The sequence below is a fragment of the Methanogenium organophilum genome (assembly GCF_026684035.1).
GTDB lineage: Archaea > Halobacteriota > Methanomicrobia > Methanomicrobiales > Methanomicrobiaceae > Methanogenium > Methanogenium organophilum.
Window position 1 is genome coordinate 230,686 of the sequence record NZ_CP113361.1, and the last position, 57,671, is coordinate 288,356.

General features: G+C 47.3%; 62 protein-coding genes and 2 tRNA genes (1 of these 64 running past the window's edge). 45 read left to right on the top strand and 19 right to left on the bottom strand.

Translation table 11 applies throughout. From position 1 onward, the window contains the following. Together OU421_RS01200 and OU421_RS01205 are read right to left on the bottom strand one after the other, a co-directional pair. A protein-coding gene (locus OU421_RS01200) for an AAA family ATPase (RefSeq protein ID WP_268186755.1) crosses the window boundary here: on the bottom strand, nt 1-20 show its 5' end (the start). 532 nt of this gene lie to the left of the window's left edge; only the first 20 of its 552 coding nucleotides appear in the window; it begins with the start codon at nt 18-20; its stop codon lies off the left edge, out of view. Nucleotides 21-37: 17 nt separating this feature from the next. Continuing rightward, a complete protein-coding gene (locus OU421_RS01205) occupies nt 38-799 on the bottom strand; it encodes an anaerobic ribonucleoside-triphosphate reductase activating protein (RefSeq protein WP_268186756.1) in 762 nt (253 codons plus the stop codon). Between the two features lie 136 nt (nt 800-935). Here OU421_RS01205 and OU421_RS01210 point away from each other — a divergent pair, with 136 nt between their 5' ends. The 10 genes from OU421_RS01210 to aglJ all read left to right on the top strand — a co-directional run bounded on the left by OU421_RS01210 (nt 936) and on the right by aglJ (nt 8,957). Beyond that, entirely contained in the window at nt 936-1,553 is a 618-nt protein-coding gene (locus OU421_RS01210) for a type I 3-dehydroquinate dehydratase (protein WP_268186759.1), read from the top strand. 73 nt (nt 1,554-1,626) lie between these two features. Continuing rightward, nucleotides 1,627-2,217, top strand: a complete 591-nt coding sequence (locus OU421_RS01215; RefSeq protein WP_268186761.1) for a 5-formyltetrahydrofolate cyclo-ligase — start codon at nt 1,627-1,629, stop codon at nt 2,215-2,217. 152 nt (nt 2,218-2,369) lie between these two features. Beyond that, nucleotides 2,370-4,844 carry a CDC48 family AAA ATPase gene (locus OU421_RS01220; protein ID WP_268186763.1) on the top strand — a complete coding sequence of 825 codons (2,475 nt, stop codon included), beginning with the start codon at nt 2,370-2,372 and terminating at the stop codon, nt 4,842-4,844. A gap of 22 nt (nt 4,845-4,866) precedes the next feature. Beyond that, nucleotides 4,867-5,334, top strand: a complete 468-nt coding sequence (locus OU421_RS01225) for a hypothetical protein (protein WP_268186765.1) — start codon at nt 4,867-4,869, stop codon at nt 5,332-5,334. A 51-nt stretch (nt 5,335-5,385) separates the two neighbouring features. Continuing rightward, the gene (locus OU421_RS01230) at nt 5,386-6,282 is read left to right on the top strand and encodes a class 1 fructose-bisphosphatase (protein WP_268186766.1); all 897 of its coding nucleotides are present in this window, start codon (nt 5,386-5,388) and stop codon (nt 6,280-6,282) included. A gap of 136 nt (nt 6,283-6,418) precedes the next feature. Next, nucleotides 6,419-6,655, top strand: a complete 237-nt coding sequence (locus tag OU421_RS01235) for an LSM domain-containing protein (protein WP_268186767.1) — start codon at nt 6,419-6,421, stop codon at nt 6,653-6,655. A gap of 13 nt (nt 6,656-6,668) precedes the next feature. Continuing rightward, a complete protein-coding gene (locus OU421_RS01240) occupies nt 6,669-7,013 on the top strand; it encodes a helix-turn-helix transcriptional regulator (protein WP_268186768.1) in 345 nt (114 codons plus the stop codon). 35 nt (nt 7,014-7,048) lie between these two features. Next, nucleotides 7,049-7,546, top strand: a complete 498-nt coding sequence (locus tag OU421_RS01245) for an archaellin/type IV pilin N-terminal domain-containing protein (RefSeq protein WP_268186769.1) — start codon at nt 7,049-7,051, stop codon at nt 7,544-7,546. A 51-nt stretch (nt 7,547-7,597) separates the two neighbouring features. Beyond that, on the top strand, nt 7,598-7,966 hold the full coding sequence (locus OU421_RS01250; RefSeq protein WP_268186770.1) for a hypothetical protein: 369 nt from the start codon (nt 7,598-7,600) through the stop codon (nt 7,964-7,966). 67 nt (nt 7,967-8,033) lie between these two features. Continuing rightward, nucleotides 8,034-8,957, top strand: a complete 924-nt coding sequence (aglJ, locus tag OU421_RS01255) for an S-layer glycoprotein N-glycosyltransferase AglJ (RefSeq protein WP_268186771.1) — start codon at nt 8,034-8,036, stop codon at nt 8,955-8,957. Here the strand turns inward: aglJ and OU421_RS01260 are convergent. The 5 genes from OU421_RS01260 to OU421_RS01280 form a co-directional block, all read right to left on the bottom strand. After that, the gene (locus tag OU421_RS01260) at nt 8,932-9,468 is read right to left on the bottom strand and encodes a class II aldolase/adducin family protein (protein ID WP_268186772.1); all 537 of its coding nucleotides are present in this window, start codon (nt 9,466-9,468) and stop codon (nt 8,932-8,934) included. The two genes, aglJ and OU421_RS01260, sit on opposite strands and share 26 nt — an antisense overlap. After that, the gene (locus tag OU421_RS01265) at nt 9,447-10,070 is read right to left on the bottom strand and encodes an endonuclease III domain-containing protein (RefSeq protein WP_268186774.1); all 624 of its coding nucleotides are present in this window, start codon (nt 10,068-10,070) and stop codon (nt 9,447-9,449) included. Before OU421_RS01265 ends, OU421_RS01260 begins: the two co-directional genes overlap by 22 nt. Nucleotides 10,071-10,076: 6 nt before the next feature. After that, nucleotides 10,077-10,349, bottom strand: a complete 273-nt coding sequence (locus tag OU421_RS01270) for a thioredoxin family protein (RefSeq protein ID WP_268186775.1) — start codon at nt 10,347-10,349, stop codon at nt 10,077-10,079. 64 nt (nt 10,350-10,413) lie between these two features. Then, nucleotides 10,414-11,898 carry a preprotein translocase subunit SecD gene (locus OU421_RS01275; protein ID WP_268186776.1) on the bottom strand — a complete coding sequence of 495 codons (1,485 nt, stop codon included), beginning with the start codon at nt 11,896-11,898 and terminating at the stop codon, nt 10,414-10,416. Then, nucleotides 11,895-12,749, bottom strand: a complete 855-nt coding sequence (locus OU421_RS01280) for a protein translocase subunit SecF (protein ID WP_268186777.1) — start codon at nt 12,747-12,749, stop codon at nt 11,895-11,897. The genes OU421_RS01275 and OU421_RS01280 overlap by 4 nt, the downstream gene beginning before the upstream one ends. Before the next feature lie 205 nt (nt 12,750-12,954). Here OU421_RS01280 and OU421_RS01285 point away from each other — a divergent pair, with 205 nt between their 5' ends. The 23 genes from OU421_RS01285 to OU421_RS01395 all read left to right on the top strand — a co-directional run bounded on the left by OU421_RS01285 (nt 12,955) and on the right by OU421_RS01395 (nt 31,573). Then, the gene (locus tag OU421_RS01285; protein ID WP_268186779.1) at nt 12,955-13,269 is read left to right on the top strand and encodes a DUF2551 domain-containing protein; all 315 of its coding nucleotides are present in this window, start codon (nt 12,955-12,957) and stop codon (nt 13,267-13,269) included. Between the two features lie 53 nt (nt 13,270-13,322). Then, nucleotides 13,323-13,592, top strand: coding sequence for a hypothetical protein (locus tag OU421_RS01290; RefSeq protein ID WP_268186780.1), 270 nt, complete (start codon nt 13,323-13,325; stop codon nt 13,590-13,592). Nucleotides 13,593-13,610: 18 nt separating this feature from the next. Next, nucleotides 13,611-14,018, top strand: a complete 408-nt coding sequence (locus OU421_RS01295; protein ID WP_268186781.1) for an archease — start codon at nt 13,611-13,613, stop codon at nt 14,016-14,018. Between the two features lie 16 nt (nt 14,019-14,034). Beyond that, the gene (locus OU421_RS01300) at nt 14,035-15,468 is read left to right on the top strand and encodes an RtcB family protein (protein ID WP_326493514.1); all 1,434 of its coding nucleotides are present in this window, start codon (nt 14,035-14,037) and stop codon (nt 15,466-15,468) included. After that, entirely contained in the window at nt 15,465-16,043 is a 579-nt protein-coding gene (locus OU421_RS01305; RefSeq protein ID WP_268186782.1) for a hypothetical protein, read from the top strand. The genes OU421_RS01300 and OU421_RS01305 overlap by 4 nt, the downstream gene beginning before the upstream one ends. A 47-nt stretch (nt 16,044-16,090) precedes the next feature. Then, a complete protein-coding gene (locus OU421_RS01310; protein ID WP_268186783.1) occupies nt 16,091-16,513 on the top strand; it encodes a DUF2111 domain-containing protein in 423 nt (140 codons plus the stop codon). 5 nt (nt 16,514-16,518) lie between these two features. Beyond that, a complete protein-coding gene (locus OU421_RS01315) occupies nt 16,519-17,499 on the top strand; it encodes a biotin--[acetyl-CoA-carboxylase] ligase (RefSeq protein ID WP_268186784.1) in 981 nt (326 codons plus the stop codon). Between the two features lie 39 nt (nt 17,500-17,538). Further along, nucleotides 17,539-18,045, top strand: a complete 507-nt coding sequence (locus tag OU421_RS01320; protein WP_268186786.1) for a biotin transporter BioY — start codon at nt 17,539-17,541, stop codon at nt 18,043-18,045. Beyond that, nucleotides 18,045-18,722, top strand: coding sequence for an ATP-binding cassette domain-containing protein (locus tag OU421_RS01325; RefSeq protein WP_268186787.1), 678 nt, complete (start codon nt 18,045-18,047; stop codon nt 18,720-18,722). Before OU421_RS01320 ends, OU421_RS01325 begins: the two co-directional genes overlap by 1 nt. Continuing rightward, nucleotides 18,713-19,411, top strand: coding sequence for an energy-coupling factor ABC transporter ATP-binding protein (locus OU421_RS01330; protein ID WP_268186788.1), 699 nt, complete (start codon nt 18,713-18,715; stop codon nt 19,409-19,411). The genes OU421_RS01325 and OU421_RS01330 overlap by 10 nt, the downstream gene beginning before the upstream one ends. After that, on the top strand, nt 19,393-20,034 hold the full coding sequence (locus tag OU421_RS01335) for a hypothetical protein (protein ID WP_268186789.1): 642 nt from the start codon (nt 19,393-19,395) through the stop codon (nt 20,032-20,034). Before OU421_RS01330 ends, OU421_RS01335 begins: the two co-directional genes overlap by 19 nt. Nucleotides 20,035-20,095: 61 nt before the next feature. Then, the gene (locus tag OU421_RS01340) at nt 20,096-21,835 is read left to right on the top strand and encodes a pyruvate/oxaloacetate carboxyltransferase (RefSeq protein ID WP_268186790.1); all 1,740 of its coding nucleotides are present in this window, start codon (nt 20,096-20,098) and stop codon (nt 21,833-21,835) included. Then, nucleotides 21,832-23,316 (top strand): acetyl-CoA carboxylase biotin carboxylase subunit, encoded by a 1,485-nt coding sequence (locus OU421_RS01345; protein ID WP_268186791.1) that lies wholly within the window; start codon nt 21,832-21,834, stop codon nt 23,314-23,316. Before OU421_RS01340 ends, OU421_RS01345 begins: the two co-directional genes overlap by 4 nt. 300 nt (nt 23,317-23,616) lie before the next feature. Next, nucleotides 23,617-23,725: transfer RNA gene (locus OU421_RS01350), tRNA-Met, on the top strand. 376 nt (nt 23,726-24,101) lie between these two features. Further along, nucleotides 24,102-24,677, top strand: a complete 576-nt coding sequence (locus OU421_RS01355) for a TetR/AcrR family transcriptional regulator (RefSeq protein WP_268186792.1) — start codon at nt 24,102-24,104, stop codon at nt 24,675-24,677. Between the two features lie 83 nt (nt 24,678-24,760). Next, entirely contained in the window at nt 24,761-25,183 is a 423-nt protein-coding gene (locus OU421_RS01360; protein ID WP_268186793.1) for a cupin domain-containing protein, read from the top strand. 24 nt (nt 25,184-25,207) lie between these two features. After that, complete coding sequence (locus tag OU421_RS01365) at nt 25,208-25,783, top strand: sugar O-acetyltransferase (RefSeq protein ID WP_268186794.1); 576 nt, start codon at nt 25,208-25,210, stop codon at nt 25,781-25,783. 29 nt (nt 25,784-25,812) lie between these two features. Continuing rightward, nucleotides 25,813-26,154, top strand: a complete 342-nt coding sequence (locus OU421_RS01370) for a cyclophilin-like fold protein (protein WP_268186796.1) — start codon at nt 25,813-25,815, stop codon at nt 26,152-26,154. Between the two features lie 168 nt (nt 26,155-26,322). Further along, complete coding sequence (locus OU421_RS01375) at nt 26,323-27,297, top strand: alpha/beta hydrolase (RefSeq protein WP_268186797.1); 975 nt, start codon at nt 26,323-26,325, stop codon at nt 27,295-27,297. 145 nt (nt 27,298-27,442) lie between these two features. Beyond that, nucleotides 27,443-28,645 carry an aldo/keto reductase gene (locus OU421_RS01380; RefSeq protein WP_268186799.1) on the top strand — a complete coding sequence of 401 codons (1,203 nt, stop codon included), beginning with the start codon at nt 27,443-27,445 and terminating at the stop codon, nt 28,643-28,645. A 163-nt stretch (nt 28,646-28,808) separates the two neighbouring features. Then, a complete protein-coding gene (larB, locus tag OU421_RS01385; protein WP_268186801.1) occupies nt 28,809-29,564 on the top strand; it encodes a nickel pincer cofactor biosynthesis protein LarB in 756 nt (251 codons plus the stop codon). Then, nucleotides 29,565-30,350 (top strand): nickel pincer cofactor biosynthesis protein LarC, encoded by a 786-nt coding sequence (larC, locus tag OU421_RS01390; RefSeq protein ID WP_268186803.1) that lies wholly within the window; start codon nt 29,565-29,567, stop codon nt 30,348-30,350. Between the two features lie 110 nt (nt 30,351-30,460). Beyond that, nucleotides 30,461-31,573 carry an aldo/keto reductase gene (locus OU421_RS01395; protein ID WP_268186804.1) on the top strand — a complete coding sequence of 371 codons (1,113 nt, stop codon included), beginning with the start codon at nt 30,461-30,463 and terminating at the stop codon, nt 31,571-31,573. 280 nt (nt 31,574-31,853) lie between these two features. Here OU421_RS01395 and OU421_RS01400 read toward each other — a convergent pair whose 3' ends face one another. The 5 genes from OU421_RS01400 to OU421_RS01420 form a co-directional block, all read right to left on the bottom strand. Further along, a complete protein-coding gene (locus tag OU421_RS01400; protein ID WP_268186805.1) occupies nt 31,854-32,147 on the bottom strand; it encodes a WYL domain-containing protein in 294 nt (97 codons plus the stop codon). Between the two features lie 115 nt (nt 32,148-32,262). Then, the gene (locus tag OU421_RS01405; protein WP_268186806.1) at nt 32,263-34,452 is read right to left on the bottom strand and encodes an ATP-binding protein; all 2,190 of its coding nucleotides are present in this window, start codon (nt 34,450-34,452) and stop codon (nt 32,263-32,265) included. 316 nt (nt 34,453-34,768) lie between these two features. Then, nucleotides 34,769-34,990, bottom strand: coding sequence for an HD domain-containing protein (locus OU421_RS01410; RefSeq protein ID WP_326493515.1), 222 nt, complete (start codon nt 34,988-34,990; stop codon nt 34,769-34,771). A gap of 208 nt (nt 34,991-35,198) precedes the next feature. Next, nucleotides 35,199-36,671 (bottom strand): DHA2 family efflux MFS transporter permease subunit, encoded by a 1,473-nt coding sequence (locus tag OU421_RS01415; RefSeq protein WP_268186807.1) that lies wholly within the window; start codon nt 36,669-36,671, stop codon nt 35,199-35,201. Nucleotides 36,672-36,738: 67 nt separating this feature from the next. Continuing rightward, nucleotides 36,739-37,194, bottom strand: coding sequence for a MarR family winged helix-turn-helix transcriptional regulator (locus tag OU421_RS01420; protein WP_268186808.1), 456 nt, complete (start codon nt 37,192-37,194; stop codon nt 36,739-36,741). A gap of 231 nt (nt 37,195-37,425) precedes the next feature. Between OU421_RS01420 and OU421_RS13100 the strand changes: the two genes are divergently transcribed. The 8 genes from OU421_RS13100 to OU421_RS01460 all read left to right on the top strand — a co-directional run bounded on the left by OU421_RS13100 (nt 37,426) and on the right by OU421_RS01460 (nt 45,261). Further along, on the top strand, nt 37,426-38,031 hold the full coding sequence (locus OU421_RS13100; RefSeq protein WP_268186809.1) for a TetR/AcrR family transcriptional regulator: 606 nt from the start codon (nt 37,426-37,428) through the stop codon (nt 38,029-38,031). Nucleotides 38,032-38,114: 83 nt separating this feature from the next. Further along, nucleotides 38,115-38,537, top strand: a complete 423-nt coding sequence (locus tag OU421_RS01430; protein WP_268186810.1) for a cupin domain-containing protein — start codon at nt 38,115-38,117, stop codon at nt 38,535-38,537. A gap of 180 nt (nt 38,538-38,717) precedes the next feature. Continuing rightward, entirely contained in the window at nt 38,718-39,701 is a 984-nt protein-coding gene (locus tag OU421_RS01435) for an alpha/beta hydrolase (protein ID WP_268186811.1), read from the top strand. Then, complete coding sequence (locus OU421_RS01440) at nt 39,702-41,285, top strand: cupin domain-containing protein (RefSeq protein WP_268186812.1); 1,584 nt, start codon at nt 39,702-39,704, stop codon at nt 41,283-41,285. A 14-nt stretch (nt 41,286-41,299) separates the two neighbouring features. Continuing rightward, on the top strand, nt 41,300-42,352 hold the full coding sequence (locus OU421_RS01445; RefSeq protein WP_268186813.1) for a DUF3737 family protein: 1,053 nt from the start codon (nt 41,300-41,302) through the stop codon (nt 42,350-42,352). Between the two features lie 45 nt (nt 42,353-42,397). Continuing rightward, complete coding sequence (locus tag OU421_RS01450) at nt 42,398-43,306, top strand: cyclophilin-like fold protein (protein ID WP_268186814.1); 909 nt, start codon at nt 42,398-42,400, stop codon at nt 43,304-43,306. A 267-nt stretch (nt 43,307-43,573) separates the two neighbouring features. Continuing rightward, complete coding sequence (locus OU421_RS01455) at nt 43,574-44,806, top strand: MFS transporter (RefSeq protein ID WP_268186815.1); 1,233 nt, start codon at nt 43,574-43,576, stop codon at nt 44,804-44,806. Nucleotides 44,807-44,874: 68 nt separating this feature from the next. Beyond that, on the top strand, nt 44,875-45,261 hold the full coding sequence (locus OU421_RS01460) for a DUF6508 domain-containing protein (protein WP_268186816.1): 387 nt from the start codon (nt 44,875-44,877) through the stop codon (nt 45,259-45,261). Nucleotides 45,262-45,506: 245 nt separating this feature from the next. Here the strand turns inward: OU421_RS01460 and OU421_RS01465 are convergent, their stop codons facing one another. The 4 genes from OU421_RS01465 to OU421_RS01480 all read right to left on the bottom strand — a co-directional run bounded on the left by OU421_RS01465 (nt 45,507) and on the right by OU421_RS01480 (nt 51,398). Further along, entirely contained in the window at nt 45,507-47,282 is a 1,776-nt protein-coding gene (locus OU421_RS01465) for an SLC13 family permease (RefSeq protein ID WP_268186817.1), read from the bottom strand. Between the two features lie 420 nt (nt 47,283-47,702). Beyond that, complete coding sequence (locus OU421_RS01470; RefSeq protein ID WP_268186818.1) at nt 47,703-49,391, bottom strand: cache domain-containing protein; 1,689 nt, start codon at nt 49,389-49,391, stop codon at nt 47,703-47,705. A gap of 77 nt (nt 49,392-49,468) precedes the next feature. After that, nucleotides 49,469-50,659, bottom strand: a complete 1,191-nt coding sequence (locus OU421_RS01475; protein WP_268186819.1) for an aminotransferase-like domain-containing protein — start codon at nt 50,657-50,659, stop codon at nt 49,469-49,471. A 55-nt stretch (nt 50,660-50,714) separates the two neighbouring features. Continuing rightward, on the bottom strand, nt 50,715-51,398 hold the full coding sequence (locus OU421_RS01480; protein ID WP_268186820.1) for an SOS response-associated peptidase: 684 nt from the start codon (nt 51,396-51,398) through the stop codon (nt 50,715-50,717). Nucleotides 51,399-51,484: 86 nt separating this feature from the next. Between OU421_RS01480 and OU421_RS01485 the strand changes: the two genes are divergently transcribed. After that, the gene (locus OU421_RS01485) at nt 51,485-51,715 is read left to right on the top strand and encodes a hypothetical protein (RefSeq protein ID WP_268186821.1); all 231 of its coding nucleotides are present in this window, start codon (nt 51,485-51,487) and stop codon (nt 51,713-51,715) included. A 42-nt stretch (nt 51,716-51,757) separates the two neighbouring features. Here the strand turns inward: OU421_RS01485 and mmp10 are convergent, their stop codons facing one another. Continuing rightward, nucleotides 51,758-52,993, bottom strand: a complete 1,236-nt coding sequence (gene mmp10, locus OU421_RS01490; RefSeq protein ID WP_268186822.1) for a methyl coenzyme M reductase-arginine methyltransferase Mmp10 — start codon at nt 52,991-52,993, stop codon at nt 51,758-51,760. 234 nt (nt 52,994-53,227) lie between these two features. On the opposite strand from mmp10, the gene OU421_RS01495 reads away from it, so the two are divergent. Then, a tRNA-Thr gene (locus OU421_RS01495) sits at nt 53,228-53,299 on the top strand. 784 nt (nt 53,300-54,083) lie between these two features. Here OU421_RS01495 and OU421_RS01500 read toward each other — a convergent pair. Together OU421_RS01500 and OU421_RS01505 are read right to left on the bottom strand one after the other, a co-directional pair. After that, nucleotides 54,084-54,938: a bile acid:sodium symporter family protein gene (locus OU421_RS01500; RefSeq protein WP_268186823.1), complete on the bottom strand. Its 855-nt coding sequence runs from the start codon at nt 54,936-54,938 to the stop codon at nt 54,084-54,086. 600 nt (nt 54,939-55,538) lie between these two features. Beyond that, nucleotides 55,539-56,003: a HEAT repeat domain-containing protein gene (locus OU421_RS01505; protein ID WP_268186824.1), complete on the bottom strand. Its 465-nt coding sequence runs from the start codon at nt 56,001-56,003 to the stop codon at nt 55,539-55,541. A gap of 245 nt (nt 56,004-56,248) precedes the next feature. Between OU421_RS01505 and OU421_RS01510 the strand changes: the two genes are divergently transcribed. Both OU421_RS01510 and OU421_RS01515 read left to right on the top strand, forming a co-directional pair. Beyond that, the gene (locus OU421_RS01510) at nt 56,249-56,491 is read left to right on the top strand and encodes a hypothetical protein (RefSeq protein ID WP_268186826.1); all 243 of its coding nucleotides are present in this window, start codon (nt 56,249-56,251) and stop codon (nt 56,489-56,491) included. Between the two features lie 159 nt (nt 56,492-56,650). Continuing rightward, nucleotides 56,651-57,508: an alpha/beta fold hydrolase gene (locus tag OU421_RS01515; protein WP_268186828.1), complete on the top strand. Its 858-nt coding sequence runs from the start codon at nt 56,651-56,653 to the stop codon at nt 57,506-57,508. Nucleotides 57,509-57,671 lie beyond the last annotated feature (163 nt).

Here is a 57,671-nt window from a genome sequence, read left to right on the forward strand (position 1 = left end):
ACAACTCCGATAACTCTCATCTATATGTATCCTTATTTCAGTAATTACGCCGGGCCTGAAGAATGTCTGTTAAGACAATGGAATCAGCAATGATGATCTGCCCGTTTTTATAGGTGACTTCACCATCATCGCGCGTGCGTATCCGGACAGGGCGCTGTATTTTATCTGCAAGGCCTTTCAGTTCATTGAATGACAGGGGGGTCATGTTCCCGGAAACACCCTGATTTAAGACGAAGTCAACATCAGGTGCTTCCCGCGAGATGTAAGCCACATCATCCTCACGTCCCGGGAAGAGGGTAACCACTACCTGAAACTCAGAGAGTGTACCCGACTGGTATGCTTCTGTGCAAAGGGCAAGCGAGCGCTGCACCTTTTTGGTCACCTCTGGTTTCACCTTCAGCAGTTTGGGATAATGTTCCCACCGGGTTTTGATATCCAGATGGACAAGGTCTATGAGAGACTGATCAATGAGCGCCTCCAGCGTTTCAGGAAACACGCCATTTGTCTGAACACCGACTTTCAGGTTCATAGCACGGCATCCTTTTGCGAGCGCAATCAGTGCATCCTTTTGCATCGTCGGCTCTCCGCCGGAGAGGATAACTCCGGAGATAAGCATCCTCGATGAGTGAATCAGGTCAAGAATCTCTTCAACGGGACGGGGATCAGACCCCTTCTGAAGTTCAGGATTATGACAGTAATGGCAATGAACCGGGCACCCTCGCAGAAACACGGTGCAGACCGAACGTCCCCTCCAGTCAACAGTACTAAGCGGAACAAATCCTCCAAAATTTGCGTTCAACAGACCACCAGATATCTTATATGTACGGGCGGAACTCATTTGAAGGTTTCAATTCTCTCAATTGTTGCTTTCACCTGCCGGATGTTGCGCGAGACTTAATGCCCCCGGACACATACCTGTAATTATTGGAACAGTCATGAAGACGGTTGTAGCCCTGACGGATCCGGAAGATATAGATGCAGCGGCCGATTCCGGAGCAGATTATATTGAACTGCGCATCGATCTCTTTTGCGCAGAACCGGCGGCACTCTGCGAAAGGGATGATGTGCCGTTTATTGTAACACTGAGGAGTAGTGCCGAGGGCGGAAAATTCTCCGGAACCCCGACAGAATGGTGGGAAATTATTGAACCGTGGTGTTCATATGCCACATATATCGACATCGAACAGCAGTTCTCAGAATATGCACACGAGGTCAGAGAACGCGGGCCGCGTGTCATCGCATCCCTTCATCTGCCGGACACACCCGATACCCCCACCCTGCGTTCCCATGAGCAGGCACTCAGAGCATACGGGGACATCCCAAAGATCATCACCACACCCCATTCCAAAGAGGAGCTCCTGCGCCTTCTGAGTTTCACCGCCGCTGCTTCAGGCCCTCTCTGTGCCGGGACAATGGGCCCGGAACTAAGGTTTGGCAGGGTTCTGGCAGGCCTCTTTGGGTCTGAAATGGTATACTGCCACTTTGGGACGCCAACAGCAGAGGGGCAATACCATATCAAAGAAATGCGAGAGATCATGCATCTCCTTGAATAAAAACAGAAATCGCCTCCCCCTAAACCAATCCGGAACATACCTGAAACAGAGACATACACAGGACATCCAGAATATGAATCCAACAGTATCCAGTAAAGAAGCGCTGCGCCAGACACTCCGTCAAAAGAGGCAGGAAATACCACCAGAACAGTATGCAGCACGCAGCAGAGAAATAACAACATCTCTCCTGAAAACCCTGAAGCCCTTTGAGACGATTCTGGTCTACTCCTCAAAACCCCCTGAAGTTGACACCCGGCCCCTCATCAGATCTCTGCTGAATGAAGGGAAAAATATCATTGTCCCAATTATCCAGCGCGAAGACTGCAGCCTCAGGCTCTCATATATCAGAACAGCGGATGTGCTGGTTCCAAGCACATTCAATGTACCGGAGCCCATAGGAAACGAAATCCCCGCAGATCCAGCAGATATTGACGTGGCATTGATCCCGCTTCTCGGATTTGATGATGCCGGAAACCGCATTGGATACGGTGCCGGATACTATGATCGGTTTCTTTCAAAACACACTCAGTTCCCAACCGTGGGCGTCGCCTTCGCTGTACAAAGATGTGTTCAGATTCCCCATGAAGCGACAGACCAGACTCTTGACGCAGTCGTGACAGAAGCGGGGATTACCATCATCTCAAAAACCAAATTTGGCAAATAATCTGCCAGAATCATCAGAACAGTGATATAAGATACTCTTTTTGGTCTTCTCTTTGACCGCGGTGCCGGGCCCCGAGACCTCACCCCGATGGCAAAATTATTTATATTATCGTACCTTTACTATTGGTAAATATACATGAGGAGAAGACAGAAATGACATCATATTCACCTATAGAAGTTACCGTAAAAGAGGCCGCACATGAGGATGCAGGACGTGGCATTGCCCGTATCAGTACAGACATAATGAACACCCTCGGGTTGCGAAGCGGTGATGTGATTGAAATTTGCGGACGCGAGAAGGCAGCAGCCATCATATGGCCGGGATATCCTGAAGACCGGGGAAGGGCGATTATCCGCGTCGATGGCAATATCCGGACCAACGCCCGGATAGGCATTGATGAGAAGGTTACCATCCGGAAGGCCGAGGTGAACGAGGCAAAGAAGGTGGTCATTCAGCCGACACATCCGGTTCGTCTCAGCGGATTCGAACAGTCGTTTGCCCGGATGATTGCAGGGCGCCCGGTTGTTGAAGGGCAGCAGTTCCGTGTCGCTCTTCTGGGCACAACGCTCACCTTTGTCATCACAAAACTCTCCCCGAAGGGCGTGGGCATTGTCACCCAGAACACAGAAGTAGAACTTAAAGAAGAGCCATACAGCCCAAAGGAAGGAAAAAAGGCACAGGATTTGCCTGATATCCACTACGAGGACATCGGTGGTCTCGGGCGGGAGCTCGATCAGGTCCGTGAGATGATTGAGCTTCCGCTTCGTCACCCTGAGATCTTTGACCGTCTGGGAATTGAGCCGCCCAAGGGAGTGCTCCTGTACGGCCCGCCGGGCACCGGTAAGACACTGATTGCAAAGGCGGTTGCAAACGAGGTGGATGCACACTTCATCACCCTCTCAGGCCCGGAGATCATGAGCAAGTACTACGGGGAGTCCGAGGGAAAACTCCGGGAGGTCTTTGAGGAGGCACAGGAGAATGCACCGACCATCATCTTCATCGATGAAATCGATTCCATTGCCCCAAAGCGCGCAGAGACAAAGGGTGAGGTAGAACAGCGGATCGTTGCCCAGCTCCTCGCACTCATGGACGGGCTGAAGGGACGCGGCGAGGTCATTGTGATTGCCGCGACAAACCTGCCGGACAATATTGACCCTGCACTCAGGCGCGGAGGCCGGTTTGACCGCGAGATTGAGATCGGAATCCCCGATAGAAAGGGACGTCTGGAGATCTTTCAGGTTCACAGCCGGGGTGTTCCCCTTGACCTGGAGTCAGTCTCCCTGACGACGGATGAGGAACATGTCACAGAAGGTGAAGGTGTAACGGATGAGGAACGCCGAAGGAAGAAGTTCCTTGAGCCCTATGCGGCAGCCACCCACGGATTTGTCGGTGCAGACATCGCACTGCTTGTGAAGGAGGCCGCCATGCATGCACTGCGCAAGACAATGGAAGGCATCCAGATGGATAAGGAAATCCCGCTTGAGATCCTCGAAACACTGCGGGTAACTGAAGACGACTTTAAGGCAGCCCTCACCAATGTCGAACCGTCTGCCATGCGTGAAGTCATGGTAGAAATTCCGGAGGTCACATGGGATGATGTGGGCGGCCTTGAGGATATCAAGACCGAACTGACTGAAGCGGTAGAATGGCCACTGAAGTACCCGGAGATATTTGAACGCCTCGACACACGACCGCCATCCGGCATCCTCCTCTTCGGTCCGCCGGGCACTGGCAAGACACTGCTCGCCAAGGCAGTCGCAAATGAGAGTGAATGCAACTTCATCTCCATAAAAGGCCCAGAGCTCCTCTCAAAGTGGGTCGGTGAATCAGAAAAGGGAATACGTGACATCTTCCGGAAGGCACGCCAGGCAGCGCCATCAATCATCTTCTTCGATGAGATTGATTCCCTGCTCCCAAAGCGCGGCAGCTACGAAGGTTCGTCCCATGTTACCGAGGGTGTGGTCAGCCAGATCCTGACCGAACTTGACGGACTCGAAGAGCTCAACAACGTCACCATCCTCGGCGCGACAAACCGACCGGATATGCTTGACGACGCGATGATGCGCCCCGGAAGGTTTGACCGTGTCGTCTATGTCCCCCCGCCCGACAGGGAATCACGCAGGAAGATCTTTGCCGTGTACCTCAACGATGATGAATCAGTCCTTGCAGGGGATGTTGACATCGGGGCATTGGTCGATGCAACAGAAGGGTATGTCGGTGCAGATATCGAAGCGCTGATCAGGGAGGCAAAACTCGGTGCAATGCGGGAGTTCATTACTGCCATGGCAGGAAAGGCCGACCATGAACGCAGCGATGCTCTCGCGAATGTCCGGGTGACAAAGAAGCATTTCGATACGGCGATGAAGAAAGTCAAGGCAACCCTTGACAGGGAAGCTATCGAAAAGAACGAACGGCTTGCATGGGGCTTCCTCTACAATGAGGAGGAACGCTCTCTCCTTGAGAAGGCAGGATCTGTCCTCACCCGGGCAGGGTTCGGCCATCAGGACAATAAAGCTGTGCAGAATGCCCGAAAAGCGCTCAGAGAATCAACATTTGGGAAGAAGAAAAAGGATTTCCCGGCAATAAAGGAACAAACAGAGGGCCTTGAGGCCCTTCTGGAATCCTGAAGATACCAAAACACGTAGTAACATGACAAAAAAACAGGACAGGCAAACCATTCCATTCATTGAACTCATGTACTGCCTCTTCGAAGATGCGGTGAACAGGGGTGAGATACCTCCCGGAGAATATTCTGTCATTATCTCCAAAGATATCCCCCCGACAGATGAGGAAGACGGGTGCCTATCACGTGAGGAGATCCCCGACATCTGTGAACCGGTTTCGGAATGCCATGAACACGATGGCATTGTGACAATCACTGCAGATCTCTATGGCGCATCCCCGGAAGAAATCCGGTACACTCTTCACCATGGAGTGCTCTACCTCGCCGCACATGCGGAAAGCGTCATCTACCGCGCGGCATACCCGGTAGAAGAGGGAGCCGCAGAAACACTCACCAGAACATTCAAAAACGGCGTAATCGAGTTTACTTACAAAAAAGAAGAACGTAGATCAGGAAACGTAGTGCCCGATACAAAAAACACCAATACGGACTGACCTCTGAAAAGAAGGGAATGGATAATTACCACTGCGTATATATCACGATGCATGAAGACCCTGCGGCACTATCTCGATGAAACAGCATGTGAAGAACCGCTCAAAGACCTCATTGAGCTCATCGCATACCAGTCCATTCCTATCCGGGATGCATTCATTGACAACCAGACATATGCCGATACAGAGAATGTCTATGGAGAAGAGCAGGCAGCCCTTGACAAATGGGCAGACCAGCATATCATCTCTGTTCTTGGGGAATCCGGATTTGTAAAAGCAATCGCTTCAGAAGAACAGGCAGACATTGTCCGGTTTCCCGATGCATATGGCGATTACTCAGTGGTGATGGACCCGCTTGACGGATCATCCCTGATTCAGGTCAATCTCGCAGTTGGCACCATAATCGGCATATACCGCGGCGGGGACCCCCTGCAGAAGGGAGAGGATCTTGCCGTTGCTATGTATATGCTCTACGGGCCAATGACAGTGCTGGCACTCACGGTCGGAGATGGCGTATTCACCTTTGCCATGAATTCCGAAGGGATTTTTGTACTCCTGAAAGAGGACATTCAGATGCCTGAGGGAAAGCTCTTCGGAAGCGGCGGCCTCCGGAATGAATGGCTTCCGGGACATCAGGATTTCATCAGCCTCTGCGAACAAAGCGGCGGGAAACTGAGATATTCCGGATCCTTTGTCGCTGATTTCCACCAGATACTGACATACGGCGGAGTATACTGCTACCCGGCAGTCGTAGGGAAACCCGAAGGAAAACTGAGACTGGTCTTTGAAGGGAACCCGATCGGCTTCATTGCAAAACAGGCAGGTGGGGCAATCAGCGATGGCACGCAGGACCTCCTTACGATTTTGCCGGAAAAACCGGATCACCGTACACCGATTTATGTCGGAAGCAGAAAAATCATTGAATCAGCAGAATCATGTATGAAACAATAAAACTGTTTCAAATCAATATCCAGTGACTATGTAGGGCGGATATGATCCTCACATACTTGGCAGATGGGAGATATCTCCCATTATGCCCATGGTTCAAAGAAAAGTTTAACTATTTTATAACACCACTTAAATGGAGATGGTAAACAGTATTGTCCTCCCGATCAAAAAAGTATTCGCTCTGGTAGATTCTCAGATTTCTGTGGAAATTAAAGACGATGAGCGGGTGCTTCAGGGGCGGCTTGTCGCAGTTGACGAGCACCTCAATATCCAGATGGATCAGACAAGCGAATTTACAAATGGCCAGAGAGGACGGACACTTGGAACTGTTGTAATCAGGGGAAGCAACATCCTGACAATCGCACCAATTCTCTGAAAAGGCTAATACTATGAAAGACCTTGCCGAAAGAGCACTCAGGGAAATACAATCGCATCCAGAGGGGGTTCTTCAGAGTGAACTCTGGAAACTGCTTGACATTGACAGCAGAAAATGCTCACGTGTCGTAAAAGGACTCCTTGACGACGATAAAGTTGAACGAATTGAGTATCGAAGGGAGGGACAAAGAACCTACCTCCTGAAGGCAAAGAAACCTGCAGTAGACCCGGCGCTTCTGCTTGCCGGAGGAGAACTTCTCCCCTGTATCTGCTGTGAAGAAGAGTGCGAAGTGCTGACGTGCCCCCTGCTCCTCGACTGGATGTATCAACTTGCCATCGAAGAGTATGAGGAAAAATAGAAACGTTTTTCACCAACATTTTCCTTTTTTTCAGTGTGAAAGAGGAGAATGAACGAGCGACATCACAGGTGACTGCAACCCTTTTGCTTGTGGCAATCACCGTAATTATCGCGATAATTCTCCTGCAGTCTTTTTCCATCCCCGACTTTAACTGGGGATACTCAGAACCGCCGGTTATATTCAAAATCACCTCAATCAGCTCCTCATCACCGACATATGAAAGTCAGGTATTCCTGAGGAATATTGCAAAACAGGATTATCAAAATCAGGAACTCTCAGCAGATATCTATTGCAATGACAAACTGCTCCCCTGCACCATTGAAACCCTGAATACCCATGATTTCATCTCTACTGCCCATTATGGAGTGAAAAATCTTAAAGGGACGGGAGGGTCCAGTGAAACATGGAATTATAATCAATTGCTTCGAATCGACCTTTCAGATGGTTTCATTCACCCAGGGGATACCATAACAGTCGACATTATTGAAATCGCAACAGACACCGTAATATCACGGGATTCCATGGAAGCATAACCTTTCCTCAAAAAAGAGTTTCATATATATATAAATCAAAAATTTCCGGTAATGAAGGTAAACCTCAAACGGTATGGCTTATACCTTGTCAGATGGCAGTTATCCACGCCAATTCTCGCAGGGGTTGGCATAATACTTGCATCGATGGGCGCCCTTACGGCAGCAATTGTCGCAAACCTGATCGGTGGTCTCATCTTCTTCTGGGTTGACCGCTTCATCTTTACCTCAGAAACGCTGGATGCACAGTGGGAAGTAAAAGAGAATATATGCTGTGTGGACTGCGGAAAAATAACACGTGGATACCGGCTGGTTAAAACGCAGACCTACGACCGGTCAGATGATCCTGAACCTGAATTCCGGTGTGAGGACTGTTCCATTAAAAAATCAGAGGTACTGAAACAGCAGGGACATAACCACTAACAATATACAAATAACAATCGCAGAAACCTCCAAGAATATTATAGAGTGGCGACACAAACCTTATACAATGGTTATCGACCGCAGTCAGGTCTGTATCTTTATTCCGACCCTTAACGAGGAACCGACAATCGGAGAACTCATTTCCCGGTTCAGGGAACAGGGATATTCAGATATTTTTGTCATGGATGGCAACAGTACTGACAGGACTGCAGAGATTGCAGAAAAAGCCGGTGCTGAGGTAGTGCTGCAGCAGTCACGCGGCAAGGGTAACGCCATCATCGAGAGCATAGGATACTTCCGGAGGCCCTATATCCTGATGCTGGACGGGGATATGACCTATCTTCCTGAGGATGCGGAACAGATGATCGAACCCCTCTTTTCAGGATGTGATCATGTCATCGGAAACCGGCTGGAGTTTCCGGAAAAAGGTGCACTGTCACGCCTCAATCTCTTCGGGAATAAGGTAATCAATGATCTCTTCCGGATGGCCCATGGGCGCTACCTGGCAGATATTCTCTCAGGATATCGGGCATTCACCCTTGAAAGTATCCGCCAGATGAACCTCCGGGAAGAGGGATTTGGCATTGAGACCGAAATATCGTCCGAGTCAATCCGCAACCAGCAGAAAATAACGGTAGTCCCGGTTCATTATGTTAAACGGCCGGGCACAGCGACAAAACTCCGGCCGTTCCATGACGGGGCAAAGATCATCTCCACCCTATACCGCCTTGCAAAACGCAGCAACCCGATGTTTTATTTCGGGATGATCGGCGGCGTCATCACCATTCTGGGTGCTCTCACAGGCATCTATGTAGTCTTTGAATGGCTCAACGACATTGAACACCTGCCGTTAACCATCCTTACCGCCCTTCTCATAATGGGAGGAATTCAGGTCTTTATGTTCGGCATCCTGAGTGACATCATGCTTGCAAACCAGCAGGAGCTCAGGAGGGAGATCCAGAGCCTCAAAAATCAGAGGCCGCCGCAATAGACAGTATTCGGGCGGCATGCTCAGCTGCAGCAGTCAGTATATATCCTTTCACAAGGGTATCCGCACGCGCAAAGGTTCCGTGACCCCGTGCGACAACAAGGGGTGCGGAGACAAGAGCGGCCCCGATATTTTCTGCAAGAAGATCCGTACCCGGCTCCCCATCTACAACAGGAATGGTAGGTAAGAGCATCTTTCCTTCACTGTCTGCGGGAATGATAGTATCACGGGAGAGGGAAAGCGCAACAGAATACGGGGGGTGTGCATGTACAATGGCTGCTGCATCCGTTCGCCTGTACACCTGCAGGTGGACACGATATTCACTGGATGCGCCTGTACCTGCAATTCCCTCATCCGAGACAAATACCGACCGGGCAGGTACATCCAGAAACGAACCTGTCGGCGTAATTTCAAACCCACCCTCCACGCGCCGGGAGAGATTGCCAAATACCGACGACACCAGTCCTTCCTGATGAAGTCGCGTCCCAATATTCAGAAATTCGATATCATGCATTCATTACACCTCTTTTTGATACAGTATTTTTTTGCATACTCAACAAACCAGGCATGGCACTGCCGGTGTGCCCGGTAGTCCTCAGGCAACATACGCTGGAAAAGCGCCTGCAGGTCTTCACCCCTCAGAGATATTCCTGCACAGGCACAGATACGGTGTGTATAAGCGTCAATAACAAAGACAGGCCGATTAAACCCGTAGCAAAGAATACTGTCCGCAGTTTCCGGCCCAATGCCTTTTATTGCAAGAAAAAAGGCGCGCAGACGCGGTGTGGAGTATTCCCGTAATTGTTCTATTCCACCGTTGGATAATACCGTACGTGCAAGACATTTCAGCCGATCGCGCTTTATCCGGTAGAACCCGGTACAAAAAATCGCGTGCTCAAGAGCACAGTCAGAAGCCTCATCTATTCCCCTGAGAGAACAGACACCAGCTTCACGGAGACGCCTCAGTGCGATCTCAACATTTTCCCAGCGTGTCTGCTGAGTCAGTATAGCGCCGATCATCACTTCTTCAGGATCGCCCGGCCACCACTCAATGGTACCATATGACCTCTTTAAATGGGTTATAATCTGTTCAGCCTTCTGTTCCTCCGGAGTCATGCCGGTCTATTCTGTCAGGGGTTCGAGCATGCGTTTAAGCGTATCGGCCGGAGTAACTCCTTCCAGACGCTCCTTAATCTCCCCGTCCTTCTCAATCACCAGCGTCGGCACAACCATAATACCATACTTCTGTGCAAGTTCGAGATTGTCGTCCACATCGATTTTTTTTATTTCGACTGCATCTCCCATCATCTCTTTGAGTTTTTCAAGTTCGGGAGTCTGAAGCTTACAGGGTCCGCACCATACTGCGAAAAAGTCCATCAATACTGGTTTTGCCATAATAGATCCTCATGCAAATGTGAGAAAAAGAGAGATATAAGTATTGTGATGGGTGACGGCAGGTTCAGCGGTCACCCGGTTTTTTGGAAAGGATTGCCATAATGATCTTTCCATAGGCAGGACGGGTGATGAGCACACCAATCAGCACACCGAGGATAGTGATAATGGCAAATCCGCGCAGATTTGCAAGGTCCATCACAGCAAGCGGCAGCATCGCGATGACCGTTGTACACGCAGCCACCATAATGATGCCCAACGCACGGTTAAACCGTTTCAGATAGAGATTCTCCGACGGAACCCGGCCTTCATAGATGACTTCATCGGTGATCACCACAAGCTGGTCAATACCCGTTCCCAGGACAGCAATCAGACCGGCAATACTTGCAAGGTCCAGCTGCTGAAGATAGGTCGCGATACCCAGCAGAATAATGATCTCTGCGATGTTCGTTCCAATCATCGGAAGCACAATCGCCGGTTCGCGGTACCAGTAGTATACCGTTGCAGCGACAGCCATGAGAGCCAGAAGACCCGCAATTACTGACATTACCTTGAAATGTTCACCAAGACTTGCAGAGACAGTACCTGATCCGGCAATCTCCACATCAACCGGCAGTGCACCGGCGCGCAGGTGAATTTCAAGCGTTTTTGCGTCTTCCAGACCTTCTTCGCCAGACCCGGTCGTTGCACGAAGTTCACGTACAGGAGCCGTCTTCAGCTCTGTTGCCAGTGTGGGGTTCAGGCTCGCGCTGTAGACCATCTCATCATCGAGGAGCATCATGATCTCATGGGCTTCCGGATTGGTCGTGGCACCATAGGTAATGGCAGCGTCCCGGAAGGCAGCGGCACCACCTTCAGTGAGGGTAAAACCGACTCCCCAGACGTCGCTGCCGGGCGGATCCTGTGTCGGTGTTGACACACTCTTGATGGCATCCCCATAGAGCACATGCTCAGTCTCATTCCCGGTTGTCTCAATCCGAATTTCAAACTTACCCTGCGAACCAACGATCTCCTGTGCCGTTGCGATGTCAACGCCGGCAAGTTCAAGCCTGATGTACTGGGTCACACCATTCAGACCGGTGATAGTATTGATACGGGCATCCTTTGTCCCGAGATTATTGACCTTATTCTCTAAAATCAGCTTAATCTGGTCAGCCGTATCCGGTGAGACCCCATCTTCATAGGTGACGATTGTTGCTCCGTTCTCCTCAAAGACCGTTTCCAGTTCTTCGCGGCTAAACGGCGCCCGTATCTCCAGCCGGTCTTCTTCAAAGAGGAATACCTCAGCGTCCAGTGCTTCTCCAATGCGTGCCGCAAAGATCTCCGGATCTTCATCAGTATCAAACCGGACAACTTCGGACTGGAATGACAGCTGAATCCATGAACCACCTTCAAGATCCAGTCCCAGCTGAAGGTTTCCGGTCATCCCGTTGGATACACCCGGGGGAATGACATAGATACTCACAATCGAGAAAACCACCAAAAGGAGCATCAGAGCAACACGCCAGTCTTTCAGTGTCTTAATTAATCCACCGGAATTATCATCACTCATCGTTTGTCACCCCCTACATACGCTGTTAATATCCCTGCATTCAGCATCCAGGTATTCATCAGGTCAACAAAGAGTCCTATCAACAGGACTGCGGAAATATCCCGAATAACGTCAATCTGTCCGATCCATGAGACAACAAACATGAGCGCAACTGCACTGATAGTGGTTGAGGTCATGGTAAACCCGGTACGAAATGCACCCTGCATCTTCTCGGAAAACTTGCCTTTCCGTTTCAGAACACGGGTCGTCAGCAGAATGTCACTGTCCACCGAATAACCGATCAGCATCAGGAGGGCGGCAGTTGTCCCCAGTGTAAGGGTAATGCCAACGATATCCATAAGTGCCGCTGTGATGACAATATCAGATAGTGCTGAGATTACCACTGCAACGGACGGAACAAAGTTTTTAAAGACAATGAAGACGACAATGGCCATTCCGATGAATGAGAAGAGGAGTGCCCAGAGCGCCTGTGCCTGCAGCGTTTTCCCAAATGTCTCTCCAATCTGATCGACCTTCGCATCAGGATACCGATCATTGATCAGCTCAGACAACGTGAGGAAATCCTCATCCGGCATATATTCAAAGACCACATAATAACCGCCATTTACCCCCTCTCCGACACTCTTCAGAGGATAGCCGGAGAAATATGCCTCAAGATCTGCAGGAGTGTCTGCTGACTGTGGTATCGTAACAGCAACACCACCCGCAAAGTCAATTCCCGGGTCAACAGGCATACCTGTCGTAAGGGTATTGAACCCCAGGAAAAGAAATGAGATTACCAGTAACGCAACCGGAAGGGCAACAAGTTGCCTGACCGTGTATTTACTGATATCATAGGTGAAAAATTTCATACATTAGAATATTTGAAATAAAGAGATTAAATATAATGCCTAATACACGGAAGGCATGCCGGATTCCTCACCTATTACAGGCAATATGAAAAGTATGACGCGGATTTGCGCCAGAATATTTTGTTTACGTTCGAGACAGACATTTATCATGATTAATCAATATCGATTCGATAAAATTAAATACAATTCGTTCAAATGAGCGTGTATGCGATCTGCGTCTGATCTGAAGCATGAGATAGAGCGCCGTTTAAAGGGGTATCTAAAACGGGACACATCGGGGATTCGGCATGAACTTCTGAGCATCTTTATAAAAACCAGATCTGTTACTATTCCAGAAGCATTTGAACAACTGAAAACAAAGTTTACCATTACTCTTCAGTCCGTTGCATCGATGATTGGGACGGTAGCATCACGAATCGGGATTCTCAGCGTGCAGAAGAAAAATGACAATTCCACCAGTGTCTATACACTCAGGGACAAGTATACCGACATGGTCAGCACTCTCGTACAAGCAGTATAAGCCGATGTCCCAACAAAACCTATTTTTACCCAGATAATCAACCACTTAGAGATATGGAACGCTGCGAGGGCAATTGTGCTGCAGGGCATGATATCATTGTCTCTGATGACGTCAAATCCTATATTATTCAGAAAAATATTGATTTTAGGGTATGTACTTCCTGTGGAGGACCAGTACTTCTGTCCACTACGGTGAAATCCCCTAAACCATCGGATTATGAAATATATGTTGGCGATAATATTATTTACGTCTCCATGTACCAGGCACGGTACCTTGACCGGATAGAGATGGACATGGTTCCTGCATACTGTAATTATCTCTAAAATTCAAAGGAAGCGTAGATGCCATTTTCTGAACAAGAACACACGGCTGACGTTCTGATGCATGTTTGCGGTGCAACTGAGAAGGCACTCTTTGAAGAATCAGCACGGGCGTTGTTTTCAATTATGTTTCCATCCTCTGGCGAAGGAAATGTCAGTATCCGTTTTTCTCTCACTGAAAATGACAAAAACCATATGCTTCATGAATTTCTCTCAGAAATCCTTTTTTATGCGGAGGTCGAATGTGTGGCACTCTGCCGGGCAGAAGTTATCTTTACTTCGTCCGGTCTTACAGCAGAACTCTTCGGGGAACCCTTCAACAGGGAAAAACACGCAGGGGGGACCGAAGTGAAAGGGGTATCGCTCTCCGGAATGGAGATTACAAGGACTGACGAAGGATGGTGTACGTTGGTTCTCTTTGACGTATAGTGGAGTATAGCAGACAATGATGGAAAAAATAATTCAGAGGGGAGAATATGAATGGGAGGTTCCCATCGACACCGTTCCGGGCATGCGGGTGCCGGGCCGGTTTTATCTCTCTCAACAACTGATGGGGACGCTGGAAGAAGGTGCGGTGCGTCAGCTTGCAAATATCGCAACCCTTCCCGGCATCTGCAGGAACTCGCTCGCCATGCCGGATATTCATTGGGGATACGGCTTTCCCATCGGCGGCGTCGGGGCCTTCACCATGGATGAAGGCATAATCTCGCCCGGCGGCGTCGGATTTGACATCAACTGCGGTGTCCGCCTGATAACAACCCCACTTCAGCGCAGTGACCTCGGTCAGTTGAAAAAGGTACTGCAGGAACTCTATAACACTATCCCAACTGGTGTCGGAACGAAAAGCTGTGTGACAGTGTCAGACCATGAACTCAACCGGATAATGACAGAAGGCGCCAGATGGACAATAGAGGAAGGTTATGGTACAGAACGCGACCTCCTCTGGTGTGAGGAACAGGGGTGTATTGAAGGAGCCGACATATCCCACGTCAGCCAGAAGGCACGCAAACGCGGCAGACCACAGTGCGGGACCCTCGGTTCCGGAAATCACTTCCTTGAAGTCCAGTGTGTGGAAGAGATCTTTGATCCAGAGGCTGCGCGGACATTCGGTATTGAGACAGGGCAGATATGTATCATGATTCACTGTGGATCACGGGGGCTTGGCCACCAGATCTGCACAGACCACCTGAAGGTTCTGGAGGGTGCGGCAAAGAAATACCGCATTCCTCTCGCAGACAAACAGCTCGCCTGTGCACCCCTCACAAGCCCTGAAGGAGAGGCATATCTTTCCGCAATGGCATGCGCCGCAAACTATGCATGGGCCAACCGGCAGATGATTACCCACCTGACTCGGGAGGTTCTCTCACGCGCATTTTCTCTCTCAACGGAGGATATGCCACTTGTCTACGATGTGACCCACAATGTGGCAAAGATTGAGGAGCACGTGGTGGACGGGACACGCACAACACTCTGCGTACACCGGAAGGGCGCCACACGCGCATTTGGTCCGGGGAGCCATGATCTGCCGCCGGGCTGTGATGCAATCGGCCAGCCGGTGATTATTCCCGGAAGCATGGGCAGTTCGTCATATCTCCTGAGAGGGACAGACGGAGCAATGGAGAAGACATTCGGCAGCACCTGCCATGGTGCAGGCCGTGTCCTTTCCCGATCACAGGCAAAGAAGACAATATCAGGTGACAGTCTCCAGGAATCGCTTGGCAGAAGCGGCATTACCGTTCTTGCCCCATCGGCAGGCTCTATCGCAGAGGAGGCACCGGATGCCTACAAACCATCAGCTGAAGTGGTAAAAGTTGTCCATGAAGCGGGTATATCAGCAAAAGTTGCCCGCCTCAACCCCATAGGAGTAATCAAAGGATGAAACAAAAAGCAGGGCTGGCATGGGAATGTTCCGTGCCGTTTGTCAGGTACATCGAAGACACCGGGATCACCTGTGAGCTGATAACGCCACAGATGATGGGGGCACCGTATTATCGTGGAAATATGGTATCCCTTATTATCCCGACAGGATTCGGAAACCCCGCATATTCAGGTCTCCTCCCGGCACTCAGGGCATCATCCGGGAGAATTAATAAATTTCTGAAAAAAGGAGGACGGGTCATTGTCTTCGGCGCGATGTCAACAGAACATGATCGTTATGACTGGCTTCCGGTCCCGGTCACCTATGTGAGTGAATACTTCGCGAGTCCCGTAACAGTTGACGAACAAAACCCCCTTGCAACCATCCTTGAAGATTTTGATACCAGTGAAATCGATTGTGACGGCTACATACAGGATCCGGAAGGTGAGGTGCTGGCACAAACAGATGACGGGAAGGCAATCATGGTCGCCTATCCGGTGGGAAAGGGGACACTCATTGTAACAACCATCCATGAATATCCATCACGCGGGTTTTTGCGCCATATTTGCACCTGTGAAAGCGAAACATTATTTTAACATTCAGCCATTCTATCTTTTTAGTACGGAACTTTCAGGTGTTTTCTATGAGTGAATATATCATCTCCGCAGATTCAGACGCAGGTGACCTTGTCGGGATTGCTCTCACAATCCATGACATTATAAACCGCCTCCCGGTAACAGCACGGTCCCTGAACAATCCCGGAGTAAGGATTGAGAACGGGATGGTGATTGATGATGCATATACCGGACCGGTTCTTGAAATTGCAATGAGGAAAAACCATCTGATCAAAACCGTTCCAAAAAGCGGACCATATGCAAATGTGCCGGTTGTTGTTGCCCCGGTACATGACAAAGACGGAGAGGTTATCGCCGCCATCGGGCTGGTGGATATCACCGGCATCTTTGACCTTGCGACTCTTATGGAACACCAGTCGACTATCTTAAAACAGGTCTGCGGCAAAGACCCATGTCCCCTTCCCACTGAAGCCGTGGCCGCAAAGAAGTGATATACATGAACACGACCGCAGACCAAATACTCAGTATTCTGGAAGAGGCAGGAGAACCTGTCTCCGGTGAAGAGATCAGTAAAAAGACAGGCGTAACTAGGTCAGCAATCTGGAAAAACATTAAAGAGCTCCGGGAACTGGGATATCAGATCGAAGCATCCCGACCTGCAGGCTACCAGTTAATTAGTCGTACGGACAGGCTTCTTCCATATGAAGTTAAACGACACCTGAAGACAGACGTCATTGGACAGAAGCTTGAATATTTTGATTCCATTCCGTCCACTATCGCTGTTGCAAAGGAATTGTGCGCGAAGAAACCGATAGCAGAACTGAACGGAACGGTGGTCATCGCCGAAGAGCAGTCGGGTGGCGTCGGGCGTCTCGGACGACCATGGGCATCCCCAAAGGGGGGCATCTGGACAACGGTCATCCTGAAACCGGAGATTCCTATTGACCATGTATTTATGGTGACAATGGCAAGTTCCATCGCCCTTGTCCGGACCATTCGGAAACTCTACGGGATAGGGGCCCTCATCAAATGGCCCAATGACATCTATATTGGCGACCGAAAGGTCGCGGGTATCCTGCTCGAAATATCAGCAGAAGCAGAAGACGTAAAGCACTGCATTCTGGGAATAGGCATTGATGCAAACGTTCCGCCCCAGGCCCTTCCCGCCAACCTGAATACCCCTGTAACTTCACTCCAGGCAGAATATGGCGAACCCATTGACCGGCCGAAATTCCTCGCATACCTGCTGCGTGAATTTGAACGACGTTTCCGCCTGATTGAAGCAGGAGAATACGATTCGATTGTGCGTGAATGGAAAAGTCTCTCCCTGACACTGGATAAACGCGTAAAGATTAAAACTCCCCGGAAATCCTTTGAGGGAGTGGCTATTGACATTGATGAATATGGCGCCCTGATTGTGCGGCGCGATAACGGCAGGGTCGAGCGAATATTCTCCGGGGACTGTACCCCGGCCTGAATCCTTTTCTTGTCAACCACCCTACAATATTGGGTTGACATGTACGGTAACGAAAAGAGAAGCCACCTCATATCACTGACAGCCGCATTTGTGGCCCTGATTGCCGTGGGCGGATGGGTATCCCTGCCCATTCCCCCGGTACCGGTAACCCTGCAGACGTTTTTTGTTCTGCTCGCCGCAGTTGTGATGGGCCGGTATGCTGTTCTGCCGGTTTTTGTATACCTGCTTCTGGGCATTCTGAATATGCCGGTCTTCCATAACGGACTTGCGGGAATCGGTGTCCTCATGGGGGCAACAGGAGGATACCTGATTGGATTTCTCCCTGCAGTTCTTGTGGCGGGTTTTGCATATGAACAGGAGAACAGAATTATCCGTGCAGGTGGAATTACTGCTGCAACGCTCATTATATACCTCTTTGGCATCACTTGGATGTCATACTCCACCGGTATGGCATTGACACAGGCAGTGCTTCTCGGCGTGGTGCCATTCATTGCAGGCGATGCACTCAAAGGAATTGCTACGTATATTATCGGAGAACGTATCTGATGATTCAGGTGGAGAATCTGCACCACAGATTTCTGGAGATTGAGTACCTCCGTATCGGAGAGGGACACACTGCAATCATCGGCCCCAATGGGAGCGGGAAGACTACATTCCTGAAACTATGTGCAGGCATCGAACTTCCGGAGAGAGGAACTGTCACCATATCAGGCAAAGAACCACGTGCGGTCAATACCGGATGGGTGGGTGAGGTTCCGGACAACAATCTCGTATTTCGGACCGTCGCCGATGAAGTGGCATCGGCCCTCCGGTTTGGAAGAGTTCGTGCAGACGAGATCAAACCGGCTGCCTGTGCCGTGCTCTCAGAAATGGGGATTTCCCACCTCAGCTCCCGCGCAACCCATACCCTCTCCGGCGGGGAGAAGGTTCTCGTAGCATGTGCAGCAGCCCTTGCACTCCCTCCTGAGATACTCATCCTTGACGAGACTGATACTCACCTGGACCGAAAAGCAGCAGAAAACCTTGAAACTATGATTCAGCGTCGGCCCGCTCCCTGTGTACTTCAGTGCACGCAGGATATGGATACCGCATCCCGTGCTGACCGTGTGATATACTTTGAGCATGGCCACCCCCGATACATCGGCACCCCGGAAGAGACGTTCAGTCACCTGTATAATACAGAGATGTACCCATCATTATGGAGGATCGCAGGATGCATCTGACGGCAGAGCATCTCTCTGTCTCTCGTGGCAAATGGACACTCACAGCGAATGGTGTGTTTAATACAGGCGTACACTTAGTTACCGGGCCGGTAGGAAGCGGGAAGACAACACTCGCATCTGCCCTTGCAGGCATTCTTAAACCCGCATCCGGAAGAATAATTCGAGACGGCAGAACACATCTCACCCTTTCTATGCAGTTCCCGGAATACCACGTGACAGGATTCCTTGTTAAAGACGAAATCCATTCCTGGCATCTTCCGGAAAGCGAGATTCTCTTAAAGGCAGGACTTGCTGGCAGGCAAAATACAAAGACACTCACTCTGTCCCGGGGTGAACTCAAGCGTCTGCACCTGACCTGCCTCCTCAGCGGATCATGGGATGTGGTAATACTGGACGAACCCTTTGCGGGACTTGACTGCAGGGAGAAGACCCGAATCTGCACCACTATTGAAGAACGGAAACACCCCCTCACCATCATTTTCACCCATGAACAGGCAGTACTCCCGGCTGCGGATTTCATCTGGGAGATAGAAAATAATACACTGGTCTACCGGGGGAGAGTCCCTGATGCCATCCCGGCATGGAAAGGTGCACCACGGTATCTGAGCTATGCTCTCGAACAAGGGGCATGCCCTATGAATATCAGAATTCAGGATGCGGAGGTAGCCCTGTGCAGGATGCACGACTGAGAATCGGGGCAACCCTCCTCCTTTCATGTGCCGCCTTCAGTTCAGTCTTCGGCGCGGTGCTGGTGGCCGTCTGGTGGGCAGTCGTGGCCCGCGGCGAACGCAACCTCCCGGGGAGACAGGCAGCTACCGTGATCTTTGGTGCCATTATCATTGTCGCCGGGTTCACGGAAGCATTCGGAGGTGACGGCATATCATATGGATTCAGGATGAGTGTTGTCACCCTCATCGCATTCTGGGCATTCGGGCGCGGACGCGAGGGGGACCTGATGAACACTGCAGTCTGGGCATTCGGTGATCGCATCGGATTTGACCTCGGTCTGACCGCGGAGATGGCTGTCTCCTCTCTCAGACGCATCGAAAAAGACATCCGTGACATCAGAAATGCCCTGCGTCTGAAAGGCAGCAGGGGACCGGTCTATGATCTGATACCCCTTGGTTTCACCCTCACAATTATGCAGATCTACCGGGCACGGGAACAGGGACTTGTACTTGCAACACGGGGCTACCAGGGAGGGGGGACATTCACCCCCACGTTTCATACCACCAAAACAGACACAATCGCCTTTTTTGGTTCAATTCTCATAATTATCGCCGATTTCGCAGCTTTCGCTGGGTATTTATAGAGTCAGGGGCAACTTACTAAAGGCTCGACAATATCAATATCCTGCCCTTTAGAGGTGTTTTATGAGTACTGCCAATCCTGTAAAAATTACCGACACGACCCTGAGGGATGCACACCAGTCTTTGATTGCAACCCGCCTCAAAACAGAGGACATGACAGAACTGGCGCATGCCATGGATTCTGTCGGATTCTTCTCTGTAGAAGCATGGGGAGGCGCGACATTCGACAGCGCGATACGGTTCCTCAACGATGACCCGTGGCAGCGCCTGCGCACCTTAAAAGAAGGACTTCCGAACACACCGATACAGATGCTTCTGCGCGGGCAGAATCTTGTCGGATACCGCCATTACCCGGACGATGTAGTGGAAAAGTTCGTGGAGGCTGCCGGCAGAAACGGCGTAGACATCTTCCGGATTTTTGATGCACTCAATGATCTCCGCAACATGGAAAAATCAATGGATGCGGTTAAAAATATCGGTGCACACCTTCAGGGCACAATATCATATACCACCAGCCCGGTGCACTCCACAGAAGGATTCATTGAACTGGCAAAGGACCTGTATGCACACGAATGTGACTCTATCTGCATAAAAGACATGGCAGGCCTCATTATGCCGGAAGAGGCCCGTCAGCTCATCACCGGCATAAAGCGGGAGATTGACATCCCGGTAGACCTGCACAGTCATTCAACAAGCGGCATCTCACCAATGAGTTATCAGGCCGCAATTGAGGCAGGCGTGGACATCCTGGATACCGCCATGTCACCATTTTCAATGGGCACATCCCAGCCTCCAACGGAGAGTATCGTAGCAAGTCTCATCGGAACAGAGCGCGATACCGGGATTGACCTGATGAAACTCCGGCCGGTGAGAGATATCTGTCTTGCGGTCAAGGACAAGTACGGGACACTGGTAAATCCCATATCTGAACGGATTGACAGTGACGTACTCATCTACCAGCTGCCGGGCGGTATGATCTCAAACCTGGTCTCACAACTCAAGGAACAGGACGCACTGGACCGGATTGAAGAAGTCCACAGGGAGATACCACAGGTGAGAAAGGATCTCGGGTATCCGCCACTGGTTACACCCACCAGCCAGATTGTAGGCACTCAGGCGGTCCTTAATGTCCTGATGGGTGCAGAGCGCTACTCCAATGTGACAAAAGAAGTCAAGGACTACGTGCTTGGCCTCTATGGAAAACCTCCCGGCCCCATCTCAGATGAGATCCGTACGCTCATTATCGGTGATGAGGAGCCTTTCACCGGAAGACCCGGTGACCTCCTTGAACCTGCCTATGAGAAGATGGCCGCAGAGGCGCGGGAAGAGGGGATTGTCACAAAAGACGAGGATATCCTCACCTATATTCTCTACCCGGCAATTGCCCCGTCATTTCTGCGTGGTGAGCGGGTACCGGAGGAAATCCCGCGGATGGTGGATGCCAGAGCAGCGCCCGCAGGAGTCATACCCAGTTCCATGGATGTTGAGGTTGACGGAGAAATTTTTGCAGTGCGCATTCTCTCTGTTGATGGTGGTGAAGTCGGTGCTGTCACCCCTACCGGCGCAAAACAGATTCCCCGGACCGCGATAAAAGGGGGAGTCACATCAAATATCCAGGGCATGGTCCTGAAGGTAGAGACCAGAATCGGTGCTGAAGTAAAAAAAGGAGACACACTCGTCGTTCTTGAAGCAATGAAGATGGAAAACCCCATTGTTTCAGCGATAGACGGAAAAGTCACCAACATCTTTGTCGATGCAGGTGACGCCGTCCAGAACGGGGATGTCCTGCTGGTGATTGAATGACATATTTCGAGAGAGTGCTTGTTGCAAACCGCGGAGAGATTGCTATCCGCGTGATGCGTGCCTGCCGCGAGATGGGGATTGAGACCGTTGCCATCTACTCTGAACCGGACAAACATTCCCTCCATGTGAAGTATGCAGATGAATCGTTTCTGGTGGGTGAAGCGCATCCGTCGAAGAGTTACCTGAATCAGGAGCGCATCATTGACATCGCTAAGAAGAGCGGTGCTGAAGCCATTCATCCCGGATATGGATTTCTTGCCGAAAATAGTGGATTTGCGCACCGGTGCGATGAGGAGGGGCTGACATTCATCGGCCCGTCCTGGAAATCCATTGAGGCGATGGGATCAAAGCTGGGCTCCAAACATATGATGGAGGAGGCAGGGGTTCCGGTACTGCCCTACACACCGGACGGAGTCACAACCCTTGATGAGGCAAAGAGGATCTCTGCAGATATTGGCTACCCGGTGATTGTCAAGGCATCTGCCGGAGGTGGCGGTATCGGGATGCAGATCGTGGAAGATGAGGCAGGCCTTGAGGAAGCAATCGAGAAGGGCATGCGTATTGCGGCATCGGCATTCGGTGATTCCACGGTATTTATTGAGAAGTATCTGGTCAAGCCACGGCACATTGAATTCCAGGTACTTGCAGATCAGCACGGGAACCGCGTTCACCTGTATGACCGGGAATGCTCCATCCAGCGACGTCACCAGAAGCTGGTGGAAGAAGCGCCCTGCCCCATTATGACCGATGAACTCAGGGAACGAATGGCAGAATCAGCCCTGAAGGTTACCGAGGCATCAGGATACTATAATGCGGGCACCGTGGAATTCCTCTATGCAAACGGGGAATATTATTTCATGGAGATGAACACCCGTCTGCAGGTCGAACACACGGTCACTGAGATGGTGACCGGCATAGACCTGGTACGCCAGCAGATTGCTGTTGCTGCAGGTGAAGAACTCTCCTTTGCACAGGATGACATCACACTGAACGGGCATGCAATCGAGTGTCGGATCAATGCGGAGGATCCGCTCAACAATTTCCAGGCAGATCCGGGGAAAATTGTCCGCTACCGCTCTCCGGGGGGACCGGGAATCCGGGTGGATTCCGGCATCCACATGGGGTATTCCATTCCGCCAATGTATGACTCGATGATCTCAAAACTCTGCGGCTGGGGCCGAACGAGAACAGAATCTATCGAGCGCATGCGCAGGGCAATCTTTGAGTATGTCATTCTCGGGGTGAAAACAACTCTGCCGCTCCACCACGCAATCATGAATAACCGCCATTTCATCGCGGGGGATACCCACACCCATTTCCTGCAGGAAGAGCATGTAAAGGAAAATCTCAGCAGGTATCTCCGTGAAGAAGAGACACGCATGCAGACTCTGGCAGACTCGCTGCGCCACGGCAAGGAAGCGGCGGCAATATCTGCTGCGGTGAGTGTATACATCTCACAGACGCAGAACAGGGCAGAGTAGGAGAGGGGGAAAAACCCTTCTGCTCGTGCTATTTTATTTAATTATTTTTACCATTCGGATCACTATCATCAGTTTCTTTGCATTTGCCCATTTTGGAAATATCTGTATCAGCTCACACAAGTCAGGGAAAACAGGCAGTAGCTGGAGAAATAAACCAATCGGCAAACACTTACCGGAAAAGAGGGATTGGAAAATTAACCCCGCCTGATATCCCTACCACAATAGAGAGAAAAATCAATATCAGAAGTTTTAATACGACATCCAGCGTTCTTATTGTGCACATTGTGTGCGAGATTATATGCTGTCGTGGCCTAGTTGGTTAGGGCGCCAGACTCATAGGGTTTGAGCAATTTCGGAGCGCTTTATCTGAGACATCTGGAGGTCGTGGGTTCGGATCCCATCGACAGCATAGAAACGTGAGGTTTAGACCTCTTTTCTTTTTTCAAGTCATTACAAAAGATATATAGAATCAATCAAATTCTTAATGCTCCTGAATCTATCTGTCATTTTTGGACCTGATTTTTGGATAGTTACGGTAATCCTGTGCCCTTCAGATTCATGCTTCAGCTTTTTATTCTTCTGAATAAGGACAGGAGCTCTCCATACAGAACAAACCTGAAAAAAATGAATCAAAAACAAATACGCAAAAATGTTTGGTAATACTTCCCGGAATTGATATATTTCGAGCTTTATTGAGTAATTTGCTAAGATTATGTACAATCTATTTATACTATAAATCAAATACATTACAGGAATGACTAATCAGTCATTTGTGGAGATAATGCGTGAAAGAAAAGGTTGAAGACAAAAAAGCAGCCCTTCTGCAATCGGCACTGAAGCTCTTTACGGAAAGAGGGTTCCATGGAACATCCACTGCCCAGATATCAAAAGAGGCAGGTGTAGCCACAGGTACGTTATTCAATTATTTCCCTACGAAAGAGGATCTGATCAATGCCCTGTATTTTGATGTGAAGGGAAAATTAAGCCGCAGTATGGGGAAAGACCTCCAGACGCAGATCACCTTTCATGATAAGCTTAAGAAAATCTGGTATAACATGACCGAATGGGGACTCAACAACCCGGATGATTTTCTTTTTGTCGGGCAATTCTGCTCCTCCCCTTATATTACGAGCTATACACGTGAAGAAGTCTCAAAAGAGTATGTATTCCTTAATGAGCTTGTGAAAGAAGGAATAACAAATGAGGATTTAAGGGACTATCCCATAATACTGGTCACATCAATGTTATATCAGTCTAACAGGACGGTAGTAAACCTGATTCTGGAATCAAAACCGCAGAACACAGATGAGATCATTGAGGATGGTTTTCAGATTATCTGGGATGGACTAGCCAAAAATTAATATATTTTTAACACTAAATTGAGTGAGTGGTCAGTCACCACAGATTACGTGAATGATACCTTCAAAAAAGGAGGAAACTGAAAATGGATAAATCAGATTTACGTGAAAGCACAATCTTCCCAAAAGGAGAAGAGCTTCCGGCAATGTTCAGCGAATATTTTTCAGGCAAAGTATGGCTTAACATGCTGGTTGGAAGGGACAATGAATTTAATTGCCCTATCGGCAATGTGACATTCGAACCCGGATGCATAAATAACTGGCACAGGCACCCGGGAGGACAGATACTGCTCGTCACAGGCGGACGCGGGTACTATCAGGAAGAAGGGAAGCCTGCACGGGAACTGAAACCCGGTGATGTAGTGACAATAGCTCCAAATATTAAACACTGGCATGGTGCAGCACATGACAGCTGGTTCGTGCACCTTTCCGTAGAGACAAACATTGACGCAGGTCCTGCTGAATGGCTGGAACCGGTGGCAGATGAAGAGTACAATAAACTGAAGTGAGGATAGATCGGAGAGACTGCTTTAATGAGTGAAAAACCGCTGCATAAAGACATATTTGAACGTGACAGGTCTGGAGAACCGGTTTCTGTAGATGATCCGGAATACCCGAAATTACGGGAAGTGATGGTTCGTACTGCGGAACTGACCACCAGACTGAATACTTCATTTCATGATGAGGATGAAATACGGAGCCTGTTCAGTGAATTGACCGGTTCTGAGGTTGATGAATCCTCCAGGATAACTCCTCCATTCTATACGGATTTTGGACGGAATATCAGGCTTGGCAAAAATGTGTTTATCAATCACGCTTGTACCTTCATGGATAGAGGAGGCATAACTATCGAAGATGACACTAAGATAGGGCCCAAAGTCAATCTTATCACATCCAATCATTCATTGGATCCGGCACGAAGAAAGGAATTAATATCGACTCCGATTTGGATCAAAGAGAATGTATGGATCGGTGCTGCTGCAACTATTTTACCCGGTGTAACTGTTGGAGAGAACTCTGTAGTAGCAGCTGCTGCTGTCGTTACGCATGATGTTCCTCCTAACACAGTTGTGGCCGGTGTACCGGCAAAGGTCATCAGAACATTGTAACCAATTTAAATTTATGAAGGAAATTCGATATGAAAACTCGTGAAATTCAGAACGGAACAAAGATCAATATGCATTTTGGCAGCACGATCATCCCCGGAATACTAAATGATAGTGAACCTGCCAGAGAGCTTATCAGCAGACTGCCATATACAGTCCGTGCCAGCAGATATGATTACGATATTTGCGGAATAATGGATAAACCGCTATCATTTAATGATGGAGATCTGATTTCAGGCTGGAAAAATGGTGATATTGATTTCACCACCCAGGGGGATTATTTCACCATTCTGTTTGATAATGAAGAAAATTGTTATGGTGAATTTGTAAATCTTGGTGTTATTGACTGTGACCCGTCTAGAATGATTCATTAAGTGGCAGTTTTGATGTTTTGAAAGAACTGGCCTGACAGGAGGGATACTTATTTTGCCCCTTATGAGTGACTAGTCATTCATAATCATTATATACCTCCCCACCGTATATAATCGACCAGTCAGTCAAGGGTTGGAGTAATATAATTCCAATGTATTGGAGAAATGGAAATGACAGAAACCGGAAAAGAAGCTAATGGAAAGACCTTTGAACTCAGTGAAAAGGTAACGGTAGAAAGCGTATCCTACAAGAACAAATACGGAATTACCGTTGCAGCGGATATGTACCTGTCAAAGGATATCGACACGTCGAAACAATATCCGGCACTTGTTATCGGAACGCCGTACGGTGGGGTAAAAGAGCAGGGCGCCGGTATTTACGCACAGAACATGGCAGAACGAGGATTCGTTGCCATTGCGTTCGATGAATCGTATAACGGAGAAAGCAGTGGAGAACCAAGACATATCTCCTCTCCGGATATATTCGTTGAAGACTTCAGCGCAGGAGTAGACTTTTTGGGCACACGCACGTTCGTAGACAGAGATAAGATCGGAGCTATTGGTATATGTGGGAGCGGAGCATTTTCCGTCACTGCAGCCCAGGTTGACCCCCGTATCAAAGCAGTAGCAACTACAAGCATGTACGATATGAGCAGAATGATACGAAAGGGATGGGAAGACTCGATGACTGATGACGAGCGTGCCCAGACGTTGGTTCAGCTTGGCGAGCAGAGATGGAACGACTTTGAAAATGGCAGTCCATTGTTACCTGACGGATTCCCGAGTGAACCAGCCGATTCAATTCCGGAAGGATTAGACCCGATTACCAGTGAATTCTTTGAATATTATGGAATGAAGCGTGGACATCATCCGAATGCAGGAGCAGCATTCACCGTAACAAGCAGCATGTCATTTATGAACTTCCCGCTGATGAACTATATTGAGACGATTTCACCACGGCCAATTTTGTTCATCATCGGTGAAAATGCTCACTCCAGGTATTTCAGTGAAGATGCCTATGAGATGGCCGCCGAACCCAAAGAACTTGTAATTGTTCCGGGAGCAAGGCATATTGACCTGTACGACGGCGGAGACAACAATTATATTCCCTTCGATAAGCTGGAATCCTTCTTTGGAAAGATGTAGGGTGAATATTGGAATATCAGAGTTCCAACGAACTGAATATTGAACAATTGCCCGTAGATGAATGCCAGAAAAACTTATCTTTTTGTCTCTCTATGAGCAGTCGGTCACAGCGCGGCGAAACAAATCAAAATTCAGGAGAATGAAAATGCTATATAGAACTGCCCCAAAAATCGGCGACGATCTTTCAATACTTGGGTTTGGATGCATGCGTCTCCCGGTAAAAGAAGATGGATCGATTGATGAAGAGAGGGCCACAAAACAGGTACGCTACGCTATTGATAACGGCGTAAACTATGTCGATACGGCCTGGCCCTACCACATGGGAGAGAGCGAGCCCTTCCTGGGCCGTGCCCTTGCGGACGGCTACCGCAAGAAGGTAAAGATCGCAACAAAACTTCCTTCGTGGCTTATCGAGACCCGGGAGGACATGGATACGTTCCTGAATGCCCAGCTGGAGAAACTCCGGACAGATCAGATCGATTATTATCTTGCTCATTACCTGGTCGGAGATGAATGGGACAGACTTGAAAAACTGGGCATTCGTGAATTCTTTGATGAAGCCAAGGCAGATGGTCGGATAAAACATGCAGGTTTCTCTTTCCATGGTCATGGGAGCGATTTTAACCGCATCGTTGACGGTTATGACTGGGATTTCTGCCAAATTCAGTACAACTATCTTGATGAAAAAAATCAGGCGGGAACTGCAGGTCTTGAATATGCGGCATCAAAGGGCCTTGCGGTAATGATTATGGAACCCCTTCGGGGAGGAAACCTGACACATCCGGTCCCACCCGAGGTGAAAGAGATCTGGGATCATGCCCGGACCAGGAGAACTCCGGCTGAATGGGCTCTCCGGTGGATCTGGAATCATCCCGAGGTTACCGTGGTCCTCTCCGGGATGAATGAAGAATCCCATGTAAAAGAGAATCTCCGGGTTGCAGGCGAAGCGTATCCAAACTCCCTGACTGAGCTGGAACTGCAGCTGATTGCAGGCGTTGAGAAGAAGTACCGGGAACTGATGAAAGTCAGCTGCACCGGCTGCCGGTATTGTATGCCATGCCCGGCAGGGGTGAACATTCCCCACTGCTTTGAGGTGTACAATAACAAGTATTTATCCGGAAACCCGGATGAAGCCGGATTTTTATACGTGGTGCAACTGAGTGGCATCATAACCAGCGGAGAACCAGAATTTGCATCACAATGTATTCAATGCGGAAAATGCCTGGATAGATGCCCCCAGCACATCGACATCCCAGCCGTCCTTGCAACTGTTGTGGAAGAAATGGAAGGAAACGACCTTGAACAGAGAGTCGCTACTGTCCGGGAGCTTTTCAAAAAGTCGGACTGACACCAATCGAGACAATGGGAAGTACCCACTCATCCAGGGACATATGACAGTCCCAGGATGAGGGAACTTCACGTTCACATTCTATATTATGTATATCATCGTCTTTGCACTGGCAACAGGGCTTCTGATAAATTTATTCATTTAACCGAATTTGGACTGGCATATGGATAAAAAAGAAATCAGAAAATTATTGGAACAGGTATCGGGAGGCTCTATGTCGGTGGATGAAGCGATACTACGCTTTAAAACAGCACCGTTTGAAGACCTTGGATTTGCCAGGATTGACAATCACAGGGGTCTCAGGCAGGGTATTGCAGAGGTCATCTATGGGGCGGGAAAGACACAGGAGCAGATTGCTGAAATTGCCTCTTCGATGCTGGCAAACGGGCAGAAGACGGTACTGATTACACGAATGAACAGGAAGACCGCAGATTTTGTCGGGAAGAAAATACCTCTCCAATACTTTGAAACAGGAAATGTTGGCATTGCCGGTGAAATCCCAGAACCTGACGGATGCGGCAGAATAGTTATTGCCACCGGTGGCACGAGTGACATCCCGGTTGCAGAAGAGGCGGCACTCACGGCCATGGCACTGGGAAACGAGATCACACGGCTCTATGATGTAGGCGTTGCCGGTCTGCACCGGCTACTGGATCACGCAGAGGATATCATGAATGCACGGGTCATTATCGCAATCGCAGGTATGGAAGGTGCTTTAGCAAGTGTTATCGGCGGGCTTGCAGACTGCCCGGTGATAGCCGTTCCGACAAGCGTTGGTTACGGTGCATCTTTCGGCGGCCTCTCCGCACTCCTCTCAATGCTGAATTCCTGTGCGAGCGGTGTTAGTGTAGTGAATATCGATAACGGATTCGGTGCCGGTTACCTGGCAAGCATGATCAATCACATAGGAGCCGATTAAATGAGGATACTGCATCTTGAATGCAACATGGGTGCATCGGGAGATATGCTGATGTCTTCCCTTCTCGAACTGCATCCCGATCCTGAAGGATTTATTCAAAGACTCAACGGACTGGAAATCCCCGGAGTAACTGTTCAGGCAAATTCAGCGGTAAAATGCGGAATTATCGGGACACAGATTGTAGTCACGGTGAACGGTGCAGAAGAAGGCAGCGGAGATATTTTTCATGAACATAATCATGAACAAAACCATGAACATAATCATGCACATGAGCACCATCACCATGGTATGCCCGAGGTCGGGCACATCATCGGCCACCTGAATATTCCGACAGGGGTAAAGAATGATGCACGTGCAGTATACTCGCTGATAGCAGAAGCGGAAAGTCATGTCCACGGAAAACCGGTAGACCAGGTGCATTTCCATGAAGTCGGGACGATGGATGCAATTGCAGATATTGTCGGCGTCTGTCTGTTGATGGAAGAACTAAAACCAGAGCAGATTCTTGCATCACCGGTTCATGTCGGATCAGGAAATGTCCGGTGTGCACACGGGATACTGCCCGTACCTGCCCCCGCAACAGCACACATTCTCAAGGATGTCCCTGTATATGGAGGAATGATACGGGGAGAACTCTGCACTCCGACAGGAGCAGCACTGTTGAAGCATTTCTGTTCTGAATTTTCACCGATGCCTGTTATGAAGGTGCAGAAGATCGGATACGGGATGGGTAAAAAAGATTTTGAGATTGCCAACAGTGTCCGGGCTTTTCTGGGTGAAACCTAAGATGAAAAGGAATCCGGCAGGTCAGGTATAAACTGAGACAAAGATTATGCACGATTTATCAGAAATCATGGCAATCTTCATAAATTTCTCTTTAAACTGAACAAAGACCGATGGAATATAGATATTTACCAAACAGCAGCTGCAGGGTCAGCACAATCGGTATTGGTGCAGGAAGTCTCCGTGAATCCGGACCGGAAGAGATCAGGAAGATCATCAATTCCGGTATGGAACACGGCATAAACCTGATTGATACTGTCATGTCCGATACCAGTGCAGCAGAACCTATTGCACAGGCACTGAAAGGACGACGGGATGAGATGATCATGCAGATCCATCTGGGTGCCGTCTACCCGCATGAAACATATTCGCGAACCAGATCTCTTTCAGAATTACAGAGAGGATTTGAAGGCGAACTGAAAAAATACGGGACGGATTATGCCGATATTGGCCTCATCCATTACGTTGATGAGGTTTCGGACTTTGAAGAGATACTGTCCGGCGGAATTTTCGACTATGCCCTGAAGCTGAAGGATGAAGGAGTGATACGACATCTCGGTTTTTCGTCACATTCCGCGGAAGTTTCCAGGCTCTTTATCGAGACCGGAGAGATCGATGTCTTCATGTTCAGCCTCAATGCCGCCTATGATTTTGAACCGTCAGAGGGCAAACTGATCTTGGCAAAAGAGAGAGCGGAACTCTACCGGGCATGTGAAAAAAGAGGTGTCGGCATCACTGTCATGAAGCCGTACTGCGGCGGGCAGTTGCTGAATGCAAAGACATCCCCGCTGTATCATCGTATGTCAATCCCCCAATGCATCAGATATGCTCTGGACAGTCCCGTTGTTATCTCCTGCCTGCCGGGGGTACGTTCTCTGAAAGATCTGGAGGATGTACTTGGATATTACTCCGCTTCCGAAGAGGAATGCGACTATTCTTTTATCGGCAGTCTGCCGCACAGGGATATTAATGGAATCTGCATTTACTGCGGCCACTGTCAGCCCTGTCCGGCCGGGATCGATATCGCCTCATTGAATAAATATCTGGACCTCGCAAAATCGGGTGACGAACTTGCACGAGACCATTACATGAAACTGGATAAAAACGCAGAAGACTGCACCGGATGTGGCGTCTGCGAAAAGAACTGCCCTTTCCACGTGGACATCCTTGAACGGATACAGGAGGCCTGTGAGCTGTTTCCTCCGGTTACGATCGGGAAGCCATGATTCTGCATGAAAATCAGAATTCTTACCCCAGAATTCATTGATGGTGAGACAAGATCGAACACAAAAATCAAATCTAATATTTCAGGAACAATTCGCTTTTTCTTTTAAGTCCAAAAACAGCAACCTTGTGTTCATCCAGTTCATGCTTCAGCTTTCTGTTCTCATGAACTAGGACATTATTTAACCAGCCAGTTCTTTGATCATTTAATCGAATTATGAAACCTCGCGTCTGTAAACCCACCGACAGCATGATTTTACGAAATTACTTAATTTATTTGCTTTAAATTCTACATACAAATTTTATCATAGCATTGTCATTAGGATTATACTGAGGATGAGTGCTAAAAGTTGTATCTAAAACTTGAACATTTCTAATTTCATTGAGTAAATATAATTTCCATGCTGGTAGATTTCCCGATTTACTATATCCCCCAACTTGAAATGCTCTCAGAGCCTTGTTCCCTTTTTCATTTATTCCTATAAGATGTGGATTTATTTTTCTAATTTGCCCATCATACAAGATATTTACTTGTTTTTTACTTTTAATTGCATTACATAATTTAGGTTCACTCATTCAAATCAAACCTGGACTTTTTAGTTCATTGAAAAATTGAAATAAACTTACTTAAAATTATCCTAAGAAAATTGATAGAAATATTTCTAAATTATGATTCATATTTGAATATAATTCATTGATCTAAATGTGATACATCCCTGTATAATTTGCATAAATGATCTCCAGAAAGATCAATCAATGGTTCATACATGAATGAATTTAAATGAATATTTTCAGGTGTCATAAGGTTTACTCTATCTAATATATTTATTGTATTTCTTTCAGAAGGGAACTCTTTTTTATATTTTCCAACCATAGTTCCAGTAGTCCATTTCTGAATTTTTGTATCAATATCAGTAATCACAGGTTTCATTTTATTATACATATAATATTCAGCTTCAAGCCTAATGCCTATTGACAAAACGATCTTCTCCTCCAAATTATTGCAATTTGAAGCGAGACATTTATTTGAACATGATTTAATTGTATCAAATATCCTATTTGTGGGATTTACAATTTTTATTCCCGCGTTTGGTAGTTCATGTGCCAAAATGAATTCAAGATCCTTATTTGTCAAAAGAAGTGTATCATTTTTTAAATGAAGCATTGAAGTCAGTGATAGATAGTTTTGTTCATCTGTCCCCTTAGTATATTCAATTACATTTCTGATAAAAGGAATAAGAGCAATAACATAATTTTCATTCTTCGAAGCATTTTTAATCCATTCTCGTAATGGCATTTTAACAAATGATGCTTTTTGAAGTTTTATTCCAGAATCATTTTTTTCTGCAATGTAACAGTTATCGTCAGGAATAAATCTAGAATTTAATGTTCTAAAAAAATCAAAATTATGTGTTAAAATAATTTGATAAAAAAAATCGTCTTTTGAAATATCAATCATATATTCAACAATTGCATATTTATTCATATAATCAAATGAATCAGCAATATCATCAAAAATAAATATAGTCTCTTGATTGTTTTTCCTTCTTACTTCAATTTCATAAATTATATCTAATAGATATAATGCCTTTTTTTCACCCTGACTAAGAACCTTCATAGCATTCTCTCTATCAGCAATATATTCCTCATTCGAGTCTTTAAACTCAAATTTTATAGTCGGAGTGTCACTTCCTAAAATTACATCTTCTTTATTTTCAATTTTTACGATAAATGGAACTTTAAATCTACTATTAAATTTATCCTTTACCTCTTCCCATAAAGTAAATTCTTTCTTAGCTTCTTCAATTATCCCTTTAATTTCATCTTTACCAGATCTATAAAGAAAAATTAATTCATTATATCTATCCTCTTCTATTTTTATGTAATTTAACCAAAATTTCTTTTTCAATCCATCTATATCAACCAAATCCGGAATAATAAATTTATTTTTTTCAAGAAATGTCCTAAATTTCTTTAAATTCTCTTTAGCTGTAATTGCATTATCAATTTTTTCAAATTTTTCAATAAGAGATTCATCACCAAATATCCTTTTTTTCTCAGTATCAATTATATTTAAAAAATTTTCATCCGAATTTACTATTTGAGTGCCTTTTTCTGATTCTAATAACACTTTATGATTGGCTTTATAGAAACCACTATTTTTTAAATATTTAGAGACATCAGATGCATTATTATGAGTAAAGATATCTTTTACAAAATAATCAGCTTCTTCAAGCAATTCATCAAATCTTTCAATATACTCTTCTAATAATTTTTTATTATCTTCATCAAGCAAAAATTTCTCAACATCTGGATTGAATATATCTTTATACTTAATTTTAGAAATATCTGAAATTTTTAAATTTTTTATTTCGGAATGCATATTTTCTAAACATACATATAAATCTTGTTCCTTGAAATCATTTAAAATAAAATTTTCATTAGCAATATTATCCCTAATTTTTGATGATTTCTTTATCTCACGAATGAATTCATCTTTCTTCTCATTAAGGTCTTTGTGAATTTTTTCATAACGTTCTTTGAGACTTTTTGTCGCAAGTAACAAAGAAACTTTATCCGACTCAAATGATTCTAAAAAAGGGTGAATTACATAAATTTGATCATTTACTAAAGGATTTCCATTTTCATCATTAATTTCACGAATTGTTTTTCTAGATGGATATCGTAGATCTTTAGAATCACCTGAATTTTGATAATCAGTAAAAGTTTTTGCAAAGGATGATTTCATAGCCCCATTTGAAGCATAAATTCCAAACACTGATTTTTTCTTAATAGAACTGTTTTGTTCAAAACAGAACTCAAAATCAAACTGCTTTATCCCATAACAATTTTCTAAATTAATCGAAACCCTTTTTTGCATCAATGGGTTTTATAAAAATAAGCTTTGATAAATCTTCTGATTTTTATTTGAACATTTGATTTACATATTAATGAGATTAAATAACTTTACTCAAAAATATTCTCTCCCAATCTCTTCAAGTTGATTAATTTTCAATACAAATTAGAAATTCTCAAGACGATAAAGTAAACCATAAACACTCTCCCCAACTCAAAAAACAACCGAAATACCCGGCCAAAACAGAAGCCCACCATTCTACGATCTCATGTCAATCTGATACATAAATCAACTGAAAAAAGTGCCAATAGTAAACCGTTACATCCCTTCAATTTGGGCTTTAATTCGAGTAAAAAATACCATATCGCACGGAATCGTGTGGAATTCCGGTTTCCTTTTCCAAAGGACGGGTAACATCGTGAAAAAGAGCGGCAGGAATGAGGACCTGCATATCTACACCTTCTGCTTTTCCGATCTCTACGCAAAGGCTGGTGACACGGAGTGTGTGATCAAAACCATGTGATCCTGACTGTCTGAAGAAGGTATTAGCAACGACCAGCATCCACTCAGTCTCAGTGTTTTCCGTGTTTTGAGAAACGCTCAGCAGAAATATGGGTTTTGTTATATGCTGGCCCTATTGGCCAACCCACTCATAAGTATCGCTAAGCGGACTTTCGCAATCGCGATAGCCAGTCTGGACTCTAACATTCCAGGTAGACTCGACCGGGAGGTATCTTTCAATGGTTTTTTGTCGGAGCCGTAGGAATCAATCAGGGGGCCTCCGGAGATGTGCCCGCCATCTCTATGTTTACTCTCACATCGTCTTTGCCCCGCATTGCCGAGACGATAACTGCCGGGATCGTAAGAATTGCTGATATAATAAAAACAAACGCAATCCCATCGGTGAACAGAATCTGCGTATCCATTGGCATATTCATGCCACCCACGACAAACATGTTCATCATCGTATCCAGAGGAACGGTTGTGATCAGCAGAGGCATAGCAATGGTCATTGATATTACCATGCCTGTATTTCCAAGGAATGCACGCATCGATGATGCAACTCCCCTGCGTTCGAAGGGAACGGATGCCATGATCGCACTGGTATTCGGGGGCTGGAAAAGCCCGCTTCCAATTCCGTTTACCACCATCCAGGCCGCAAGAACCCAGTACGGCGTATCGTACTGCATCAGGGCAAGGCCGGCAAGCCCGACAAGAGAGATGATAAGCCCGATAGTGCTGATCAGCCGCGACCCATATTTATCGGAGAGAGATCCGCCTATTGGCCCGCCGACGATAAGTCCTATTGCCATTGGTGCAATGAGGATACTTGCCATAAGCGGATCATATCCTCTCAGACCCTGGAAGAAGAGGATCAAGAGAATCATCACAGCACCACGGGCAATTGCATTTAAGAATACACTTGCCTGCCCAAAGGCAAAGATACGGATTTTGAACAGGGACAGGTCGATGAGCGGATGAGAGGAGGTAAGCTCCCACCTGATAAACGCAACTAGCGAAATAATCCCTACCGCAAGAACTGCCAGCATCAAAACCGACAGGGGACCAACGAGAACAGCGACTCCCAGATAGACGGTTAGTGCCACGAATGCAACCGCAAAGAGAAGCATCCCCACTAAATCAAAAGGCTCCACGCTGAATTCCTTTACTTCGCGAAGTCTGGTATGGGCGATATATGCAACAGCGATTCCGATGGGCAGATTGATGAAAAAGTTCAGACGCCAGTCGATCAATGTCAGAACACCGCCAAGGATCGGGCCGACAACAAAAGCGGCTGCCATTATAACAGAAAGGATGCCCATCGCCCTCCCAAGTTCATAATGAGGGAATGCATCGACAACAAGGAGCGTGCTGTTCGCGACAAGAATCGCACCGCCAATCGCCTGAATAATACGGAATATGATGAGCTGGGTAATATCTGCTGCAACTCCACAAAGCAGAGATGCGATGGTGAAAGCAATAATCCCAAAGACATAGAGCTTTTTTCGTCCGTATATGTCGGCCAGACGTCCGCTTGCCGGTGCAAGAATGGTGAGGACCAGCATATAGGCGATTAGTGTCCACATAACTCCGACGAGTGTGGTATTCAGATCCAGCATTAATGTTGGAAGTGCGATGATCAAAGTGGTTGAGTTCAGAACCCCGAGAAGGGAACCCAGCGATGCAATTGCAAGTGCTATCCATTTATAGCGTTGATTATCTGTAGTTGTTTCAGTCAACATATCCTTCCTTTCGTTTTTATTGAAGTATTCATGGTACGGCAAAAGGTGAGAACGCAAAAACTCTTTCTCAACATTCCCAGGCTGATTCTTCAGATATATCAGAGAGTACCTGGTCCGTGTTTGCGATTATCCGGTTCAAAAGACTGAGGGTCATCTCCTGCTCCTCATCGGTAAAACCCTTCAAAAGGGATTTGTTAAGGGAGGTGAGAACCTCAATAATATCCCGTTTCATCGCGGCACCATCATCAGTGAGACTGAGTAGTAAAACCCGGTGGTCTTCCGGGTCACTGCGCCGCCGGACATATCCTCCCTCATTGAGTTTTTTTATCACCCTCGTGCCTATTGCCTTATCTACGCCAATTTTGGATACCAGTTCATCCTGTCGTATTTCAGCATCCTGTGTGAGATAGATGAAGGCTGCCACCTGGCCCGGAATGATGGGGTGGGGCAAAATTTTTTTAAGGATTTTTTGATTGGACCAGTAAAGGATTCCAAGCTTATTTGTTATGCGTTCGCGTTCCATTTGCATTTAGTTGATATGTCAACTGATTATTTAATACTATATTATCGTGCAGATCCTGGGAGGGTAATGATCATCAGAACCGGCTCCAATTCCTGTATAGAAGAAATAAATCAAAAATCTAAGAATAAAAAAAGTGTGTAATATTTGCTGAACTGGCAGATGTTGAGTCTTGAGAATTGACTATTTGAAATGGACACCCATCCATGGTAAAAATATGATATATTCATTTGAGTGACAAACCAGCTAATTATATGGGCAATATATTTCGGAATAAATTTGAGATGGAAGAACAGCTCTCCTGCAGGCGGCCCTGATACTCTTTACAGAAAGAGGGTTCCATGGAACATCCACCGCCCAAATATCAAAAGAAGCAGATGTGGCCAAGGTACGTTATTCAATTATTTCCCTACGAAAGAGGATCTTATTAATGCCCTGTTGTTTGAGGTGAGGGGAAAATTAAGTCGCAGCATGGGGAAAGATCTCCAGACACAGAGCACCTTTCATGATAAGCTTAAGAAAATCTGGTATAATATGACCGAATGGGGACTCAACAACCCGGATGATTTTCTTTTTGCCGGACAATTCTGTTCCTCTCCGTATATTACGAGCTATACACGTGAAGAAGTATCAAAAGAGTATGTATTCCTTTATGATCTTGTGCAAGAAGGAATAACAAATGGCGACATCAGGGACAATTCCATAATGCTGGTCACAGCAATGCTTTATCAGTCTCACAGGACGGTAGTAAACCTGATTCTGGAATCAAAACCGCAGAACATAGATGAGATCATTGAGGATGGTTTTCAGATTATCTGGGGTGGACTAGCCAAAAATTAATATAATTTTAACACCAAACTGAGTGAGCGGTCAGTCACTGGAGAGTGATTGAATGATACCTTCAAAAAAGGAGGAAACTGAAAATGGATAAATCAGATTTACGTGAAAGCACAATCTTTCCAAAAGGAGAAGAGCTTCCGGCAATGTTCAGCGAATATTTTTCAGGCAAAGTATGGCTTAACATGCTGGTTGGAAGGGACAATGAATTTAATTGTCCTATCGGCAATGTGACATTCGAACCCGGATGCATAAATAACTGGCATAGGCACCCCGGAGGTCAGATACTGCTCGTCACAGGCGGACGCGGTTATTACCAGGAAGAAGGAAAGCCTGCACGGGAACTTAAAACAGGTGATGTAGTGCTAATCTCTTCAAATGTAAAACACTGGCATGGTGCAGCACATGACAGCTGGTTCGTCCATCTTTCCGTAGAGACAAACATTGACGCAGGTCCTGCTGAATGGCTGGAACCGGTGGCTGAAGAGGAATATCTCGCTTTAAAATAGACAATAGATAATGGTACAGAAACGTGAACAAGTGTCGGAGATGAACAGCTGAAAATTATTTTTAGCCCAGTGGTGAGTGATTAGTCAATCATAACACATATATGTAGGAAGCGACATATAAGATTGACTAGTCAGTCACCAAACATGATATTAAAATACGTCTCATGTATTGGAGGAAAAATGTCAGAAATTACCGAAAACAAAAGAGAAGCCAGCGAAAAAACCTTTGAACTCAGTAAAAAGGTAACGGTAGAAAGCGTATCCTACAAGAACAAATACGGAATTACCGTTGCAGCGGATATGTACCTGTCAAAGGATATTGACACGTCGAAGCAGTATCCGGCACTTATTATCGGAACACCATATGGTGGGGTAAAAGAGCAGGGCGCCGGCATTTACGCACAGAATATGGCCGAACGTGGATTCGTTGCCATTGCGTTCGACGAATCATATAACGGAGAAAGCAGTGGAGAACCTAGACAGATCTCTTCTCCGGATCTGTTCGTTGAAGACTTCAGTGCAGGAGTAGATTTCCTTGGAACAAGAGACTTTGTAGACAGAGATAAGATCGGAGCTATCGGCATCTGTGGAAGCGGAGCGTTTTCAATCACTGCAGCACAGGTTGACCCGCGTATCAAAGCAGTAGCAACTGCAAGCATGTATGATATGAGCAGGATGCTACGAAAGGGATGGGAAGACACGATGACTGATGAACAGCGTGCCCAGGCGTTGGTTCAGCTTGGCGAGCAGAGATGGAAAGACTTTGAAAATGGCAGTCCATTACTGCCTGACGGATTCCCCGGTGAACCGGCTGACTCAATTCCGGAAGGATTAGACCCGATTACCAGTGAATTCTTTGAATATTATGCAATGAAGCGTGGACATCATCCGAATGCAGGAGCAGCATTCACTGTGACAAGCACTATGTCATTTATGAATTTCCCGTTGATGAACTATATTGAGACAATTTCACCACGGCCAATCCTGTTCATCATCGGTGAGAACGCTCACTCCAGGTATTTCAGTGAAGATGCCTATGAGATGGCTGCTGAGCCAAAAGAACTGGTAATCATTCCGGGAGCACGACACATTGATCTATACGACAGAACTGACATGATTCCGTTTGACAAACTCGAGTCGTTCTTTTCAAAAAATCTGGGGTGAATGATGAGAATTAATACCTCTAAATTATTACCCGTTTTTGGTCTGATATTAGGCCTGCTCTTACTTACAACATCAATTGCCGGATGTACTAGTCCGGTGCAAAATGAAACTGAACCAATAGGTGTAGATACTGCGTCCGTAAAATCTGATGAAAATACTGTCGAAGCAAAAACCGAACCCGTTTTTGAGAAAGGGATGTTAGCAGAAGGTCCTTTGGGCCAGATGTTCCAGGGAGATGTCTGGGTAAAGATGCTCGGCTCAGGTGACGGATATAATTCCTATGACGTGATATTCTCAGAAGGAGCCAGAACGCACTGGCATTCGCATACAGAGATACAGCTGCTGTACATTCTTAGTGGAGAAGGCTGGTATCAGGAAGAAGGAAAGCCCGCACAACTCTTAAGAGTTGGAGATTCTGTGGAGATCCCTGCAAACGTTACGCACTGGCATGGAGCAACTGCTGATAGTTCTTTTGAACATCTGGGAGTTACTATGAATCCCGAATCAGAACAGACTGAACGGTTTGATCCTGTAAGCGATGAAGAATACGCTAATCTTGCCGCAAATGCACAGGAAAATGTCTATCCAAGTCCGGAAATAGTAATGCCTGATCCTGGTTATGTGGATCCTGAAACTCTCACCTTCGAGCTCAGTGATGATGTCACTGTCCAAAAAGTGACCTACAAAAACAGATTTGGCATAGAGCTTGCAGGCCATCTGTATTATGCAAAAGATCTGGATCTGTCTGAGAAGCACCCGGCAATCGTTATAGGACCTCCATATGGCGGAGTAAAAGAACAGGGGCCGGGAATCTACGCACAGGATATGGCCAGAAGAGGATTTGTTGCTTTAGCGTTTGATCCTTCATACAACGGAGAGAGCGGAGGAGAACCCAGACACACCGCATCTCCGGAGATATTTGTCGAAGACTTCAGTGCCGGAGTAGATTTCCTTGGAACACGGGACTTTGTAGACAGGGAAAAAATCGGAGCTATCGGCATCTGTGGAAGTGGAGGATTCGCCATTACTGCAACAGAAGTCGATCCGAGAATCAAGGCAGTAGCAACTGCAAGCATGTATGATATAAGCAGCATGACAAGGGACGGATTCGGCTACACCATGACCGACGAACAGCGTGCTGCAACCCTTGAGAGTGTAGCAGAAGGAAGATACGAGACCTTTGAGAGCGGATACGCACGTCAGCCCGAGACTCCAAGAGCACCGGCAGATTCTGTTCCGGAAGGCCTTAACCCTGTAATGAGTGAGTTCTTCGAGTATTACAGTATGGAGAGGGGATTCCATCCGAATGCATTGCCCGGCTTTACCGCATCCAGCACTATGGGATTCATGAACTTCCCAATGATGAATTACATCGACACCATATCACCACGTCCGATACTGTTCATCATGGGAGAGAATGCACACTCCAGGTACTACACCGAGGAAGCTTACGAGAAGGCTGCTGAGCCAAAAGAACTGGTAATTGTTCCGGGAGCACGGCATATTGATCTGTACGACGGCGGAGACAACAATTATATCCCCTTCGATAAGCTGGAAGAATTTTTTAACCAATATTTGGAATAAAACTGGTATCAGACATGGGTCAAAACACCAATGACAATTTAAACAGAAGGAAAAATAAGGGGGAAATTCCCATTGCTAACACCACATCCCCTGAATGTGTTGACCACAAAGAGAAAATTACTGAATATAATGGCTTAAACCTGGATGGAGAGCGTGCCTTATATGGTATACAGAATGCAACAATCAGCAATTGTATATTTGATGGCCCCCGTGATGGAGAATCCGCTTTAAAAGAAAGTCAAGACATATACGTTTCAGATTGTGATTTCAGGCTTCGTTATCCATTTTGGCATGTCAAAAACGCCCAAATGGAAAATAGTCGTATGACAGAAACATGCCGTGCCGCATTATGGTATTGTAAACACATGACAATAAAAAATTGTCATATGGGCGGCATTAAAGCAGTACGGGAATGTGAAGACGTCAATATTGAAGACTGTACTATTCAGTCATCCGAATTTGGATGGTTCTCAAACAAAATAATGGTAAAAAATACGGAGCTCGAGTCTGAATATCCATTCTTACAGAGCTCCGACATTTTGCTAGATAACTTTGTATTGAATGGTAAATACTCATTTCAGTATGTAGAAAATGTTGAAATCAGGAATTCCCGTCTGGATACAAAAGATGCGTTCTGGCACAGCAAAAATGTCACAGTATCTGACAGTATTGTAAAAGGCGAATACCTGGGATGGTACTCGGAAAATCTCAAACTTGTCGGCTGTAAAATAATCGGAACCCAGCCGCTCTGTTATGCAAAAGGGCTGATTTTGGAGGATTGTGAAATGATCGATTGTGATCTTGCATTTGAATACAGCGATGTGCATGCTACAATTACCGGTCCGATTACCAGTGTAAAAAATCCATGCAGCGGACATATCAGTGCAGATTCGATCGGAGAGGTAATACTGGATGAAAATCAGTCATCTGATGCTTCATGTGTTATCGAAGTCAGGATGGACGGGCACACCTCCTCTGAGGAACAGCCCCTGACTTTTGCGGATGGATGTGGCAGGATGCAGTGCGAGGGTGACCATATCTCAGAGATCTGCCAGTGTGATAAATAATAACAATGTGCACGTGCAAGAAGCATAAAAAACGGGGCCTCTTCAATGAAAATTATCCCTGATTCTGATGGAACCAAATGGATGTTGATTTGTTTTGGAATACTGCTGCTGGCAATTTCAGGCACAGGATGTACTGAACAAGACAACATGGATCACATAAATACCATTGTTCAATCGGATGTACATCCATCCGAACAGACTGTTACAGCAGAGCAGGGGCAAAATCCGGCTTTATCGGATATGAGTGTTAAGATCACTTCACAGGGACATATAGCAACATTCCGGCTATATGATACAATTGCTGCCAAAGAACTGTATGAACAACTGCCACTGGAACTGGATCTAACGAATTTCCAGGATGCACAGTGGATGTTCTACCCGCCAAAGAGACTGAATGTCACTGCACAGGAGGCGTATCATGACGGTAAAAAGGGCGAACTCAGCTACTATGAGCCATGGGGTGATGTGTTCATGCTCTATGAGGATTTCTATGCCGGTGACGAGATGCATCCTTTAGGTATATGCATCTCGGGAATTGATGAGATTGCCAATATGTCGGGCAGCGTGCAGATCGAAAAAAATGACCTTGGTCCGGAAGAGGAGGATGAAAAAATGCAAATCAGTGTTCAGGCAAATGAAGAAACGACTATATTTGAGCTCAATCGCGGGAACGCTGCAAAAGAACTCTATGAACAGTTGCCCATAACGGTCGATGTTGAAGATTTCGGCAGTAATGAAAAGATATTTTATCCACCCAAAAAGCTCGATACAACGAACACACCTATGGCAAATGCAAAAGACGGAACACTTGCATATTATGCCCCATGGGGAGATGTGGTAATGTTTTATGCTAATTTTGGCTCTGCAGACGGTTTGTACGAGTTGGGCAATGTCGTATCAGGCGGTGAGCATATCAAAAATATGTCAGGCACAATACTGGTTGAGAAACGGTAAATAAAACCAGAATTTTTTTCAAAATAGAAACAGCCACCCGACAGGGCAATTTTAGTGACTACAAACGAATGTACAGGTTTTAATGAAGACGCAAAGAAAATTCGCGTAGCTGTTTTTCCGCATTCCAGCAACATACGTGGGAGTACAAGTCAGAAAAATGAAAAAGTGTTCAGGAAATCTCGTTGATATTCGGGCCACTAAATTCATGGTTCTATGGCAAAATAAGGTTAGAATTCGTAATAAAAACAATACCACCGGATAGAATAAATGATAAAAAAATTAAACCTGGATGAGAGCTGGACAGGATTTATAGGAGCAACATTTTCCTTAGTTGTTATATATGCAGCCTCGTCTGCCCCTATTCCTCTTTTAAACACCTATCTTCAAACCCTTCATCTAACGAGTGGAGATCTCTCCATGACAGCGGTTGCGTACTTTATCGGGTGTGTAATATCGCTGCTGATGTTTGCCAGAGTATCAGATTATCTGGGGCGGCGTCCGGTGGCACTTGCTACATTAGGACTAGCTGCTATCTCGTGTCTAATATTTATTTACGTTCAGAGTGGATCAATGCTTTTGGCCGGAAGATTTGTACAGGGAATTGCTTCTGGTCTGGCATCCAGTGCAATTACAGCATATATAGCAGATAATGCACCGGCATCTCCAAAATGGATAAGTGCGGCAGTTATCAGTGGATCTCCTGTGATTGGGATCTCAATTGGTGCTTTTGGCAGCGGTATCATTGAGGAGTACGCTTTCGGTTCACTGTCACTCATATATGAGATATTCATTATTCTGCTTGCATTTTCTGCAGTGCTGATTGCAGCAGGTCCCGAGACGGTAAAACGTACCAGAGGTGCCATCACCTCCATAGTTCCACAAATATCTATACCTGGAAATATCCACTATCTTCTTCCGGCTGCAATTAGTATCTTTGTTGGAACCTGGGCAATCGGTGGATTTTATCAGGCTTTCAGTTCAACAATGGCAGCAGACCTGCTTAACTCAGATAGTACCGTAGTAGCTGCAGCAGTGCTTGCCTGTTTACTGACACCCCAGGCGATCGGTAGCTGGATGAGTGGCCGTCTGAGATCTGGCGCTGCTCAAAGTCTTGGCATCTTGGCTTTTTTCCTGTGTATGGTGGCCATTCTCTATTCACTAAAATCCAGTCTCATGATTCCATTCCTGATAGCAACTGTACTTGCGGGATTGTCCCAAGGTGCAGCATTTACCGGAAGTATGCGCAGCCTGCTGGATAAAACCACCCGGCAGGACAGAGCAGGGCTACTTTCGAGCATTTATCTGATATCTTATAGTGGTGCTGCCATTCCAAATCTTATCGTAGCACGGTTAGCCAGTGGTTTCAGTTTACTTGAGATAGCAGCTGGATATGTCCTGTTAGTAGCACTAGTTTGCATAATTGCACTCTTCGCGTTAAACAGGAACAAGAGACATGACGAAAAATCAGGGGTACAGGCTGGGACACAATCCCAAATGTAATTTTTCATTTCAATACCCGGATGGATCATTCAATTCATTTATCACAGGTAAGTGCAGTACGTTACTGAATGCACCGTGAATCAGAGATACCAACCCCGGAGAATTTTGAGGCAGTGCTTGCCTATCGGGGGCAATTGGACGGAGCAGCAATCCTGAAGGGCTATGAGGAGGAGATTCGGGAAACCGGGACCTGCCCGCCGGTGAATGAATTTATCCGAATGCTCTACGACAATAACTGGCTCATCAACACACGCTGGCAGGGATGGGCGGATGAAACAACCGGATATTTTGAAAAACCTTCCCTTCTCTGTGTGGCAGAGACAGAGACCATCCGCCGCATCTTAACCGTTCATGTCCGTATTGACCGGATGATGCCGGGAGAGATTGCTGATATCATTAAAAAAGGATACATGCTCTCTATTGTGAACCGGATTGAAGAAATATATGATATCTGATGATTTTTTAACAATAATGCATAGATATCAATACCACATTGTATCCCCCCTCACAGGATAGCATTTATTCCCTGATACGGGATTCCGGTAATGACTCGTGAGTATAGCATTACATAGAACGGACAATCAGGGATTTCGTTCTATCCACTGTCTAAGACCGGCGAAAACGAACCGCCACACGGTTTTATTCGCCAGATCATCAGATGCATACCGTGTTTGATACTCATGCCGAGCGACGCCGTTGATCAATACATCGGCCAAAAGATGAGAAGAAGTGGTATCGAAACGATGACAATGATTATTTCAAGCATCACCCCCATCCTCCAGTAATCGGTAAAGAGATATCCTCCCGGCCGCATGACAAGCGTATTTGACTGGTGTCCAATCGGGGTTAAAAAGGCGCAGGATGCACCGATGGCAACCGCCATCAGGAACGGATCTATAGAGGCACCGAGATCGAGCGCGATCCCGATTGCAATTGGTGCCATCAAAACCGCAGAAGCTGCATTGTTCACCAGATCAGAGAGGAACATTGTGATTATTAGAAGCAGGACGAGCGTTGCTTCCGGCGGAAACACAGATGCACCGGCAACAATACTCCCGGCGATAAGAGCTGCGCCACCGCTTGTCTCAAGCGCCTGCCCAACAGGGATCATCGCGCCAAGGAGAATAATAATTGGCCATTCCACACTCTCATACGCATCGCGAAGAGAGACAATAGAGGTCAGGATCATTAAAACAACCGCGACGCTGAAGGTGATCTGTACCGGCATGATTCCAAGAGCAGATATTCCAAGGGCCGTTCCGAATATTCCTACCGCAAGCAGGATCATTTTCTTCCCTCCTATCCGAAGACCCCGTTCAGCAAGGGGGAGGCATCCTATCTTTGGAAGGGCTGACTGGAGTGCATCCTTCTTTCCCTGGAGAAGCAGGATATCTCCCGGCTGGAACCGGATCCGGTTCAGCCGATCCCGGATACGTCCCCCTTCCCGTGCGACGGCAAGAAGATTGAGTCCGTAAATCCAGCGAAGATTTGCTGAGTACGCAGTCCGATCCAGGATCGGTGAATCCGGTTTTACGATAGCCTCAATTATTCCAACAGTGTCGGATCCGATCATCTCCTCAGAAATATCTGCCTTCCCAACAAGTTCAAGACGTGTGGCATCCAGGAGAGTCTGCAGATCGCCGGAATCCGCCTCGATGATCAAAATGTCACCCTCCAGTATTTTCTCGAGGCTTGACGGTGCGACGATCTTACGCCCATCCCGTATGATTCCGACAACCACCACTTCGGCCTCGGTGGCAGCACCGATATCGAGGACCAGCTTTCCTGCAAGTTTAGATTTCTCCGGAACTCTGACCTCGGTCAGGTAATCTTTGACGGCAAAAAGCTCCTCTTTTGAGGCAGGACTCTGCCGTGGTGGGATTAACCTCCACCCAAAAAAAGATATGAAGAGGATCCCGCAGATGGCAACCCCAACCCCGACATAGGCAAAGTCAAAAATTAGGAATGGATCACTCCCGCTTTGGGCACGATAGCTGGCGATGATGATATTTGGAGGAGTCCCGATAAGGGTTACCATCCCACCAAGGAGAGAGCCAAATGCAATCGGCATCAAGAGAGAGGAAGGAGACCTCCCCCCCTTCCGGGCAGTCCTGATTGCAACCGGCATCATCAGGGCAAGCGCCCCGATATTATTCATAAATGCGGAAAGGATGGCGACGATCCCCGTGAGTGAGAAGATCTGCCTCACCTCCCCATCCCCAACCCGTGCAACCCACCGGGTAAGTATATCAATAAGACCGGAATTCTGAAGCCCTTTGCTGAGAATCAGAACAGCTGCTACGGTGATCACCGCCGGATGGCCAAACCCGAGAAAAGCATCCATCGGGTCAACAATGCCTGTTATTGTGACTATCAGAAGCGCTATCAGGGCGACAATGTCATAACGGATCTTGCCTGTTGCAAAGAGGACCAGCGCAAGGATGAGGGTTCCAAAGACAATTGCCATATCGAGCATAGGTGATCAGCTTTTCCTTAAGATACAGGATGATGATAATGAAGATATACCTTCCTTCAGGTAACGGATTGACGAATACCTGAAACCGACTTCTCTCTGTGATCATTTTCAGGACAGGAATTGATACCGGGAGAAGAATACAAGCGTTTTGTGAGCAGTTCACCCGGACACGGAGAAAAAATCCTGCGGCTGATGCACCACCCGGATGAGAGGCAATGTCTGAACCATATCCAAAAAAAGTATATTTACACAGATTCTGACTCACTGCACTACAGGAAATACCATATTAAGAGAAACATATGATTCTTGCTCCATGTTCCCGGCATTACCCGCTCCTTTCTTTAGAACTACGGCCAGACCCATGCATTTCAAAAAATGAGATGCCTGCATTACTAAAAAAAGAGCTATTGAGCGACTGAATCAACCTACAGCACCCGCATACACCCCCGATCCAACAAAATACATATCCATTACTGGTGCCACATAGCAAAACTTGAGCTCTTCCATACCCGTATCAGGATTCTCATAGACCACATACACGTACCCGCCGCCCCGTTTTGCTGCGTCAATCTCCAGTTCCACTGCACGAACGCCATAGGCATCGGTGAAGTTCAGACGGTCTGTTCCCGTCATCTCCGGCTGGAACGGAAGATTGAGACAGGTGCCGTTCATGTCATAGGCAAAGACATAGTTAGCATCGTCACCGAATTTCTCGTTCATGGCTACAAAAATCTCAGTGTTGTCCCCGTATGATGATGTCGTCAGGGCAAATGCCTGCGCCTCTTTCACTCTGCCAATGAGGGTATCAATGGCCGTCTGATTCAGCGCGACATTCATCTCGGGAATATAGATGCCGGAACCCACATACCAGGTATCATCAACTGGCCTGATTGCGGCAAGTTTCAGCTCATCCCGGTAGCTATCGGAGGGATTCGGGAAGGTAAAGTAGAGGTATCCACCGCCGCGGGCCGCAAGGTCCCTACAACATTTTATGATCTCAAGGCCATTCCCATCCACAACCGCCGTCCGGTTTTCACCGATAATTCCCGGCTGGTACGGGTGGGCAAGAGTGGTGCCGTTCATATCATAGGCAAATATGTATAGTTCCCCGTCAATGAAATCCCCTTCTGGATCGTTGAAGGCTGCAAGTGCCACATCTCTTCCGTTCTGCTGCGCAAATGCTGCTGCATCTTCGACGAAGGACTCCACCCGGAGAATATCCTCATCCAGCACCGTGTCAGAACGTGGGGTGGGCAGAGGTGTTGGGGATAAACTGGTGTTGATGTCACGGATGATCGCCACCCGCCATTCTGTCCCGTCGAAGGTGACTGTTGACCAGTAAAGTTCACGCGACACTTCTTTCTTCCAGTCCGTGTCCCAGAAAGTATATACCCCCCGGCCGGATGACTCTGCAACTACCTTCTCTGCCAGTATTTGAATCTCTGTTGACTGGTAGAGAGGATCCGTAAAGGTATTCTTCCCGACTTCCTCTTCATTCGTCTCATAGAGAATGGTCCCATCTGTCTGCAGAACCATGAACTCATATCCCGTCTCTTTCGTGATGGGACGGAAATACTGTCGCAAGAAGATCTCCGGACGGAAAGTGAGGTCGGTGTATCCGAGATAGGCACCTGTATCAGAGAATATCGGATAACTCAGGGATATGCCGGGGAAGCCTTCTTCAAGCATGAATATCCCGCTCAACACCGGTTCTTTCACCTCGTTTGCATACTGCACCTCAGACTGGTAGCCGAGATCCATGCCTGCAATGATCTCGTAGTGCGCCGGTGCCGCGGCCGTTACGATTCCCTCAGGGTCAATCGCCAGTGACGAGATCACATACGGTGACGTTCCCGTAAGTTTCTCCTGTAGCAGCGTATTTGCGGCAACGCCTGTAATACCGGTTTGTGACAATTCTTTTGCATTCTCTGCATTGCTCTCCTGCAACTGGGAAAGCCCGGAAGAAACATTCGCTATTGCACAATCAAGAAGAACTGTCATTTCATTATCTCCCGGCGTGACGGTAGCATCAGGAGAAGTGGTGCACCCTGCCGAAAATAAACAGAGGCATACACCAACAATAACAAGAACACTGAATCGGTTAACCATTAGTGAAAAATGGAACATCACAACAATTAAATGATACGAATAGACTGCCCACGGCAGAACCCAAAAAAATGAAATTCCTATTGAGGAGAATTGCGAATCTCGTCCAGAACATCCGCAACGATCTCAATGCCAGCCTCAATCTCCTCTTTATCGGAATTGGAGAAATTAACCCTCACAGTGGAGTTTCCGCCGCCATCTGCATAAAACGGTGTACCTGGCAGGATGGCCACATTCCGTTTCAGGGCCGCTTCAAAGAGCTCACCTGATGAAACACCTTCCGGAAGCGTCAGCCAGACAAACATCCCACCTGTTGGCCGGGTGTAGTGCACATCGTCCGGGAAGCACTTATCCATCTTAGAGACCATCCACTCGGCACGTTTCCGGTACTCTTTGTTAATACCTGCAATATGGGCATCAATATCGTTTTCTTCCAGATATTTTGCAAGGATACGCTGGGAAAGATAGTTGGAGTGCAGGTCGGATGCCTGTTTCGCGATGAGGATCTTTTCCATGACCGCATCAGGGGCACAGACCCATCCCATTCGCATGCCGGGCGAGAAGATCTTAGAGAATGAACCCGTCAGAATCCCTTCACCGTCCATGTATGCACTGACCGGTTTTCTTGCAACCCCGTCAAACTGGAGTTCGCCATAGGCATCGTCTTCCAAAAACGGTATTTCATGCTCGCAGAGCTCAGATGCAAGATCCCGTCGCCGGTTTTCCGAGTAGGTGATACCGGACGGGTTCTGTGAGTTGGGGATACCATACATGAACTTGGCAGATGATGTCTCAAGGACGCCTGTGAGACAATCCAGGTCAGGCCCTTCCTCATCCAGAGGTACCGGAAGGTATGTTGCCTGAAACATGGAAAAAGACTGGATGGCACCCAGATATCCGGGATCTTCAACAATCACCGCATCACCCTTGTCAAGGTAGACCTTTCCGACGAGGTCAAGACACTGCTGCGACCCGTTTGTAATCAGGATATTATCTGCATCGACCGTGAGGCCGTACCGGATGCGGTATCGTTCTGCAATCCATTCCCGCAGAGGTGGGTGACCTTCGGTGGTTGAATACTGGAGAGCGGTCTTACCGTCTTCCTTCAGCACTGCTGCTGCGGCTTTCTGTATCCCCTCATCATCAATGAGATTGGGATTCGGAAGGCCGCCTGCAAAGGATATTATTTCCGGATTTGCGGTGACCTTCAGTATCTCGCGGATAAATGATTTCTGTGTTGAACAGATTCGTTCCGAGTACCGATGGTTCATTAGGTATTATGTACCGGCTCGAAAGAAAACCGTGCCCATTTTGATCAAACAAAGATCACCACCAGGCATTTTTCCCTGCTTCTGTGATACATTCAGCGCCTTCATGCCGGGGGTTATTGACCGTCTGGCCCACCTGCACCATCGCCATCCGCGCCTCCGGGTATGGCTGCAGGATGTCCGGAACATACGGGCCAAAGAGCCAGCGCGTTTCATCTTCTTCCGGCAGGATAACAGGCATGCGATTGTGAATGCGTCCGACAAGCATATTTGAGGGGCAGGTGATCATGGTGAAGGTCGGTTTCAGCTGTCCGGATTCCGGGTCCGTCCACCAGTCACAGAGACCGGCGAATCCAAAGAGCGGCCGGGACCGGAGGGTGATATAAAAGGGATAGGAGACGCCCCGCTCCTTCTTCCATTCATAGAACCCGGACGCAGGAATAATACAACGTGAGTGCTGCACAAGGTCACGGAATGCAGGTTTTTCCGAAAGTGTTTCGGAACGGGCGTTTGTCAGCCACTCCCCGGATTCCCCATTTTTCTTCCAGGCAGGAATCAGGCCCCACCGGGCAGAGACACAGACAACATCGTCACCTTCTGCAATGAGGACAGGGGCGCCCTGCGTTGGTGCAATATTATACCGGTCCTCCAACTCACCGCAGGAGATACCAAACGTGGAAACGAAGTCCTCCGTGTGAGTCAGGGTATAACGCATGCACATGGCAGGATTGTTCGCGTTCATCGGGCATATGCATAATCCCCCTGTATCAAAAAGAGAGTTTAAAGAATCCAAACTCCAAACGTTCGCATACATACGGTGAAAAAGAGATGACAGGATCTGCTAAGATATCATATACGAATGACGGGCTGCTTGTAACCTTTGAAAACGGCCGGATTTACGACGTTCATCCGGGTAAAGGCGGGGACGTCTCCTGCACATTACAAAACGGACCCGTTGAACTGACACCTTTTGCACAGACTGTGAAAGGCCTTGTCGGTGATGAGATACTCTCAGAGATAGAACACTGTGCAGAACTCTTCAATCAAAAGTGCAGGTAAAAGAGAGATGGCCATTAAATGGGCCGTACTAAAATTAAAATGTTATACCCCGTTCTGGTTGATGAGGTGGATAAGAGCGGAGAATCCATCGATCTCCATCTGGAGCACTTCATTGCGTGTCATACCCATGGAGGTTTCCGCGTCGGCAGTGAGGGTGTCAGGGCCGCGGATGACGGTTCGTTTGACACCGTCTGCCGAGAGGATTTCTGCGGCCTCCATCTCATGAACGAATGACCTGCCGGGAAGGATGACGACTTTTTCAAGGGACGGGAGATCAATTTCTTTGAGGTCATCGCGGGTGATCAGGCAGGCAATCTCTTTTTTCGGGCTGTGCACCCATGACTTGTTTCCGCAGGCGTCAAGCACATCCTGTACATAGCGGGCGGCGATGGCACCGGAGATGAGACTTGCCCGCTTGCGCACCCGTGGGAGTTTTTCCAGGAGTTCGGGTTCATCGAGAATGGCGAACGGCGACCCGAGGGTGGGGTCCCAGAGAGGTGTGCCGCTGATGCGCAAATTGTAACGTCCATTAAGGTCGGTGACCATGTCACGGAACGACGATACGGTCTGCACCCGCTGCCCTTTGACAACCGGTGCATTTTTCAGGATCAGTCCCTGATCTTCCCGGTTCGCAAACCGCATGAGAATAAGACCCTTTGCGCCCTTTTCCTCCAGCCATTTGCAGGTGCGCTCAAGGTCTTCGCCGTCATTGACACCGGGTATGATGAGCGCAGCCGCATAGACATCAATCTTCTGGCAGAGTTTACCAAGTACCGCAAGAGATGCCTCGGGAGTTTTATCCCCCATCCACTCGCGCCGGAGTTCGGGGTTGACCGAAAATACGGTAAATGAGACTTCAGAGAGGCCCAGTTCCACCATCCGGTCGGCGAGAGCCGGGTCATCGAATCCTTTTCCGCTGGTGTACCCGATATGAATGGGCACTTCCATGCTGCCCAGAAGGTCCATCAGATCTTCAAATGCCGGATAACAGGACGGGTCACCCCCGCCGGAGATGGTGATACGTTCAAGGTTACCGCCCATCATCTGTAGGTTTCCGAGCACATCGTCTGCTACATCACGCAGATCCTTAAACCCCGTATATCTTTCACGGACGAAATTGGTGCAATAGTCACACCCGACAGAAAACGGCATGCAGTATTTACAGCCCAGGGGTTCAGGTTCATCTTCCTCACGAACCCCCTTAAAGTAACAGTATTTACAAAATCCCTGGCAGTCCAGACCGGGCCTGCCACCGATATCTACAGTCAGGTGTGCCATGATTATGTACTATTCTGACGCTGACGGGATAAAGGGATTTGGAATGATGGTAGGGATGAACAACCAAAGAGGAGACATGCGGAAACATAATGAATAATTTAACAAAAAGAGTTTCCGCAACCAGTCGGGTGAAAACGAAGATGAAAAAATCCGATGAAAAGCAGTCAGAAGGGGGAAGGACGCACCAGATCATATCGCCACATTTTTTACCCCGGAGAACCAATTATGTAAAGCGCCTCAGTGGCTTAGTGGTATAGCGGCTGATTTGTAATCAGCAGGTCGGGGGTTCAACTCCCTCCTGAGGCTTCATTACAATTAATACAGAGTCCCTTTCGTTTTTTCAATTCAAAACCCTTAAAGGCTCTTTTGAGATGGCATAAATTCATATAATTTACAGATATCATTAATTGATTTAGTAAAACGCATTACTATACTCATAGTCAAGCTTCATAGCATCACTATCCTTTCGGTGATTGTATCTCCATACGTATTCCCCGACATACCGTGGCATCTTCTCTCGTCAGATTCCCCCGTTGGAGGTCAATTTCCGTTTCAAATAGCCCGGAATCCTTCCAGACCGATGATCTGGTTTCCTCGGCCATCGCTATAGTGCCTCTCCCCATGTGCTATTGGTGTATGGACGATAAAGAAGTCGCAACGAACAGGGCCGTACGGTGAGCGCACCTTCTGTCTGCAAACATACGTGTCTGCTTGCGGATTGAGGCGGATGACGAAAAGGTTGGGAGAACGGTTGAGTTTGATACTGTAATGCCTGACGCAACACGGTTAGGTAGTATGATGAAAGTTATGTAAAATGAAGAGGCGGATTGAAAGATCCTCTCCCTCTGATTGATTAATTCCAGCCTGGCTGAATTAAATGAAGGATGATATTTGCTTTGCGGCGACTTTAAAAGAGGAAAGTGGTCATTGCATCTCCACAATTCTATCTTCCGGATGGAAAAATATTATACTATCTCACCCAAATTCCGGGCAGAGGCACTTTTTAGAACTTTATTGACTATTATTTAATTTTAAAGCAATTTATGCGATTTTTATTCCTTCATACTATTGCCCTGATTCCCTTCTAATTTCATTGTGCACTGCGCCTACCAAATTCTCCTGCAATGAACATCAGGATAATAAATCCTATGACGGCCACGTCCATAATCTCTATCAAGACTTCGGGATTGGTGGCAAAATTGCTGGAAGCGATGGCAAATGCAGCCGCTAAATTTCGTTGACCCGTTCCGAGTGCAAGAACCGTTTTATTATTTTTATCAGTCCCACCCAGCAGATAACCGATGATAACAGCGCCAACAACCAGAAGGATGGATGTTAAAATTCCGCCGGTTCCAAGAACTCCATAGGTTACATCGGAATAACCCACAAAATATCCGATGAACAGTGCTGCCAGAGACAGGTTGGCAGCCATACTCATCGTAGGGATGAGACCCTTGGCCACTTCTTCGTACCTGGCCCGGACAAAAAGGGCAAAAGCGAGCGGAATGAGCATCAACACGACAAGGCTTCTGGCAATCTCCAAGGGATGAACCTGCACTCCGGTCAATACAAATGGCAGAACGATGGGCAGATAGGCGACGGTAATCACCATCAGGAGGACCATCAGCCCGGCGGTAAACGCCATATCGCCTTTGGCCATCTGTACCAGCTTGGGCAGGAACGGCGCCCCTGCGGCGAAACCCACCAGAATCAGGCCGACCTGCAGTCCCTCGGATAGCGGGATGAACCCCACTATTAATAATGCCAGAATGGGCACGAGGACGAAGTTTGCCACGAGAGTTGTGATGACCAGCTTTCTGTTCTTCAGTGCGGTCATGATTTGAGGAATAGTCAGGCTAAACCCCATTCCTAACATGCTGGTAATGACAAATACCAACACGCCCAACGTGCCTATGGCAATAAAGACAGGATCAAACTGGGTCATACTCATTTAAGCCCCTGCCCGGAAACACTCCCGGAATCAGGGGGATAATGATTCCGACAGTGATGGGACTCCTCATATGCGGTCATTATTTTTCCTCCTCCTATTAATGTTTCCGGATGAGAGTGAATTCCGCGCGGAATTCCTTGTATAAAATTGATTGAAGCGGGAATTTACGCATTTCAGACCTATTTTTAATTATTTTGTGTTATTCCTCATCGTAACGAGCAGTCCGCGAAGAACACTTCGATACCTACTTAACAGCCGTCGTGCCCACTCTGATCTCCATCGCAGCACCGCTCCTTCCGGTGGGGAGTCCTCCTCGTCGTCAGCCTGGCAAGATTCGTCCGGGTCATTGACACCACCACCATGGAAGTGTCCATGAACGCTCCTGCAAATGACCTGAACACTGATCTCTCAGACATCCAATCCATCATCACCATCTACACCCTGATGAAGGCTGCCAACATAAACTGTTTCACAAAATAAAAAGAGCAATAGGACACGCACTATCAACAGTATCGCATCGTCTGATCTCAATATATATTTGCCCATATGCATCGTGCCATCCTTCTATTGGCAGCAAATCTTTCCGGCTCCCCGCTAATATTCATCCTGCGGCTTTGTCATCACCACATCCTCAACCTCAGGCACAAGAAGCCAGAGTGCCTTCACGACTTTATTTCGTATAACCGGGTCATCTGTCTCAAGCATCGGATCCAGTCGGGCAATCACACCATTCTCAATAAGAGCCTCTTGATCGTCCGTTGCAGCAATCGCGATGATGATATCAAGGGCTGAACCGCATATGTGCGGATTTGGATCATCGAGGAGGTCTGCAACCACCTCGATGCCACCCTGCCGGATGAGCTCATTAGCCCGCCAGTCCTCATCTTCTGTACTCACCGCAAGCGCCTCCACCGCAGCCTCCCGCACTTCCTCGTCCGGATGAACAAGGCGACTGAGGAGATCCTCTGTCAGATCTCTTTTGATTTTCAGATCTTCCATATCTATCTCTTTCAGAGCCACATCTTCCGGACCAACCTCTTCCATATCCACATCTTCCATACCATTTCCCCATCTCATTCAGAATGCCTGCAATTTATCCCAATGACGGATGATGTAACTTTCCAGCCATCTATATATAACGTTCGTACAGAATCTGCACTGGTACACGTACATCCCGGATCACAATCGCATCACAGTCGAACGGGTGCTCTCCGCCCACCATTTTCCCCCTTACAAAAACATATACTCCCCGACAGCATACTGGACCCTAAAGCGGGCAGACACCTTTGCCGGAGAGCGAACAGATGATCAATCAAAAAGACCGGAATGCATGGCTCTGGATGATATTCGCCATCATTGTCCTCTTCATATTCGGAGATCTGATTGCGCATGCGTCCTTCTATTCACCGGCTGACGATTACTCATTTGTTTCTCATGGAAATGCCAACACCATCTCCATCCTTCTGGATGACATCATGCCGGTGCTCATCCTGTCCGGTGTTATCATCGCAGGGATTGTATTTCTTCTGGTGAAAGACCCTCACTAACATACTCATCTGATTCATTCCAACCATACCTTATTTCGGGAAAACGGAACCCACATTCAGTGCCCTGTCTTCCTCAAAGTAATTCACACCACATGGCAGGAACCATTCAGAAAATACTTTTTCCATCCCTGATATATTGAACAGAGACTGGAGAATCCTATGAAAAAAACAGCAATAACAGCAATGACTCTCATGCTTGCACTCTGCATCCTCTTCTCATGCGGCTGCAGTGCACCGCCCGCCTCACAGGAAACCACTGGGCAACCAACCAAAACAGCCATACAGCCAATCAGCTACGAGGACACGCCGGTACAGTACATGGATGTAAACGGTGTCACCCTCGGATACCGCGAATTTGGGACCGCAAATACCGAACCACTCCTCATAATCATCGGATTCAGCGAGACAATGGATAGCTGGAATACCACATTTGTAGGCATCCTTGCAGAGAACTACCATGTCTATGCCTATGACCACCGGGGCATGGGAAAAAGTACTGACACCGATGCGCAGTATACCATTGCCCAACTGGCAGATGACGCAGCAGGGCTCATTACGGCACTCGGATATGAGAGTATGAACACCTACGGTGTCTCGATGGGATCAACAGTATCGCAACAGCTTCTGATAGATCACCCGGAAAAGGTGAGAAAAGCAATCCTCTCGTCTGCCACATACAGTGCCACAATTCCCGAGACAGAGAAATTGCATGGTATTCTTGAAGAATCCTCAATAACTATGGATATTCCTGAAGGAATACGGAAAGAAGCAGTTGCAAACCTTGAATATACTGGAAGCCTTGACGGCCTTCCTAACATCACAAACGATGTCATGCTCATCACCGGCACCGAAGATGACCTCACCCCCCAGTCAGTCGCCGTTGATATTGCAGACCAGATTAACGGGTCCTGGCTTGTCCGGTTCAAGGGTATTCCTCATGCAGGATCATCCTATGCACCGGTGGAATATGCAGAAATAGTCACAACATTCCTGGAGATGGACGAATCTCCCGCCTAATTTTTGAGCTGCACTATGGGTAAGGGTGAACTGCACCCGGGAGGAGGGGTCCCCCCCTCCGACGAACGGATGCCGGTATTCAAGAATCACAATATCCGGTAAAGAAATGCATAAATAGCCCATGATATTGCCGCTAATTGCAAATAATCGACCCACACAGAAG

Excerpts from the sequence above, each read along its gene's own strand:
- OU421_RS01210 (WP_268186759.1), top strand. The coding sequence starts at position 936 with ATGAAGACGGTTGTAGCCCTGACGGATCCGGAAGATATAGATGCAGCG.
- OU421_RS01215 (WP_268186761.1), top strand. The coding sequence starts at position 1,627 with ATGAATCCAACAGTATCCAGTAAAGAAGCGCTGCGCCAGACACTCCGT.
- OU421_RS01220 (WP_268186763.1), top strand. The coding sequence starts at position 2,370 with ATGACATCATATTCACCTATAGAAGTTACCGTAAAAGAGGCCGCACAT.
- OU421_RS01225 (WP_268186765.1), top strand. The coding sequence starts at position 4,867 with ATGACAAAAAAACAGGACAGGCAAACCATTCCATTCATTGAACTCATG.
- OU421_RS01230 (WP_268186766.1), top strand. The coding sequence starts at position 5,386 with ATGAAGACCCTGCGGCACTATCTCGATGAAACAGCATGTGAAGAACCG.
- OU421_RS01235 (WP_268186767.1), top strand. The coding sequence starts at position 6,419 with ATGGTAAACAGTATTGTCCTCCCGATCAAAAAAGTATTCGCTCTGGTA.
- OU421_RS01240 (WP_268186768.1), top strand. The coding sequence starts at position 6,669 with ATGAAAGACCTTGCCGAAAGAGCACTCAGGGAAATACAATCGCATCCA.
- OU421_RS01250 (WP_268186770.1), top strand. The coding sequence starts at position 7,598 with ATGAAGGTAAACCTCAAACGGTATGGCTTATACCTTGTCAGATGGCAG.
- aglJ (WP_268186771.1), top strand. The coding sequence starts at position 8,034 with ATGGTTATCGACCGCAGTCAGGTCTGTATCTTTATTCCGACCCTTAAC.
- OU421_RS01260 (WP_268186772.1), bottom strand. The coding sequence starts at position 9,468 with ATGCATGATATCGAATTTCTGAATATTGGGACGCGACTTCATCAGGAA.
- OU421_RS01265 (WP_268186774.1), bottom strand. The coding sequence starts at position 10,070 with ATGACTCCGGAGGAACAGAAGGCTGAACAGATTATAACCCATTTAAAG.
- OU421_RS01270 (WP_268186775.1), bottom strand. The coding sequence starts at position 10,349 with ATGGCAAAACCAGTATTGATGGACTTTTTCGCAGTATGGTGCGGACCC.
- OU421_RS01275 (WP_268186776.1), bottom strand. The coding sequence starts at position 11,898 with ATGAGTGATGATAATTCCGGTGGATTAATTAAGACACTGAAAGACTGG.
- OU421_RS01280 (WP_268186777.1), bottom strand. The coding sequence starts at position 12,749 with ATGAAATTTTTCACCTATGATATCAGTAAATACACGGTCAGGCAACTT.
- OU421_RS01285 (WP_268186779.1), top strand. The coding sequence starts at position 12,955 with ATGCGATCTGCGTCTGATCTGAAGCATGAGATAGAGCGCCGTTTAAAG.
- OU421_RS01290 (WP_268186780.1), top strand. The coding sequence starts at position 13,323 with ATGGAACGCTGCGAGGGCAATTGTGCTGCAGGGCATGATATCATTGTC.
- OU421_RS01295 (WP_268186781.1), top strand. The coding sequence starts at position 13,611 with ATGCCATTTTCTGAACAAGAACACACGGCTGACGTTCTGATGCATGTT.
- OU421_RS01300 (WP_326493514.1), top strand. The coding sequence starts at position 14,035 with ATGATGGAAAAAATAATTCAGAGGGGAGAATATGAATGGGAGGTTCCC.
- OU421_RS01305 (WP_268186782.1), top strand. The coding sequence starts at position 15,465 with ATGAAACAAAAAGCAGGGCTGGCATGGGAATGTTCCGTGCCGTTTGTC.
- OU421_RS01310 (WP_268186783.1), top strand. The coding sequence starts at position 16,091 with ATGAGTGAATATATCATCTCCGCAGATTCAGACGCAGGTGACCTTGTC.
- OU421_RS01315 (WP_268186784.1), top strand. The coding sequence starts at position 16,519 with ATGAACACGACCGCAGACCAAATACTCAGTATTCTGGAAGAGGCAGGA.
- OU421_RS01320 (WP_268186786.1), top strand. The coding sequence starts at position 17,539 with ATGTACGGTAACGAAAAGAGAAGCCACCTCATATCACTGACAGCCGCA.
- OU421_RS01325 (WP_268186787.1), top strand. The coding sequence starts at position 18,045 with ATGATTCAGGTGGAGAATCTGCACCACAGATTTCTGGAGATTGAGTAC.
- OU421_RS01330 (WP_268186788.1), top strand. The coding sequence starts at position 18,713 with ATGCATCTGACGGCAGAGCATCTCTCTGTCTCTCGTGGCAAATGGACA.
- OU421_RS01340 (WP_268186790.1), top strand. The coding sequence starts at position 20,096 with ATGAGTACTGCCAATCCTGTAAAAATTACCGACACGACCCTGAGGGAT.
- OU421_RS01345 (WP_268186791.1), top strand. The coding sequence starts at position 21,832 with ATGACATATTTCGAGAGAGTGCTTGTTGCAAACCGCGGAGAGATTGCT.
- OU421_RS01360 (WP_268186793.1), top strand. The coding sequence starts at position 24,761 with ATGGATAAATCAGATTTACGTGAAAGCACAATCTTCCCAAAAGGAGAA.
- OU421_RS01365 (WP_268186794.1), top strand. The coding sequence starts at position 25,208 with ATGAGTGAAAAACCGCTGCATAAAGACATATTTGAACGTGACAGGTCT.
- OU421_RS01370 (WP_268186796.1), top strand. The coding sequence starts at position 25,813 with ATGAAAACTCGTGAAATTCAGAACGGAACAAAGATCAATATGCATTTT.
- OU421_RS01375 (WP_268186797.1), top strand. The coding sequence starts at position 26,323 with ATGACAGAAACCGGAAAAGAAGCTAATGGAAAGACCTTTGAACTCAGT.
- OU421_RS01380 (WP_268186799.1), top strand. The coding sequence starts at position 27,443 with ATGCTATATAGAACTGCCCCAAAAATCGGCGACGATCTTTCAATACTT.
- larB (WP_268186801.1), top strand. The coding sequence starts at position 28,809 with ATGGATAAAAAAGAAATCAGAAAATTATTGGAACAGGTATCGGGAGGC.
- larC (WP_268186803.1), top strand. The coding sequence starts at position 29,565 with ATGAGGATACTGCATCTTGAATGCAACATGGGTGCATCGGGAGATATG.
- OU421_RS01395 (WP_268186804.1), top strand. The coding sequence starts at position 30,461 with ATGGAATATAGATATTTACCAAACAGCAGCTGCAGGGTCAGCACAATC.
- OU421_RS01400 (WP_268186805.1), bottom strand. The coding sequence starts at position 32,147 with ATGAGTGAACCTAAATTATGTAATGCAATTAAAAGTAAAAAACAAGTA.
- OU421_RS01405 (WP_268186806.1), bottom strand. The coding sequence starts at position 34,452 with ATGCAAAAAAGGGTTTCGATTAATTTAGAAAATTGTTATGGGATAAAG.
- OU421_RS01410 (WP_326493515.1), bottom strand. The coding sequence starts at position 34,990 with ATGCTGGTCGTTGCTAATACCTTCTTCAGACAGTCAGGATCACATGGT.
- OU421_RS01415 (WP_268186807.1), bottom strand. The coding sequence starts at position 36,671 with ATGTTGACTGAAACAACTACAGATAATCAACGCTATAAATGGATAGCA.
- OU421_RS01420 (WP_268186808.1), bottom strand. The coding sequence starts at position 37,194 with ATGGAACGCGAACGCATAACAAATAAGCTTGGAATCCTTTACTGGTCC.
- OU421_RS01430 (WP_268186810.1), top strand. The coding sequence starts at position 38,115 with ATGGATAAATCAGATTTACGTGAAAGCACAATCTTTCCAAAAGGAGAA.
- OU421_RS01435 (WP_268186811.1), top strand. The coding sequence starts at position 38,718 with ATGTCAGAAATTACCGAAAACAAAAGAGAAGCCAGCGAAAAAACCTTT.
- OU421_RS01440 (WP_268186812.1), top strand. The coding sequence starts at position 39,702 with ATGATGAGAATTAATACCTCTAAATTATTACCCGTTTTTGGTCTGATA.
- OU421_RS01445 (WP_268186813.1), top strand. The coding sequence starts at position 41,300 with ATGGGTCAAAACACCAATGACAATTTAAACAGAAGGAAAAATAAGGGG.
- OU421_RS01450 (WP_268186814.1), top strand. The coding sequence starts at position 42,398 with ATGAAAATTATCCCTGATTCTGATGGAACCAAATGGATGTTGATTTGT.
- OU421_RS01455 (WP_268186815.1), top strand. The coding sequence starts at position 43,574 with ATGATAAAAAAATTAAACCTGGATGAGAGCTGGACAGGATTTATAGGA.
- OU421_RS01460 (WP_268186816.1), top strand. The coding sequence starts at position 44,875 with ATGCACCGTGAATCAGAGATACCAACCCCGGAGAATTTTGAGGCAGTG.
- OU421_RS01465 (WP_268186817.1), bottom strand. The coding sequence starts at position 47,282 with ATGCTCGATATGGCAATTGTCTTTGGAACCCTCATCCTTGCGCTGGTC.
- OU421_RS01470 (WP_268186818.1), bottom strand. The coding sequence starts at position 49,391 with ATGGTTAACCGATTCAGTGTTCTTGTTATTGTTGGTGTATGCCTCTGT.
- OU421_RS01475 (WP_268186819.1), bottom strand. The coding sequence starts at position 50,659 with ATGAACCATCGGTACTCGGAACGAATCTGTTCAACACAGAAATCATTT.
- OU421_RS01480 (WP_268186820.1), bottom strand. The coding sequence starts at position 51,398 with ATGAACGCGAACAATCCTGCCATGTGCATGCGTTATACCCTGACTCAC.
- OU421_RS01485 (WP_268186821.1), top strand. The coding sequence starts at position 51,485 with ATGACAGGATCTGCTAAGATATCATATACGAATGACGGGCTGCTTGTA.
- mmp10 (WP_268186822.1), bottom strand. The coding sequence starts at position 52,993 with ATGGCACACCTGACTGTAGATATCGGTGGCAGGCCCGGTCTGGACTGC.
- OU421_RS01500 (WP_268186823.1), bottom strand. The coding sequence starts at position 54,938 with ATGACCCAGTTTGATCCTGTCTTTATTGCCATAGGCACGTTGGGCGTG.
- OU421_RS01505 (WP_268186824.1), bottom strand. The coding sequence starts at position 56,003 with ATGGAAGATGTGGATATGGAAGAGGTTGGTCCGGAAGATGTGGCTCTG.
- OU421_RS01510 (WP_268186826.1), top strand. The coding sequence starts at position 56,249 with ATGATCAATCAAAAAGACCGGAATGCATGGCTCTGGATGATATTCGCC.
- OU421_RS01515 (WP_268186828.1), top strand. The coding sequence starts at position 56,651 with ATGAAAAAAACAGCAATAACAGCAATGACTCTCATGCTTGCACTCTGC.